Annotated in this window: 46 protein-coding genes; 12 read left to right on the plus strand and 34 right to left on the minus strand. The window is 31.8% G+C overall.

Features of this window, described 5'->3' with window-relative positions:
- Positions 1-6: 6 nt before the first annotated feature.
- The 4 genes from V7719_RS17675 to V7719_RS17690 form a co-directional block, all read right to left on the minus strand.
- Entirely contained in the window at positions 7-654 is a 648-nt protein-coding gene (locus V7719_RS17675; RefSeq protein ID WP_335731277.1) for a DUF2306 domain-containing protein, read from the minus strand.
- A 168-nt stretch (positions 655-822) separates the two neighbouring features.
- Positions 823-1,569, minus strand: a complete 747-nt coding sequence (locus tag V7719_RS17680; RefSeq protein ID WP_335731278.1) for a class I SAM-dependent methyltransferase — start codon at positions 1,567-1,569, stop codon at positions 823-825.
- Between the two features lie 429 nt (positions 1,570-1,998).
- Positions 1,999-2,949 (minus strand): T9SS type A sorting domain-containing protein, encoded by a 951-nt coding sequence (locus V7719_RS17685; protein ID WP_335731279.1) that lies wholly within the window; start codon positions 2,947-2,949, stop codon positions 1,999-2,001.
- Between the two features lie 123 nt (positions 2,950-3,072).
- The gene (locus V7719_RS17690; protein ID WP_335731280.1) at positions 3,073-3,930 is read right to left on the minus strand and encodes an alpha/beta hydrolase; all 858 of its coding nucleotides are present in this window, start codon (positions 3,928-3,930) and stop codon (positions 3,073-3,075) included.
- A gap of 53 nt (positions 3,931-3,983) precedes the next feature.
- Here V7719_RS17690 and V7719_RS17695 point away from each other — a divergent pair, with 53 nt between their 5' ends.
- Positions 3,984-4,613, plus strand: coding sequence for a TetR/AcrR family transcriptional regulator (locus V7719_RS17695; protein WP_335731281.1), 630 nt, complete (start codon positions 3,984-3,986; stop codon positions 4,611-4,613).
- A 139-nt stretch (positions 4,614-4,752) separates the two neighbouring features.
- Here V7719_RS17695 and V7719_RS17700 read toward each other — a convergent pair whose 3' ends face one another.
- The 7 genes from V7719_RS17700 to V7719_RS17730 form a co-directional block, all read right to left on the minus strand.
- Complete coding sequence (locus tag V7719_RS17700; protein ID WP_335731282.1) at positions 4,753-5,730, minus strand: NAD(P)-dependent alcohol dehydrogenase; 978 nt, start codon at positions 5,728-5,730, stop codon at positions 4,753-4,755.
- A gap of 155 nt (positions 5,731-5,885) precedes the next feature.
- Entirely contained in the window at positions 5,886-7,328 is a 1,443-nt protein-coding gene (locus V7719_RS17705; RefSeq protein ID WP_335731283.1) for a pyridoxal phosphate-dependent decarboxylase family protein, read from the minus strand.
- A gap of 489 nt (positions 7,329-7,817) precedes the next feature.
- Complete coding sequence (locus V7719_RS17710; RefSeq protein ID WP_335731284.1) at positions 7,818-8,579, minus strand: hypothetical protein; 762 nt, start codon at positions 8,577-8,579, stop codon at positions 7,818-7,820.
- Between the two features lie 510 nt (positions 8,580-9,089).
- Positions 9,090-10,001: a LamG-like jellyroll fold domain-containing protein gene (locus V7719_RS17715; RefSeq protein WP_335731285.1), complete on the minus strand. Its 912-nt coding sequence runs from the start codon at positions 9,999-10,001 to the stop codon at positions 9,090-9,092.
- A gap of 399 nt (positions 10,002-10,400) precedes the next feature.
- Entirely contained in the window at positions 10,401-13,694 is a 3,294-nt protein-coding gene (locus V7719_RS17720) for an ABC transporter permease/M1 family aminopeptidase (protein ID WP_335731286.1), read from the minus strand.
- The gene (locus V7719_RS17725; RefSeq protein ID WP_335731287.1) at positions 13,694-14,587 is read right to left on the minus strand and encodes an ABC transporter ATP-binding protein; all 894 of its coding nucleotides are present in this window, start codon (positions 14,585-14,587) and stop codon (positions 13,694-13,696) included. The genes V7719_RS17720 and V7719_RS17725 overlap by 1 nt, the downstream gene beginning before the upstream one ends.
- A gap of 49 nt (positions 14,588-14,636) precedes the next feature.
- Positions 14,637-16,556 carry an ankyrin repeat domain-containing protein gene (locus V7719_RS17730; RefSeq protein WP_335731288.1) on the minus strand — a complete coding sequence of 640 codons (1,920 nt, stop codon included), beginning with the start codon at positions 16,554-16,556 and terminating at the stop codon, positions 14,637-14,639.
- A gap of 371 nt (positions 16,557-16,927) precedes the next feature.
- Between V7719_RS17730 and V7719_RS17735 the strand changes: the two genes are divergently transcribed.
- The gene (locus tag V7719_RS17735) at positions 16,928-18,088 is read left to right on the plus strand and encodes a sensor histidine kinase (protein WP_335731289.1); all 1,161 of its coding nucleotides are present in this window, start codon (positions 16,928-16,930) and stop codon (positions 18,086-18,088) included.
- Positions 18,085-18,783 carry a LytR/AlgR family response regulator transcription factor gene (locus V7719_RS17740; protein ID WP_335731290.1) on the plus strand — a complete coding sequence of 233 codons (699 nt, stop codon included), beginning with the start codon at positions 18,085-18,087 and terminating at the stop codon, positions 18,781-18,783. The genes V7719_RS17735 and V7719_RS17740 overlap by 4 nt, the downstream gene beginning before the upstream one ends.
- A gap of 161 nt (positions 18,784-18,944) precedes the next feature.
- Here V7719_RS17740 and V7719_RS17745 read toward each other — a convergent pair whose 3' ends face one another.
- Both V7719_RS17745 and V7719_RS17750 read right to left on the minus strand, forming a co-directional pair.
- Positions 18,945-19,484 (minus strand): dihydrofolate reductase family protein, encoded by a 540-nt coding sequence (locus V7719_RS17745; RefSeq protein ID WP_335731291.1) that lies wholly within the window; start codon positions 19,482-19,484, stop codon positions 18,945-18,947.
- 189 nt (positions 19,485-19,673) lie between these two features.
- Positions 19,674-20,327 carry a class I SAM-dependent methyltransferase gene (locus V7719_RS17750; RefSeq protein ID WP_335731292.1) on the minus strand — a complete coding sequence of 218 codons (654 nt, stop codon included), beginning with the start codon at positions 20,325-20,327 and terminating at the stop codon, positions 19,674-19,676.
- Between the two features lie 31 nt (positions 20,328-20,358).
- On the opposite strand from V7719_RS17750, the gene V7719_RS17755 reads away from it, so the two are divergent.
- Positions 20,359-20,487, plus strand: coding sequence for a hypothetical protein (locus V7719_RS17755; RefSeq protein WP_335731293.1), 129 nt, complete (start codon positions 20,359-20,361; stop codon positions 20,485-20,487).
- 91 nt (positions 20,488-20,578) lie between these two features.
- On the opposite strand, the gene V7719_RS17760 is transcribed toward V7719_RS17755, so the two are convergent.
- From V7719_RS17760 to V7719_RS17775, 4 genes are all read right to left on the minus strand, one after another.
- Positions 20,579-21,337 carry a DUF6090 family protein gene (locus V7719_RS17760; protein WP_335731294.1) on the minus strand — a complete coding sequence of 253 codons (759 nt, stop codon included), beginning with the start codon at positions 21,335-21,337 and terminating at the stop codon, positions 20,579-20,581.
- A gap of 226 nt (positions 21,338-21,563) precedes the next feature.
- The gene (locus V7719_RS17765) at positions 21,564-22,187 is read right to left on the minus strand and encodes a sulfotransferase family protein (protein ID WP_335731295.1); all 624 of its coding nucleotides are present in this window, start codon (positions 22,185-22,187) and stop codon (positions 21,564-21,566) included.
- A 272-nt stretch (positions 22,188-22,459) separates the two neighbouring features.
- A complete protein-coding gene (locus tag V7719_RS17770) occupies positions 22,460-23,665 on the minus strand; it encodes an alpha/beta hydrolase-fold protein (RefSeq protein WP_335731296.1) in 1,206 nt (401 codons plus the stop codon).
- A 220-nt stretch (positions 23,666-23,885) separates the two neighbouring features.
- Positions 23,886-24,353 (minus strand): DinB family protein, encoded by a 468-nt coding sequence (locus tag V7719_RS17775; protein ID WP_335731297.1) that lies wholly within the window; start codon positions 24,351-24,353, stop codon positions 23,886-23,888.
- 363 nt (positions 24,354-24,716) lie between these two features.
- Here V7719_RS17775 and V7719_RS17780 point away from each other — a divergent pair, with 363 nt between their 5' ends.
- Complete coding sequence (locus tag V7719_RS17780) at positions 24,717-25,517, plus strand: carboxypeptidase-like regulatory domain-containing protein (RefSeq protein ID WP_335731298.1); 801 nt, start codon at positions 24,717-24,719, stop codon at positions 25,515-25,517.
- A 286-nt stretch (positions 25,518-25,803) separates the two neighbouring features.
- On the opposite strand, the gene V7719_RS17785 is transcribed toward V7719_RS17780, so the two are convergent.
- The 9 genes from V7719_RS17785 to V7719_RS17825 form a co-directional block, all read right to left on the minus strand.
- A complete protein-coding gene (locus V7719_RS17785; protein WP_335731299.1) occupies positions 25,804-26,937 on the minus strand; it encodes a serine hydrolase domain-containing protein in 1,134 nt (377 codons plus the stop codon).
- A gap of 266 nt (positions 26,938-27,203) precedes the next feature.
- The gene (locus tag V7719_RS17790) at positions 27,204-27,845 is read right to left on the minus strand and encodes a hypothetical protein (protein ID WP_335731300.1); all 642 of its coding nucleotides are present in this window, start codon (positions 27,843-27,845) and stop codon (positions 27,204-27,206) included.
- A 167-nt stretch (positions 27,846-28,012) separates the two neighbouring features.
- On the minus strand, positions 28,013-28,657 hold the full coding sequence (locus tag V7719_RS17795; RefSeq protein WP_335731301.1) for a DNA alkylation repair protein: 645 nt from the start codon (positions 28,655-28,657) through the stop codon (positions 28,013-28,015).
- A gap of 163 nt (positions 28,658-28,820) precedes the next feature.
- Entirely contained in the window at positions 28,821-29,399 is a 579-nt protein-coding gene (locus V7719_RS17800; RefSeq protein WP_335731302.1) for an NAD(P)H-dependent oxidoreductase, read from the minus strand.
- A 61-nt stretch (positions 29,400-29,460) separates the two neighbouring features.
- On the minus strand, positions 29,461-30,024 hold the full coding sequence (locus tag V7719_RS17805; RefSeq protein WP_335731303.1) for a Crp/Fnr family transcriptional regulator: 564 nt from the start codon (positions 30,022-30,024) through the stop codon (positions 29,461-29,463).
- A gap of 200 nt (positions 30,025-30,224) precedes the next feature.
- Positions 30,225-30,890: a DUF6090 family protein gene (locus V7719_RS17810; protein WP_335731304.1), complete on the minus strand. Its 666-nt coding sequence runs from the start codon at positions 30,888-30,890 to the stop codon at positions 30,225-30,227.
- Positions 30,891-31,117: 227 nt separating this feature from the next.
- Positions 31,118-32,512, minus strand: coding sequence for an alpha/beta hydrolase family protein (locus tag V7719_RS17815; RefSeq protein WP_335731305.1), 1,395 nt, complete (start codon positions 32,510-32,512; stop codon positions 31,118-31,120).
- 89 nt (positions 32,513-32,601) lie between these two features.
- Positions 32,602-33,054: a hypothetical protein gene (locus V7719_RS17820; protein WP_335731306.1), complete on the minus strand. Its 453-nt coding sequence runs from the start codon at positions 33,052-33,054 to the stop codon at positions 32,602-32,604.
- Positions 33,055-33,290: 236 nt separating this feature from the next.
- Positions 33,291-33,608 carry a hypothetical protein gene (locus V7719_RS17825; protein ID WP_335731307.1) on the minus strand — a complete coding sequence of 106 codons (318 nt, stop codon included), beginning with the start codon at positions 33,606-33,608 and terminating at the stop codon, positions 33,291-33,293.
- A 181-nt stretch (positions 33,609-33,789) separates the two neighbouring features.
- On the opposite strand from V7719_RS17825, the gene V7719_RS17830 reads away from it, so the two are divergent.
- The 7 genes from V7719_RS17830 (at position 33,790) to V7719_RS17860 (ending at position 38,560) form a co-directional block, all read left to right on the plus strand.
- Entirely contained in the window at positions 33,790-35,082 is a 1,293-nt protein-coding gene (locus V7719_RS17830) for a site-specific integrase (protein ID WP_335731308.1), read from the plus strand.
- A 26-nt stretch (positions 35,083-35,108) separates the two neighbouring features.
- The gene (locus tag V7719_RS17835) at positions 35,109-35,900 is read left to right on the plus strand and encodes a hypothetical protein (RefSeq protein ID WP_335731309.1); all 792 of its coding nucleotides are present in this window, start codon (positions 35,109-35,111) and stop codon (positions 35,898-35,900) included.
- Positions 35,901-35,978: 78 nt separating this feature from the next.
- Positions 35,979-36,266: a helix-turn-helix domain-containing protein gene (locus tag V7719_RS17840; RefSeq protein ID WP_335731310.1), complete on the plus strand. Its 288-nt coding sequence runs from the start codon at positions 35,979-35,981 to the stop codon at positions 36,264-36,266.
- A gap of 1 nt (position 36,267) precedes the next feature.
- Positions 36,268-36,930: a hypothetical protein gene (locus tag V7719_RS17845; protein WP_335731311.1), complete on the plus strand. Its 663-nt coding sequence runs from the start codon at positions 36,268-36,270 to the stop codon at positions 36,928-36,930.
- Between the two features lie 9 nt (positions 36,931-36,939).
- Positions 36,940-37,665: a hypothetical protein gene (locus V7719_RS17850; protein ID WP_335731312.1), complete on the plus strand. Its 726-nt coding sequence runs from the start codon at positions 36,940-36,942 to the stop codon at positions 37,663-37,665.
- A gap of 61 nt (positions 37,666-37,726) precedes the next feature.
- Positions 37,727-38,170 (plus strand): hypothetical protein, encoded by a 444-nt coding sequence (locus V7719_RS17855; protein ID WP_335731313.1) that lies wholly within the window; start codon positions 37,727-37,729, stop codon positions 38,168-38,170.
- A 108-nt stretch (positions 38,171-38,278) separates the two neighbouring features.
- Entirely contained in the window at positions 38,279-38,560 is a 282-nt protein-coding gene (locus V7719_RS17860) for a helix-turn-helix domain-containing protein (protein ID WP_335731314.1), read from the plus strand.
- Between the two features lie 121 nt (positions 38,561-38,681).
- Here V7719_RS17860 and V7719_RS17865 read toward each other — a convergent pair whose 3' ends face one another.
- The 8 genes from V7719_RS17865 to V7719_RS17900 all read right to left on the minus strand — a co-directional run bounded on the left by V7719_RS17865 (position 38,682) and on the right by V7719_RS17900 (position 50,528).
- Positions 38,682-38,936: a hypothetical protein gene (locus V7719_RS17865; RefSeq protein ID WP_335731315.1), complete on the minus strand. Its 255-nt coding sequence runs from the start codon at positions 38,934-38,936 to the stop codon at positions 38,682-38,684.
- 18 nt (positions 38,937-38,954) lie between these two features.
- Complete coding sequence (locus tag V7719_RS17870) at positions 38,955-39,800, minus strand: abortive infection system antitoxin AbiGi family protein (RefSeq protein ID WP_335731316.1); 846 nt, start codon at positions 39,798-39,800, stop codon at positions 38,955-38,957.
- Positions 39,801-39,802: 2 nt separating this feature from the next.
- Positions 39,803-40,519: a M48 family metallopeptidase gene (locus V7719_RS17875; RefSeq protein WP_335731317.1), complete on the minus strand. Its 717-nt coding sequence runs from the start codon at positions 40,517-40,519 to the stop codon at positions 39,803-39,805.
- Complete coding sequence (locus tag V7719_RS17880) at positions 40,519-43,476, minus strand: type I restriction endonuclease subunit R (protein WP_335731318.1); 2,958 nt, start codon at positions 43,474-43,476, stop codon at positions 40,519-40,521. The genes V7719_RS17875 and V7719_RS17880 overlap by 1 nt, the downstream gene beginning before the upstream one ends.
- Complete coding sequence (locus V7719_RS17885) at positions 43,476-44,762, minus strand: restriction endonuclease subunit S (protein WP_335731319.1); 1,287 nt, start codon at positions 44,760-44,762, stop codon at positions 43,476-43,478. Before V7719_RS17885 ends, V7719_RS17880 begins: the two co-directional genes overlap by 1 nt.
- A gap of 8 nt (positions 44,763-44,770) precedes the next feature.
- A complete protein-coding gene (locus V7719_RS17890) occupies positions 44,771-46,279 on the minus strand; it encodes a type I restriction-modification system subunit M (protein ID WP_335731320.1) in 1,509 nt (502 codons plus the stop codon).
- 512 nt (positions 46,280-46,791) lie between these two features.
- Positions 46,792-48,480: an ATP-dependent helicase gene (locus V7719_RS17895; protein ID WP_335731321.1), complete on the minus strand. Its 1,689-nt coding sequence runs from the start codon at positions 48,478-48,480 to the stop codon at positions 46,792-46,794.
- Positions 48,471-50,528, minus strand: coding sequence for an AAA family ATPase (locus tag V7719_RS17900; protein WP_335731322.1), 2,058 nt, complete (start codon positions 50,526-50,528; stop codon positions 48,471-48,473). The genes V7719_RS17895 and V7719_RS17900 overlap by 10 nt, the downstream gene beginning before the upstream one ends.
- Positions 50,529-50,699: the final 171 nt, after the last annotated feature.

Below are 50,699 nucleotides of genomic sequence, written 5' to 3' on the forward strand. Positions count from 1 at the left end.
AAAGTGTTAGCGACCGGCTTTATTTCGACTTGTTTTTCTTTTAATATTTTTTAATGTTGGAATCCAAATCATAAATATTTCACCACAAATTATTGGTACAAATGAAAAGAAATACTCATTTACAGTTCTGCCAAATGTTGGGTCTTCAATTTGTCCAAATAAAAAGTCCAATGGGATTATCCCTCCAATTCTTACAGCTACAAATGAAAGTATGCAGATATAACTTCGAACCATAAATTGTTGATGTGCTTTTATATTTCCATTTTTCACGCACCACCAAGCTGAAAAAGTAGTAAAAAGGACCAAAACAGCTAAAATAAAGAGTGAAACTCTACACGGCAAGCAAGAACTTATTAGTGATAGCCTAATCGCCGATAAACCTGCGATAAATGCTCCAATGATGTAAACTTTCCCTGTTAGTCTGTGAAAGTTCAAATATTTGTTTCTAATCCATTTAGAGAATTGTATTGGTCCGGTCAGTAACGCTAATGTTCCGCCTATTAAGTGGGAGCTTACCCAAATCGGGTTGTTAATGTAACTATCACTTCTATATCCAGTAAAATAAGCACCTACATTTTCCAGAAAAAAATAAGCTGATAAGCCTATAATTATTGTCCAAGAGATCAAGAATAGTAATCGTTCAATTATTTTCATATAGTTACGATGTTTTTGGTCGCTTGTCGCTAACGTCTACGCACGAAGTTAAATCTTATTATCTTATTTTATTTTTTCATTTTTAAAGCCAAATCCAATCCCGATAATTATTGGGATGACGGCCTTAGTTTAAAGCTCTAAACTTTGGGTTAAGCACCAAAACCCGTATTAACTATAGCCATTGTTGTAAGCCGTTTTTCTCGCAATAATTGTCTGTATTCGGTTAATCGGTTCATTGAATTTAATCTCCAGTCCACTTTTTTCAAGAAAGCCCACAATTTCATTTGGGGAAACCCGCACCTTTTCATAAGAACTTACTTTTTGAGTCCATTCGCCCTTAATTTTCTCGTGTAGCAAATCTGTAACCTTTACTTTTTCCGTTCCGTATTCTAGTATGCAAGTTAAAATTCGGTCGGTAGAACTTTTTACTGGAATAAATCTTTGACTGTCATTTAGTTCATTCGAATAGTCACGAAAAGTTAGGACTAAATTCCCATTGTCTAATAAGATATCTTTCGCATCTTCAATTATGTTCTTAATTTGTTCTTTGTTTTCAAGATGTGTAATCGTGTCACCACAACAAATTATCAGTTCGGGTTTTAAGTCCTTAAATTTCAAAACATTCCTGATGTTTAATAACTCAATATTTATTCCCACTCCTTTCAGGTTGGATTGTAACTCGTCCAATAATTGCTGATTAAAGTCTACCGCTGTAACTTCAAATCCCAATTCTTTTAAAGCAATGCTTTGAATTCCATTACCTGCTCCTAAATCAATCGCAACTTTTGTGTTATTGGGTTCAATTCCGTTATCGACTAAAAAATCTTTAAAAGCCGTTGATTTAGATTCCAAATCGCCAAGCATCCAAGAATAGAAACTTGCTAAGTGATTTTCGTAATGTTCTTTAACTTGCATAGGTTTTCTTTAATGGTTTACAATGGATTTGTGTGTTGTTAGTGGCGTTGGCAATAACTAAGTTAGTAAAACAAACCGAACCAGAGGAAATTCCGCAGGATTTTCCGAGTACGCACAAAACAAGCAATTAAATATACACGTTGTTGGCTGTAGTTTTTAATTAGTATGCGTTTTTTAATTATTCCTTTCCCAAATTTCCTTTTCAATACTTCTATACAATTCGTTGTAAGCATATAGGTGATTTGCAAAAATGAAAACAACTCATTTTTTTTATGGTTCTATAATCGAAATAGTTCTAACATCTGCAGATCCACTAACATTTTCTACTAAAATTGTTATATAATTTTTTGGCTTTTTTGGAATAGATTCAATTAAGACTATCTACTAATTAAATTGTTGACTAAATAGAGCTATTTGCAAAAGTTTAGTTTAACGTTTAATAAAACGTTTAACGACCTGCTGATTTTTAGAGCCTATTTGAAGTAGGTAGATGCCCTTTGAAAGTTTGTCTAAATCAAGTCTTAATGTTGTTGAAGATGATTGTTCAATGTTCACTTCTCGTATCGTTCTACCAGTAATATCAAAAAGTGTAATGTTAGATGTGTCAATTATAGTATTCGATTCTATCATCAGAAACCCATTGGCTGGATTTGGATAAATGATTGTTTTATTACCTGTATGTTCTATTAGGTTAAGCTCATCATACTCTAAATAAACATCATCCAAAACAGCTGAAGAATATTCCGCTCCCAAACTTATTGGGTCGATAATTTCCATTTTAATCATTACAGTAAAATATTCGTATTCTTCTTCTGATTCATAGAAGTCACTAAGATCTATTTCAAAATCTGTAAACTCTTCGATAAGCTCTGTAGTTGTAAAATACTTAGAGCGTTCGGGAAAATTTCCTGGGTAGATATCGTCGACTAATGATAAGGAGTCTTCTGCTGTTGAATAGAATACACCAATGCTAATTCTGTCCATTTGCCCAATCTCTCTGTTCGAAGACGCGAGAAACTTAATACGTCCTTTAATTCTGTTTGCGACTTCGGTGCAATGAAATCGCATATAGCCACTATTAATGTTTTGAAAACTTCCTGGAGCTGATCGTGTAATTAGTAGGGCACTTCCATTTGCATCGCTTTCTTCATAGGGTCCAAAAAAACCAATACCGTGAATAAATCTAGGTACAATATTCATGGGTGGGCTTTCTATCCAGTCCATCGGAACTTCATACGATATAATGTTTCCGAACAAATCTTCTCTTTCTACGGTTTCAAATTCTTCGAATTCACCATTTGGTATAACACATTGTGATTGGCAGAAGTTGGCTTTAAGAATAAAGGCGGCTATTAAGAAAATAACAATTTTAAATTTCATTTTTGTTTGATTTTTGATTAATGAGATGAGAAGTTATGTTAAAGCATTCAGCTTTTTATTATTTTAAAGAATTGTTAAGGTGTTGTAAGTCCAGCAATTAATTATACACGGTGTTGTGACACGTTATTTTCTCAATATTATTTTTTCAATTTTATCATTATCAATTCTGTTTTGGACGTGTTTAGAATTTTCTAATAAAATGGTTTCTTTTAAGGATGGAAAAATTTTGTTCGCACGTTTAAGCATTTTTATTCCAGGAAACATAATATCTTTCTTTGCAGCAAATAAACTTATTGGAGTTGTTATCAATTTAGCTTCGTTTTTTTTTATTACGGGAACAGGTGTAAAATCCATATTAAAATGCAAAAATACTTTTGATAAGTACTTAAGAGCGAATATGTCTGGTTCCGTAAAAAGAGTTTTTAAGAATTTTTCAAGATATTTTGAATTTTGTGTTTTCAAATATAATTTCATAGGAATGAATACCTTAGATAAAAGAATCAGAGGATTTCCATTTACAATAAAAGCAGGAGCAGATAAATAGACTTCTTTAATGTTCTTTTCATTTTGAATTAAAGTTTTGAGTATAATTAATCCTCCGAACGAGAAACCAGCCATAGTTACATTTTTTAGACTTAGTTTATTTATAACCTCATTCATCCACAAACCGTAACTGTTGTCTTTCATACTCAATCTGTTTTCTGCACTTTTATTAGGTTGTGCAAGAACATCTATAGCGAATACTTGAAAATTTCTGTAAAGATTTGGGTAGGTTTCTAACGAAATAGGAGCACAGCCATTTGAGCCGTGAATAATTAAAAGTGGTGGCTTTGTTGAATCTCCAATTACGATAATATTGGTTTTTCCAAAATCAGTATTAACTAGTTTGTATTTATGGTCTATTTCTAAATCCTTTAATTTTTGCTCATAAAGCTTTATAATCTCTTTTTTTCCTAATTCTGATTTGTATAATGATTTCATTTCGTAATTTAGGACAAATTTACTAATAATATCTAATTAGGACAAGTTTACTAATGAGTAAAAAAAAGAAATTGATTTTGGAAGCCGCTAGGACTCTATTCAACGAAAAAGGGTATCACGATGTAACAATAAGAATGATTGCTTTAAAAATGAATATGAGTTCAGGGAACTTGAATTATCATTATAAAAAACGGGAGGATATTTTTGAGGCTTTGTATTTTGAAATGGTTTCAGAATTTGATGAAAGAATTAATATGTTACCCAATATTGAAATATCAATTGAACAAGTCAAAATTGATGTTGAGAGAAGTATGAGGAGAATGTTAGATTATACATTTTTTTGGACTGATTTATATAATCTTCTTTCTATAAATGATAAGGTAAAAGAACATTTTCAAGAGGTTTATAAAAAAAGAATTGAGGGTTGTTTTTTGTTATTTAAAAAAATGAAAGAAAAAGATTTGATGAAAGATTCATCCTTTGAATTGGAATATAATTTTCTGGCAGAAAGAATGATTCATTATGGTAATACTTGGTTATATTCTAGTAGCCTTTATCCTAATAAATTAAATTCAGATAATATAGATTATCACGTAAATACATTCTTAAGTATATTATTTCCTTTTCTTACTTTTCAAGGAAAAAAGGAATTTCAAAATTTATTACCAGAGTTTTTTGGGTAATGTGTTACAACGTGTTTGTGTATAATTTGTGCGACTTAGAACCTGTAGGAATTATAGTTTTACAAATCAGTTGTTTAAATATATAAATTTTAATTGAAGTAGGAGTGAAGCATTAATTATACACGTTGTTGTGGCACTGTTAATTTACTGAAATTACAATTTTACCATTGTGCAGTCCATCTCCAAATCGTTGAATCGCCCAAGGTATTTTGTCAAAAGTATAAGGACCATCTATAACACAATTTATCTTGTTGTCCTCATAAAGCTGATTGATGTACTCCAAGTCTTTATTAGTTTTTAACATGACCATGTGTACACGTTTCTTGCTAAATAACTTTAGTATTGGAGTCATATAAAGCATTTGCAATAGTTTGCCGTACTTACCACCTATTGAAACGTATTTTCCTTCCGGTTCAAGAACCTTTAAAAATTTCCATAGCGATCGATTGGTCTTGCAATCAAGAATTAGATCATATTGCTGATCACTCCTAGTAAAATCTTCTTTTTTATAGTCAATTACGTTGTCAAATCCTTGAGTTTCCATCGCTATTAATTTTTCTCCCGTATCAACTCCTGTAACATCTACGTTGTAAAGTTTTGCTATTTGAAGTCCAAATGAACCAACACCGCCACCACCACCGTTGATCAAGATTTTCTGGCCATCTTTAATCTGTCCCACATCACGCAGACCTTGTAGGGCAAGCATTGCCGCGTGTGGAATACTAGTTGCCTCTTCAAAACTCATGCTTTCTGGCTTTCGAGCAAGTGCTTTCTCATCTATGCAAAGAAACTCAGCAAAGCTGCCAAATCCGAATTCTGAGATGTCACCGTAAACGGCATCGCCGGCTTTAAACTTTGTAGCATTATTTCCGACCTTCTCCACAATTCCTGCTACCTCCATTCCTGGTATCATTAATTTTTTCCTGGGACCAAATATCCCAAAGAACAGACGATAAGCAAAAGGCTTTCCGGTTGCAAGGCACCAATCGTAATCATTGATTGTTGTTGCACAAACTTTAACCTGAACCTCGGTATTATTAGGTTCTGGTTGTTCGACTTCCATAAGCCTGAGAACTTTGTCTGGCTCTCCGTAGTTTTTAATACTATATGCTTTCATATTTACTAATGGTGCTACAACGGTTGGTGTATGCTTAGTTGCGAAAAATCAGTTTGGTTTTTTCGCCGTACTACGAAGTTAATTAAATCAAGTGAATTTCCTGCGAGGAAATTCCGCCGCAATTATTTATACACGTTATTAGCTACTGGCTCAATTTAGGTCAATTGAATTCTCTTCACGTTTTCTTTAATAATATCCAGTAAAAGCTCTATTTGAAATAGGTGGGTCCTAAATGATACTACGGCAATCCTTATCCAAAATGTTCCATTTATGTTAGTTGATGATAGAAATATGCGTCCATCTTTTTGAATAGCTTGAATCAATTTTTTATTGAAGGCGTTCGCATTTTTATCGGTAGGAACATACCTGAAGATTGCAACCGAAAGCTCGGGTTCCGGTCCAACTTCGAATCCTTTTACTTTTTTTATTTCATTATAGAAATACTTTGTTAAGCATAACTTTTCTTCCAATGATGCTCTGAAAGGCTTTAATCCAAATAGTTTTAGTGGCAACCACATTCTCATTCCTCGAAAATGTTTTGTTTGTTCTGGCGATATATCTGCTGGTGAAATTTCTTCATTAGCATCAATTGTATCCTGCATGTAGTCTGCTAGATACTGATATGCTTTTAATAATTTTTCTTTATTTTTCACAAGTATGGTACCTGTTCCAAACGGTAAAAAAAGTGTTTTATGGGGGTCGAGGGTAATGGAGTCAGCTTTCTCTATTCCTTTAAATTTAGAATCTAATTCGCGGACTAATTTAAAGAAGCCACCATAAGCAGCATCGACATGAAACCATAACTTGTGTTTTTTCGCAATATGTGCAATCGATTCAATAGGGTCAATTGCCCCAGTATTAGTAGTTCCTAATGATGCACTGATGAAGAAGGGTGTCAAACCGTTCTCTTTATCTTCAATAATTGTTTTTTCCAACTCATTTGCCGAAAGTCTTAGTTTTTCATCTAAAGGAATGAACCTGACGGGAGCTTCTGATAAGCCCGAAATCCGAATAGCTTTTAATATAGAATGATGAGCTTGCTCCGAAAGGTAAATCACTGATTTATCAAAATTTCGAGCTTTGAGATTATGAGCTTCCCTAGCTGTTACAAGGGCAATTAGATTGGCAATAGACCCTCCAGAAGTTAAATTGCCAGTAGCATTACCAGGATAGTCCATTAGACGACACATCCAGCGAATAAGCATATTTTCTAAACGGACTGCTCCTGGAGCAGCATAAAACACTCCCGCATATCGATTGTTAACCGCGGCAATGTAATCTCCCAGAGCAGAGGGGTAAAGCCCTCCACCAGGAATATATCCCATATGCCCGCCAGATGCAGGGTTTATACCCACTTCATCGATATTCTTTGTTGTACTAGCTAGTAATGTGGTTAGTTCAGTTGCCTGTTCTTCAATATCTAAATTGTATATTTCTTTTCCGTTTTTTTTTGAGGAGAAAAAAGCTTTAGAAGTATCCAATTTGTTGATAAATGTATTGGCGTAATCTAAAACCTCCAAATTCCATTTATCTCTTTGTCCCATTTCCGGGTCCAAAATCCTCGACAATGTTTCCAATTCTCTAATTCTATCAATCATATTTATATCAAACTATTAAAATGAGTGCTGTTCTCATTCTTAGATTTGTAAAAATTGGTTTTTTTGGTGTTCCGATTAAGCACATAACCACTTCCTAAATCTATTTATAACGTGTTTGTGTATGGTTAGTTGCGGCTTGAGCCTTGCTACGAGCTGCCGGATTGCCGAAACATCCTGAAAGGTAGGCAAAAAGCCTTAGAAAAGGAGCAAGGCTCTGACTTACAATTGTTCCGATTAGTTAAAGATAATAATTTGTAGGAGAAGTTCCTCGTCATAACCAACTGTAGCAATAAATTATATACGGTGTTAGCCTTTCGTTTTACTATTTAAATTCAAAACCCAAAGTTGTTCTAAATATTTTCAATTTCAGCAATTAAGGCAATACTTTTGATCTGTATTCATAAGAAAAGGAGAAATGGTGTATGCATGATTCCAAACAAAAAAACCCATCCAAAAAGGACAGGCTTTAGAGATTCGTTTAAATATAGGTTAATTCATCATACCGGTTGTCAAAGAAGGCACCAATTCCATGCTTTCTGTCATTTCTCCCCAACTCTCAAGAGAGTTATTAAAATTATTTCGGTCCTCTTCAAAGGTTCCCCATCCAAATTGTTCGTTATAGTCTTCTTCAAAGGTATTGTCGGATTCAGACCATGGTTGGTCCTGATATCTATCCCATCCTCTGACCATTATATACATATTGTCACTGCCACCACTTATGCATCTGAACATCAATTGCTTGTCCTTAAATTCTCTTTTTTTCATAGTTTTTGTGATGCGAGAAATAAACCTTCTAAAGTGCGTGGTTCCACTTGGCTTGACATCGAAAGTTGTTCGCTTCAGATACTTTGAGGGTGTCCCCGGATTTTCCGGATCCCAATTTAGCGTCGCATTGTTAATTCGGTCCCATCGCATTTGTCCACTAGTTTTTTCAACAAATTTAGATACATTCTTCTGCCAGTAATCCCCTTCGGCTGTCCTATCCATATCATAATCTTTTGGGTACTTCATAGATTCTACACGTTCGTAGGTTCCACTATTTCGTCCTGTAATTATCTTGTAGGTAATCATTCCGGTCTCAGCAGAATTATTGAACATTTGCATCTTTTTAGCAACTGCTTTTTCAAACTCTGTTGTCATCCCTTGTTTTGGAGTATATCTCCACGAATTCCAATAGTCGTTTTCCGCATTACGCTGAGCAGACAAACTTGCACAAAAGATTAGCGCAAGCCCGATCAATAAATTTTTCATAATTAAATTGGTTTTAGTTAATAAAAATTGTTTTGCTATTAATCAATATTTATTTTTTCAGTGTAGGTAAAAAAGGTTCCTAAAGGGTTTTAGGAAATAGATTTATATATAATAAGAAAGAAAAGTATTAAGAAGTAGACTATTAGGGAGTAGAGTACTAAACTCTATTGAGTATTGAATGTAGGGATTCTATTTTGATACAGCAAATATTTATTGTGTAATTACATGAATATTAATTATTTGTAGTATCCCTACATGATGAGTTTATTCATTTATCTACACAATCTCTCTATGTCAGAATGTATAAAGCCATCTGCTTTATTAATTTGTTGAATTAGCTTTAAATAGCGCTTAGTTGGTTATTCATAATGAAGGCTATCGTGTTCGTGTATGGATAGTTCCGTTGCCAAGAACTAAATTAGTAAAAGAAAACGAACCAGAGGAATTTCCAAGTAGGCTATAGAACCAAGTAATTAAATATACACGTTGTTAGCAAACGTTTTATCTAGTTTATTCTTTTATAAATTTTAATGTAGTTCCGTTATCAAATTTTAAGAAATATAGTCCATTAGTTAAGTTTCGAACATCAATTTTTTCATTATGAGAGATATTACTATCTTTTATTTTAGACCCTAAAATGTTATAAATTATATAATCTTCTTTATTAGTGAAATTAGAAAGTTGAATATAGTCAGTAGTAGGATTTGGAAATAGGGTTATTGATAAACTAAGATTTTGCTCTTCAACTGATAAATCACTACAATCATTATAAGCAATCCAATCGGTATTAGAATCCATATTTATTAATGTTCCGTTGAAATTATTACTTGATAAATCATTTACAATAGTTCCAGAGCCTTCATTAAAATTATAAAATGCATATAAATTTGATTCAGAACCTGTTAAACATATATTCATATTTCCAAATATTTCAGCTTCAGTGCGAACCACGTTCCATATTCTTACATCATCGATTGAACCATCAAAAACATCATCACTACCATTATAGCCAATACCTGCTTCAGTTCCACTAATAGAAATTGTTACACTAGTTTCAGTAGCATCTAATATTCCATTAATATATAAGTTAGCTTCGGAATTTATTGTTGAAAAAGTTACGGCAACATGAATCCATTGATTAAAAGGGATTGTAGAAGTCGAATAAATAATATCAAAAAGTGTTAAAAAATCACCATCAAGTCCAAAAAATGGTTCGTCATCTCCAAATTCTAAAATGGTTGGATAATCAATGCTTATTCCTCTATAGTTAACCCATGCTTCAAAAGTAAATTCGCTTGGACAAGTTATTCCTAATATTTCAACTTGCTGGTCACCTGAATTAGGATCAAAATCTAATGCTGTTTGTGCCATCGATAAATGGAACGTCATAATTAATACTGTAAGAATTGTAATTTTTTTCATAATTATAATATTTAAGTTAATATTAAAATATTGCCATAAATTGATTCTTAAAAGGGGAGATATGATTTAGCGGTAAAACTCTGAAGATTAAAGGCTTAAATTAAAGATACTGATAAAAATTTAGTTTTAAGATAAATTAAGTTGAATTTTTCTTATTAAATGTTTACCAACAGTTTGTGTATGAGGTAGTGGCGATAAAGCAGCACCCACTTTTCGGCTAAGTTCAAAAACACAAAAAAAAGTACAAACTTTGAGGTTTGCACTTTCTTAGCCATTGCTTATACATTTTGTTAGCAACTGTTATGTTTCTTTCTTCTCTACAATTATAAAAACTCTATAATATTTATTCTCTTCAATAAGTAAACCTTCTAGTGCTTTATGAGGCCAATTTATATAATTTTAATTAGTTTTTAATTCACCAACAGATTCAAAAAGGGCGGTGATTATATGTTTTTGATGGCTTGGTGCAACATCTCTAAAATAGCCTAACAAATCGTTGGTAGTTGGATATCTATCCGTTTTCATTTTTAGTTTACCATCTAGAGTATTCCAATCTCTTATAAATCGTTTTAAAGCGAGATTCACATTTGCTTCACCAATCTGTTTTTGAAACTCATACATATTAATTGCACCTTTTGCATAATAGATATAGTCTTGATTCCCTACCATTTCAAGAGATGGTTCTTGCTTGCCTTCGTTGCGTTGCCCTTCTATATATCTATCTTTCTGAATCTCTAAAAATTGTAAAACTTTTTCTTCGGAATACTTTTGTTTTAAAACCATTATTGCAGCATATTGTGATAAGGTTTCTAATAGCATAAGTTGTCCTTTAACATTAGCAGCTTCTATTTGCATTCCAAACCATTGATGAGCCAATTCGTGTGCAGTGACATAAAATGCCATATCCACATCTTTTTCATCATTAATATCTAAAATGAAACCAATAGCTTCTGAGAATGGTACTGTTCCAGGAAAAGATTGCGCAAATTCTGCGTAACGCGGGAACTCAAGAATACGCATTTGTTGATATTGATAGGGGCTAAAATTAGTGCTATAATAGTCAAACGAAGCCTTCATCGATTCCATCATTCTGTCTAGATTATAATCATGCTCTTTATGATAATAAATCTCTAAATCTACAGGTTTTCTAATCGTGCCAGATGTTGGCAGCCAAGTATCCTTTTTAACTTCATATTTCGCTGAAACTATGGAATAAAAGTTAATCATTTGGATCTCCATTTTATAATGAAAATAGTTGCGATTGTTTTCTTTCCAACTTTTTATTAGATTTCCAGGAGCGATAGCAGTTTGATTTTTATCTGTACCAATAACAATTTCAAAGTGAATACCATCAGAATCACCTCCAGATCTAGCATTAACTAATTCTTTTGGGTCATCCCTTTCAGCCTTATTTGATCTAGTTGACAAATTGTTTTCCACGCGATCATGTTTATCTTGAAGTTCATATTTTTTAGTATATCCTAATGTTGGAAAATCGTTGTTTTTAAAAAACGTACCATTATTTACAATACTTGTATTAGAATGACCTGGTTCAAAGCCCTTAGTTGTATAGGTTTGCTTAAAACTCATTTTTATGGAATCTCCAGCCTGCAAAGGTTCCTTTAATAGGTATTTATGATATTCAAATTCTGCATATTGATTGTCTAAAGTTGCACCGCCTTCAAAGCTTATAGACTCTAGTACTACTTTTGTTTCTAATAATTTCTGAATATGAACTTCATCAATAGGTGTATCATAGGTGTTTTTTAGAATATAAAAGCCTTCAGCGGTATAATCTCTAGTTGTTGGATATAACTCTACTTTTAAGTTAACAGCTACTATTTTAGGCTGCGGCAGGTATTCAAACTTTTTTAATGTTTTCTCATAGCCAACTCTAAATGCTATCTTTTCAGAGTTTGTCCAGTGCTTATTTAAGATATTCGTATTGTAAAAAATATAACTACCAAGAATTATAAAAGAAGCAAAAGTAATTAGGCCTAGTTTTATAATCGATTTACTAATTCGGTATTTACTTACTTTTAATCGTTTTATTAAATTAGTTTCTGTTCCTCTAACGGAAATAGCAGAAGCTATAATTAGTATTAGTATCCCAAATAAAAACCAATAAGTCTTGATAATCAGGTATGGCTTCATAAAATGACCATAGCCATTCATATCTGAATACGTACCAAGTGAACTACCTCCAAAGAAGTATAAATCATGGTCAAACCCGAAGAGAGCCAAAGTAATGTTTAAGATGAAAAATATTATGGTAACCATAATTCCAGCAAATTTATTATTGACTACTACTTGAGCAATGAAGGCAATAAGGGTAAATAAGGCTAGAAACGGTAAGATCTCTAAAAAGAAGCCATAAAAGTACACTTGAAAATTATAGTTGTAATATCCGTTGATCGTTTGAAAAATGATTCCTGAAATAATCAAAGAGACAATAAGTATAACATAGATGAGTATAAGCCCAAGATATTTACCTGCTATATTTATAAAGTCCGACATTGGACTTGAATCATAAATCAAGTTTAGTTTTACAGATCTTTCCTTCCAAATTAGTTCTCCAGAGTAAAAAATAAGGATAACAAAAAAGAAGTATAAAGACATTTCTCGAAGCTCTTCTACAATAAAATAGGTTGCAGGATAACTATCAACATCATACACAGTACCAAGACTCACCGAATTGATTAAAATTATAACCATCCCACAAATTACAATGGCCCAAAAAGAGGTTTGCTTACAAATACTCACGAAGTAAAACCAAGAGAAATGCATAAGCTGAGACCACTTCGATTTAATACCATGTTCTAGGTTGAATTCTGGAATTTCGATATCATAATGATCATCAATTTCAGACTCAAATACTTGTGCCTTTTTCTTTTTAATACGTTTATTCCTAACTACATTGAATTCAAATTTCTTATAACCAAAGCCAAAAATAAGTGCACCCAATGCAACCCAAAATAGCTTATTGTAAAGTAGCACTCCGCTAAATGGAATTGCCTGTAAACTTATTTCTGCTCTTGTCCAAGTTTTTGTAATTGAGGTGAGTGTTGTTAATGAAAATGGATCTAAAATTGCTTTTAAAGATTCATTGGTAATTGCCTTAGTCAACATGAAAATAACAAATATGAAAATACCCTGTGTATACACAACCATCAATTTTCTAGTTAATGCGCCAGTTATAAAAAATAGGCAAGCCCCAAAAAACAGAATTGGTAATGTTACCATTACAAATGGCTTCAAATAGGTCAATAAATTAAAAGCTAGAAAATGATCTGGTTGATGCCAAGGCATGTATTCTCCTAAAATCATACCGAAGAAAACCCCACTAAACACAAAAAGTAATACTGTAAAAGACCCTAGAAAGCGACCTAATAAATAATCTCGCTTTTTTATAGGATTTGAATACATGAGGGACTCTATATTATATTCAAAGTCGCGTAATATAGAGACTCCCATAATCATAGAGGCAATTATCATACAAAACCCTGTAACCGCTCCCATGGTTTTTGCTACAATTAAAGGTGAATTCTTTTTAACCAAACTGAAATCCATTCCTTCATATACAAAATCAACGCCAAAAATCGAAAACAGTAATAGGAAGACAAAGAAAATGTAAGTATCTGCTCGCTTTACTCGGTATTTTAATTCGAACTTAAATATTTCGTACCACATCATTATGAAATTGATTTAAGGTTATTATTATCACCAAATATTTGTGAGAAATACACATCTTCCAAATCAGCTTTAACTGGAGAGAAACCATCCCCAGGATTGGTGTCGCTAAGTATATGAATGATTGGTTTCCCAAGAAATAGTTTTTCACTGATAACCTGATAGTTTTGTTTATAGGTGTCCAATTCAGATTTTATGATCGTTCTCTGATACACTCTGCCTTCCAGCTCTTCGATTATTCTTAAGGGATTACCTTTTAGTAGAACCTGACCTTGGTTAATCACTGCCATATTGGTGCATAATTCTTTTACATCTTCAACAATATGTGTTGATAGTATTACCACTGTATTTTCTCCCAATTCACTTAATATATTATAGAAACGGTTTCTTTCTACAGGATCCAATCCAGCTGTAGGTTCATCTACAATAAGTAATTTTGGGTTGTTAAGTAAGGCTTGTGCAATCCCAAAACGTTGTTTCATTCCGCCAGAAAAGCCTCCAAGGTTTTGTTTTTTTACAGTATATAGATTTGTCTTGTGCAAAAGCGCGTTTACAAGATCTTTACGCTCCCCTTTGTTTGTAATACCCTTGAGAACTGCAAAATGATTTAATAACACTTCGGGAGATATTTTAGGATATAAACCAAATTGTTGTGGTAAATATCCTAGTACCTGTCTCACCTCATTTTTCTGTGTGAAAACATCTAAATTTCCCAGTGAAATCGTCCCCTTATCTGCTTCCTGCAAAGTGGCAATAGTCCGCATTAAAGTAGACTTACCTGCGCCATTTGGACCCAACAGCCCAAACATACCTTTAGGGATTTCTAGAGAGATATTCTGAAGGGCCTTTACACCATTTGAATAGGTTTTTGATACATTGTCAATTATGAGTTCCATGCTGTTCGTTTTTTGATTTTTAATTCTTGTAATCAATTCTAAAGGCGATTTATTTTTCAGTTTCAGTGGTTTTTAATGGTAATTCCTCACCTAAAAGATTCCCGCGAGTAAACGCACCATCTTGCCATAGAAGCATTTCGCCCATGGTGCCACTTTTCATATTAGCGTCAATCACTATTACTCGACCGTCATAGTGCATTTCAATTTCCTTATGTGTTGTATGGCCAACGACAATATTTGAAATCTTGAAATGCTTTAACAATGCACCGATTTGCCCGTCGGTGGCTAGTTCACCTTGAAAGTAACCTCTATAGTATATTGGCCCGTTTGCTCTATGAAGAAAGTCTCCAAGTTCATTACGTTTTTCAACCAATTCACTTGCTACTAGTTGTTGTTTGAATTCACTGTTAATTTCTTCCATTGACAATCCTTTTTCTACTAAGTCAGGATGTAGTCCGCCATGTGTGAACAGGATGCCGTTTAGCTTTATCACGACTGGACGTGTGCGTAACCAATCGCCAAGAACTGTCCCAGTATTAAAAAGTGTATTGAAAGGCGTTTCCAATATCTTGGCTATTTCAGTATATTTTGGATGTACTGAACGTAAATTCCCATTAAGTACCATAACATCATGGTTCCCAAGTAGCACATGTAACTTTCCGCCTTTTTCTTCTGCTTGCTTTTCTAAATCATATAGAAACCATAAGACTTCAGTAACCTGTGGACCTCTATCAAACATATCTCCTGCAACCACAAAGTGTCCATTTCCAAAGCTCCATTTTCCCTGATTATCGATAACACCATTATTTGTTAGGAGTTTTATAAATGTGTCATACTGACCGTGAATATCACTTACAGCTCCAATTTTGAAATTTCCATTATACTCTAGTTGTTTAACCTCTTTAGGAGTATTACTCCATAGTTTAGTTTTTACACCCTTGTATTCAATTATTTGAGAATCTTGAGAATTGATCTCCTGGGTGTGCGTTTCTCCTTTATTTATCCAAATCGCAGTGCGTCCTTTTTCAGATTGCATTACATAGGGACCATCACTAACGCCTTCGTAGGGGATATTAAGAATCTCCAGAATCTCCTTAATGTTCTCTTCCTTCGCCATATCTATGGCAGAATAATCATCCTTAAGATTTATGCTAGGATCTGCACCACCATCCATTAATAATTGTAGTATCTCTGCATTCCTACCCTTAATAGCAAATACAATCGCTGATTGCTTCTCCTTACTAATAAAATTCACATCAGCCTTATAAGCAATAAGTTCCTTAACCATCGCAGGGTTTTGATAAGCAACGGCATACATCAATGGCGTTAAATCATCAGTTACTAAATTAGGATTAGCACCATTTTCAAGTAAATACTTAGCTATTTTATGTGTTCTATCCTTTTTGATGGCACTAAAAAGCAAGGTTGTTCCTTTGCCATAAAGGGCGTCTATTGCATTGCCTTTTGATAAAAAGGTTTTTACAGCTTCTACATTTCCAAGGGCAATCTCCTGTTGAATGTCAATTTTATCGCCATTCGATGATTTGGTATACCGCTTGCTTAACTGATCCTGCGTTAATTCTCTGGCCATATAAAGCACCAATTGCTTGCCGCTTTGTGAAATCCAAGTGCCTTTTATTTCCGTTTCTGATATGGCACCTGAAAAGCTACCCTGAGAATGAATAGAAAAACTGAGAGTCATTTTACTAACTATAAGGTCTTGCATAGGAATTGTTGCCACTCCTTTTGAAGCTGGCCCCATAAAGCCAATAAGTTGACCTTCATTAGATGTCTTGAAGTTCCATAGGATTCCGATGGACTTATTCTCATTAACAACTAAATTCCCTTCCCATTTACCAATAATTGGGCTTATATTTTCATTGTTAAGCGTTTGTTCTTGATCTATAATTGTTCCATTTAAAATAAAAAGTGTGATTAGAGAACAAATAATATTTAATAATTGTGGCATTTGAATATGTTTTATAGGTGTGTTAATTTGTAAAGTGTTCTTATCTATTCTTTATTAGTAATAGATAAAAGCGATTTTATTTGAAACGTCTCTTTGCGTTCCATTTAAAACCAGTTGTATTTTGATTCTTTTTTGTTCTTGTAATAGTGTTTAATGTGATCATAATTCTTGTTTTAGTATTAATCTTCAGCAAACATATCAGGAAATAGAAATAGGCTAAAATAATAGTGACCAACTAACTGCAGTTTGGGACACAAATACGTTATGTGCATATAAAGTCGTTTTGTCACAATTTCAAGGGGTTTCAACCACAGGGAATGTATGTATGTCAACTTCTTTGGAGGGGTCGTTATATTAAATTAGATTTGGGGATGGAATTATTTTTTACAAGATATAAACGGGTTTTTATCACCCTTGGAATGAGTGTATTATTTTGGATTAGTGGAGAGGTTTGTTCACATTATGAATTGTACTTTACGTGTATATTATTTATAGTAACTTCAATTAGTTTCCCTATTTATTTATTACTTTTTTGGATACTTAATAGGAAGAAAAACCAAGCCTTTTCAGAAGGACTAACTAAATGGGAATGGAAAATAATTCCTGTTTTAAGTGCAATATTTTGTTTGTTAGGTATAGCTGAATCTTATCCTAAAAGGCCAGATTTTACAGCTGTTTTTAGTCTATTTTTAGTGTATACTGTTCTTTTTGCAGCTGTACTTATTAGAAATTATTACCTACAAAAAAAGGGAGTGCCATTACTGTCCAAATCTTTTATTAATAAATTAATTTTTTGGTCATTTGCTATTGGTATAGGTAGGATACTAATCTTAATTGATGAATACGGGGATACCGATGCTCTAGCATTTATTGCGATTTTTTATTTTCCATTGCTAATTATTTTAATATTGCGTTGGGTTTTTAAGCAAACTAGAGCTATTCTCACTTTAAAAAACGAAAAAGCAAAAACAGAATTACTACATTTAAAAAGTCAGGTGAATCCTCATTTCTTTTTTAATATGCTAAATAATCTATATGGTTTGGTGGGTACAGATGCTAAAAAGGCTCAAGATTTAATTCTTAAATTATCCGATATGATGCGCTATAGTATTTATGAAGGAGAAAAAGAGCTTGTAACCCTTGAAGAAGAAATGGATTATCTAAAAAACTATATCGAACTTCATAAAATGCGCTATCACAAAGAAATTGATATCCAGTTTAAAAACGAAATTTCTGAAAATCACAAAGTGATGCCTTTGCTTTTTATCATACTTTTGGAGAATGCTTTTAAACACGGTGTGGAAAATCTAAGAGAGGATGCTTATGTAAATGTCCATATAAGCACAGAAGGGAATGACATCCAATTTACAGTAGAGAATAACTTTGATTCCACAACAATATCAAAGAACCCTGGAATTGGTCTTAAAAACCTAAAGCGTAGACTCGAACTGGGATATTTAAATAAACATTCCCTATCTTTTACAAGTACTAATGATATATACAAAGTCGATTTAACTATTTCAAAATTATGACAACCTATTTGATTATAGATGACGAATACATCGCCCATGACATTATAAAAGGCTATTGTGATTTATTGCCAAACATGAAGCTTATGAAGAATTGTTATGATGCTTTGGAAGCTTTTGAATATCTGAATACAAATAAAGTAGATTTGATTTTTTTGGATTTGAATATGCCAAAACTAAAGGGCTTCGAGTTTTTAAAAATACTACCAAATCCTCCGAAAGTCATTGTAACTACAGCCTATAAGGAACATGCATTAGAGGGTTTTGAACTTAATGTATCCGATTACTTGTTGAAGCCTTTTGGTTTTGAGCGTTTTTTAAAAGCGGTTAATAATGCAATAAGTACCCCTGCAAAAACTCAATTACAAACTTCAGAAAATACAGAAAGTAAATCAAAAAGTATTTTTATTCGCTCCAATAAGAAGTATACACAAGTTGAAATTGACGCGATTCAATATATAGAAGCCGCTGGAAATTATACCAAAATAATTACCACTTCCGAGACGATTACAATCCGTGAAAAAGTATCCTATGTATTAGAGTTATTGTCAAATGAAGAATTCTTGCAAGTCCACAAATCGTTTGCGGTATCAAAAAAGCACATAAAGAGCATTGAGGGTAATCGAATTTTTATTTCTGAAAATATTATTCCTATTGGAAAAACTTACAAAGCAAATATTATTCAATTATTGAAGTAGCTTGTTTCTAATAGTTGTTAACCTGTTCGTGTATTACTTTCGTTGCGTGTTTAGGTAACTAATTGAGTAAACAAATACTTGCCAGAGAAAATTCCGAAGGAATTTTCCAAATAAGCACTTGCCAAAGCAATTAATTATACACGGTGTTGGCATTTCGTATTTTATTTTTTCCGTTTGTAATGATTCTGTGTTATTTGGTTCAGATATGTTTTTGTTCCAATCAGTTCAAATTTCAGTTCGTTTGGAAGTTCTGCAAATAATGAAGAACCACCACCTAATAAAACAGGAATTGTCGTAATCACCATTTCGTCAATTAAGTCCTCTGTCAAAAAGTTCCGAATTGTGGTTCCTCCATCTACGTATAACTGATTAAATCCTTTTTCGTGAATTTGGTCTAAGATTTCTGTTAACATTCCTTTGACCAAAAACGCTTTGCCTTTATGAGATTCAGGTATTTCTTTTAACTTATTACTCAATACGAAAACAGGTTTGTTATATGGCCAATCAATATCAAATCCGAGTACAGTTTCAAATGTTGTTCGTCCCATAACAAGTGCGTCAATTCCCGTGTTAAATTCTACATATCCCATATCATCATTGTCAGGATTTGGTATAGAATGTAGCCAATCAATTCCACCATTTTTGTCAGCGATATATCCGTCTAAACTTGTTGCAATAAATACGCTATTCTTTATATTCATTATTCTTTTGAGATTCGTTTTTCGATATGAATGCCAACGTGTTTGTGTATGGTTAGTTGCGTGGGTTAGAACTTACTTTACAAGTACACACCAAACTGAAAATCCGTGAGAATTTTCAGAAGTAGGCGAGAACAAGCAATTACTTATAGCCATTGTTGTGCGTTGTTGTTTTTTTGTATTCAATGGACCTTAATCTTTTTTTCTACAAATAATATATGAATCTCCGTGCTTTTTAATTTTTTCATACTTATCCTTGGCAAGACCTTCATAATAATAAATAATTTCAAAATCAAGAAAACATTCACGAAGTCTGTTTTTCTCAATGTAGTATCTTATTTTACAACAGTCTTCCCTTTTTATAAACGTATTAGGTTCAATCATTCTTTCTGTAGAAACATAATCTTTAAATTCCGGATCTAGATAATTTCGTAATGACATAATGATAACACCTCCTTTTTTGACTGTCAATTTAAGTGTTACAAGCAACTTATCAAAATCATTCCGACTCATACAACAACCAACAAGCAGGCAGTTAATCACGTCATAATAATTTTGAGGATATTGAAAGTCTAATGCATTAGTATTCAAAATTGAAACATTTGTAAGTGAGTTATCATCTATAAATGCTCGCAAACGCTCTAAATGTGTTTCGTTATTATCCAAAGCTGTAACTTGGAACCCTTTCTTTGCAAAGAACACAGTATCTGCTCCCTCACCACAACCAACATCAAGTAAGTACTTCGCGTTATTCAAGTAGGGTAATGCTTTTTCTGCTAGGGGGTCAGGTTTAAAAGGGTCTTCAAATCCATACTTGTTTTTGAGGATGCTGTCTAAGTTGCTCATAATATGATTAAATTATTCCCTTTTATAATTTATGAAATTGTACATCAACTTCAGGTTCGTAAAGTATCCAAGCCATGACGCACAACGTGTTCGTGTATGGTTAGTTGCGTTGGCTAGGTCTAAATTAGTAAAAGAAAACGAACCAGAGGAAAATCCGTAGAATTTTCCGAGTAATCATTGCACAAGCAATGAATTATACACGGTGTTAGCCTTTCATTATGTTTCTAATAAATTTTATCATAACTTAATTTTTATTCCTTTTGTATTGCATCTATTTCATTGATGATTTGTTCAGCCTCTTGTCTCAGCTCATTATAATATATAGGTATTTGAGACATAAAAGTATTTAATAAGTTGGCTCCTGAAATACCAGGATGATTATAAAGACGTTCGAATTTATTTTTATCTTCTAAACTCAAAGAACTATAGTTATTTGATGAGTAAAACTTTAGAAGTTCTTGTATTGAATTGTCGCCATAGGCCAAAACCTGCATATTTTCAATAAAATTATTTAAACTTTTTTCTTGTTCAATGATTCTATCGACCTTGAAATAATAAGCATTAAGGTAATCTTCTAATTTTGTTGCTTGTATTTTTGAGAGATAACCTGAGTTTTTTAAAGCATCAAATCCACTTTTATTTGAATAAAAGTAGCGGTCTTGAAAAACGATCGTTCCCAAGCCTATAATTTCATCTATAGGCGCTTTTTCTTCGATTTTATGATTTTTATACAATTCAAGATATCTCTCAGAATAAGCCAAAGTACTGTCTCTAAAGGTTTCTATTTCATTTAGAACTTGCAAATCGCTAACAACGTTCTTCTTTATATTTCGTAAAAAACCATTTAATTCATTTTCTTCGTTTTTTTGAGTATTCCAATTATTAATCTGCAAGGCAATCAAAATCCCAATTACAACTAGTACAATTTCCCCAATAGCATAAAGTAGATATTTACTGACCTTGTTTTCAGATATTAAATTTTGCCTAATTTTTCTAAAGAATTTAATCATTGGTTAATAGTTGGTCATAATGAAGGCTAACGTGTTCGTGTATGGTTAGTTGGGTTGGCAGGAACTAAGTTAGCAAAAAGAGACGAACGTGTAGGGAATTCGACAGAATTTCTTGAATAGACTTTAACTGGCTACAACATGAATTATACACGATGTTGGCAATTGGCTATGTCTTATAAACAGCAAATCTAATTATTGCCATTAATCAAAATATTAGAAATTCTTTTTAGCTTCCAGCCTTTACCAATTCCCAAAATTCCTCGCGATTATTCGTGTTTGGAAAAGACTCATTGGGCACTGGTGAATTCAGGAATTCACAAAGTGGTTCCCAGCCGTCCTTCACTTGATATATAAGTAACTGTTCTTCAGGAATGATCTCTCTTACCGCCTTATTATGAGCTATAAACCCATTGATTAATCCATTCCTATCCATTCCTTGTGGAAACCCACTTTTAGTGAGGACTTCAATACACATATCCAGCCAATTGTGCATTTTTTCAGGAGCCTTATCTTTTCCTTCAACTAATTTGTAAATTGTTGAACCAAAACTATCAGCCCAATTTTCAGGGTTTCGTTCAGTCAATATAAATTTGGCTGTTGGGTATTCCTTGATTAATTCACGAAAAAATCCAGCCGTTGGCCAATCTACTGCGCTATTAAAACCATCGTACATGGCGCTCCAATTCGAATTTCCTTTTATAGCCTCCGACCAAAGCGGTACTTGTACACCCATATTTTTTACAACCTCTTCCATATGGTGACATGGACCATATCCAAGTTGATTAATTGCTAATTTAAGTGAGTAAGTGCCAGTACGTCCAACACCAACACCGATAATATTAATTGCCATGAATTCCATTTTTTAAATAGCAGTAACAGGTTTCATTTTAATAGTGATAATCAAAAATGTTACAACTTAAGTTATTATTGACCGTGAAAAACGGCTTCAACCCAAATGTACAACTTTTATCAGGACGTGTAAAGCTTGTTGCCTACGATTAGTATAAGAGTAGTAGCGGATTTTTAAACGCAAATTTTTCGGTTTAGGACAGACCTTTTTTCTATTTACTTATTTTAGTTTTTCGATTAAACCACTATTATTTTTATACAGTGTTGTATGCTTTACTTTTTAGTTTCATTCTTTATATTCTCTAAACTTGCGATTAATTGATTTAACATCCATTGTCTTGCGTTACAAGTTTTAGCCAATTCAATAGATTTTTCACTTGATAAAATAGCACTTTCATATTTACCTTGAGCCAAATAGACTTTGGAAATACCATCATATGCATTGAATGATGAAGAATTATATGTGATACTTTTATTATAATTTTCAATTGCTTTTTGATACTCTTTAATTTCAAAATAGTTAAGAGCGAGTTGATTATAAAACTCTTCAAGTGAACTAGGAAAATGCTCTTTTATACCATTCTCAAGGACTAATAAATCCTCTTTATTATCAAGATTGAAATAATAATAAATGATATTTCCTAAAAAATAGGGATGAATGGAAACGATGAAAGAATACGTTTTTGACAATTCTCTGTAATGGTCTATTACTTCATTTGCACCTTTAAATGATTTAAATTGTTTTTCAGAGATACTCCAATTTATAAAAATATCTTCAAATGATTTTTTTATTGTTGGCAAACCTACAGAGTTGTGATTTTCATTTTCAAGATTAAAATATTTCCAATTTTTGTTATCCGAAAATTGTTTTTCAAGTACGGTGATATATTTATCTATTCCCATGCCTCGAGCATTTGATGATGATATATAGAATAGAGATGATAATGAATCTTTACTTTCATAAATAGAATCGGCACGATTGATAATTTCAAATTCACCAAGCCATAATGCTGGATCAATTGCAATAAAGGCATTAAAAGCATCAGGTTTTTTAAGAAGAAAATTTGTTACAAATAATCCTCCAATAGAATGCCCGATAATAATGTTATAATCAGCTGTTCTATATTTGCTTTTTATTAAAGGTTTTAATTCATTATCAATAAATTTTATATAGTTTTCAGCATTTCCATCCCTTCCTTTTATTTGATTTGGAGTGCAATTCTTTCTGTATTTTGATGCTCCTTTATCTGTAATTCCAACAACAATGCATTCAGGCATTTTTCCACTTACATTTGACATTAACTCAATCAAACCTGTTACGTAATGAAAATTATAATCACCATCTAATAAATAAACAACTGGATAATCATTTTTATCATTAAAGTAATAAGTAGGTGGTAAATAAACTTGAAATTCTCTTTTCTCATCCATAAATTCGGATGCGATTTGAAGTCTATTTCCAATTTCTATTTTATTCAAATTATTTTGTCCGCATAGAACAGTACTGTAAAGAGTTAAAATAATAACCTGTATAAAAATTTTGTTCATCTATTTTAATATTTTCGGGAATTGCATACAACGGATTTGTATAAGATTTTTTGCGTCGATTAAGCACCTAATTTAGTAAATACAATCCGAATAGAAAATACGTGAGGATTTTCGTAAGTAAGCGATTACAAGTAATTAATATTACACGGTGTTAGCCATTGTTTTTTATCACATTTTCAATTTGTCTTCTGTGCCTTAAAATATGAACAATAGCGTGTTCCACTAACTGTTCAAAGTCATAAGTCACGTTCCATCTTGTTTCAAATTTCCATTTTTCGATTTCTTTATTTGTTTTCTCCCAAATTCCATCAAACGATTTTTCTGTAAAATCTAACATTTTATTAATTTCCTCAATTCCTTTTTTTGGTGTTTCTATATTTCCAGTATATTCAAACCATTCTCGCTTATTTACAGAGTTGATATAATTCGAATATGTATAACCTGATTGTATGATATGAAAAGTTATATTCTGTATTGATTTACAATCTTCATTTTTGGTTTCATAATCTGTGATTTTTTCAAATAAATCTTGAGAAATTTCAGTTAATACTTGCTGATATTCTACCGTTGATTTTCGGTATTCATCCATTAATGCTATTAACATTCCATTTTTCTTCATTGTGATTCTGTTCGGTTTTAAATAATGGCTAACATAAGTATAACAGAACTTTTTCATATAAAGTTACTGTTATACGTATATATATTATTGTTTTTTTAAGGAACAAATCTAAAGACAGTTTTTACATAGTATCAATAGTTTCTGTATTTCCTTTTAGTTTTATTTTTGATAAAACGAAAAGGGTATGGCAGGCATAAAATTAAAAGTACGAAGTTTTCGGTTATGCACTTAGCCAGAACCTTTTGTTTTGTTTATTTTTTTTGCAATAATTTTAGTAAAGGAGATAGGTTTATTTACTTTTGCACGGTTTTTACAGTGTGAAATTAAATATTATTAATTATAAATAACTTAAGTTTTAAAAAAATGAAATTCTTATTCCCATTCCTTATTCTCTTTTTAATTAGCTTTACATCTTGCAGTTCAGATGATGATAGTACAAGTGTTATTGAGAATGACATATTCAACTTTACAGGAACAATTGTAGATGCTTTAGATAATCCTATAGAAAATGCTTCTATTACTCTTGGAGAAGCAGAAGTTTTTTCTGATGTTAATGGAAACTTCTCTTTAAATAATATTGAAGTCTCTACGGATATTGCCTATATAATTACAAAAAAAGAGGGTTACTTAAACGGTATGAGAACTCTTAGTAATTTACAAGAAGAAAATGTTGTTCGTATCTCTTTATTAAGAGATGTATTAGCAACTATAATAAGCTCTGTAGGAGACACTCAAGTTTATGTGCCAACTGGTTTAACCTTATTAATATTAGATGCCCACATTATAAAAGAAGATGGTAGTGTGTTTTCTGGATTTATATCTCCCGTAATTCACCATATCTTACCTTCGAACCCAATTATAGATACTGTTATTCCTGGTAACTATGAGAACGATGGAGATACGTACGGTTTTGCTTATGTTAAGCTAGAAAGTGGTGATCAGGTTTTAGATCTTGCAGATGGTTATATTGCAACATTAGGTTTTAGAATAGAAGATTCTTTGTCATCTGAAGCGCCAGAAACATTAAGTATATGGAATTTTAATGAAGCAACTGGAGTATGGGGTTTACACGGAGAAGCCACTAAAGAATATGTATTAGGGCAATGGGTATATCAAGCAGACGTCTCTTCATTTTCGAACCCTTGGTTTAAAATAAAAGCCTAACACAAAAGGCCAAGCTATATCAGTATAATACAGTAGTGAGAAAATCGACAAGAGTGATTTTTAGTATTTAAAACAATTTTGCGTAGCATTTATAAAATCCGCAATCTGACTAAAATCCGAATAGTTTTTTTATTTCACGTTTGAGTGGGAAATCGGCATAGTGGAGTCAGTTTAATATGTTGCGAGAATCAGAGGTAAATTATTTGCGTTTGAGTGAGTTTTCCTATTAAGGGTAACGGATTTGAATAAACGCCTGTTTTAATGGCGTTTATTTTTTGTTATATGCTTATTTCTTGTTTGATGCTATTTTAAAAAGTTCAGCAAATACAGAACTCAAATTGTTTTTTTCATTTCCTGAAGAATTAATTAAAATAATAATCACCACATCGCTTGGCATGAGATGCAACATAGTGGCTTGAATTCCATCTGAACCTCCTGTTCCACCGAAAAAGGCAATGCCTTTGTCCTTGGAAGAGTTTAATAGTAAAAGAACTTTTTGTGTATCACTACTCAGTAGTTCATGATTTCTTATTGCAGAGAGGAATAACGCTAAGTCATTGAGATTGGATGAAATCCCTCCAGCCGCCCAAGCCCAACTGTTGTATTGTTCGTATTCTTGGCTTAAATTAATGAATTGAGATCCGTTTACTTTTTGTATATCCTTCTTTTTTACTGCTGATTTTAGAATGGAAGAATTTGCTACGACATAGCTATCAACAGGTTTTCTGCCCTGGCTATCATAGCCTTCTAAAAAAGTATCGTTCATTTTTAGAGGAGTGAATATGCGATTTTGATACTCCATATTCAACGTATTGTTAGTAATTCTTTCAATGATCATTCCTAGCAAAATATAATTTGTATTGGAATAGAGTTTTTTAGAAAAGGGTTCTAATGGCTTACTAACGGGTTTTTTATTTTCGATATAACGAAGTATCTCATTTGGACGCCAGATTCTTGACATGCCTCCGTTTAGGTAGCATTCTTTCCAAAACCTATTGTTTTCTGTGAAACTATATATACCACTACTATGGCTTAGTAGATGAAGAATAGTAATTGAATTTACATTTGGTATTTTGGTTTGTGTTTCTGCATCTAGGTATTTTGAAATACTGTCTGTAAGCTTTACTTTATTTTCATCCACCAATTGTAAAATAACAATTGAAGTAAAAATTTTTGATATGCTGGCCAATCGAAAAGTTTGATTAATATCTATTGGGATTGCATTTTCAATATTTCCGACCCCAGATTTGCCCCTCCATTCTTTTTCACCAGGAGATTGAACTATTGCAGTAATGCTTGGCAAGCCACTATCATGAGCTTTTCCAAGAATTTCTTGATACTTATCACCTTTTGACTGTGAATAAAGTGCATTAACAGATAACAGAGATGCTAAAAATAGCAGGCACCAAATTTTATTCATAGCTGGTTGAGTAAGATTAATTTTGTTGTTATCATTTATTTTAATTAACACTAACTAAATAATTGTTAATCTGGCGATTTGCATATAACGGATTTGTGTATTGTTAGTTGCTTAGGCTAGAACTAAGTTAGTAAATAAAACCGCAACATAGGAAAATCCGTAGGATTTTCCGAGTAGGCGATAATCAAGAAATTGATTATACACGTTGTTGTGTGTAGTTTTTTTTATGAATTTAAAACACATATAAACAATGAATCTATCAATTCTTATAGAATTGAACAATCGGTTGGTTCAGGTTGTCCATTTGCAATTCCATGATTATAAATATTTATTCCATTTTGAGCGCTACATGTCAAATAAATGTAAGGATCACTAAAAATTATTTCATAATTTGGTTTTAAGGGATGAAATGAACTACCAATTCCTTCAATCCAAACTTCACTTTTTTCAATGAAAGCACCTTCATAATGTACTAAACGTATTTGTTTTCTAACTCCATCTAGAACATTTATATTTGTTACTGAGGTTACTATATAACTATCTCCATCTCCTAGAATTATGCTATCTGAAATATCAAGGCTGAAATCGAATAGTATTTCGTCTATGCCATTAACATTGCGGTAGACTTTTTTATTAGGAATGTCTTCTCTAATATAATTATCTGTATTATAAATAGTTGGGTCTATGAATTTTTTATAAGTATTTGAGCCTATAACAATATCTGTCCCTCGTTCAATGACTAAATTCGTGGTGCCAGAAAAATTCGCACTAGCAATATTCCATGAAGAATTGTTAAGTATAGGAATATATGTTTGCGAATTATAGTTTTCACTAACATCATCATCATTACTACACGAGAAAAATATTCCAACTATAAGAATTAAAAGAATTGATTTTGTATGTTTCATTTATAAATTATTTATGATTGTTCAAAATTACACACAACCTGTTCGTGTATGATTTGTGCGACTTAGAATCCGCAGGATTTTTAGTTGTAGCAAATCAGTTGTTTAATTATATAAATTTTAATTGAAGTAGGAGTGGAGCATTGATTATACACGGTGTTGTGTGTAGTTTATTTATTCAATTTGGCAATTTCAATTGTAATAAATTCCGGAAGATAACTTGGAACACAATTTTTTGCTACTATTTCATCTTTATAAAGACCCGTTTCTTCCCCAATCGAAATACATCTATCACGATACTTTTCTTGCCATTTTCCTATTTGACCAGCCGTGTAATTCATTGCCCATTGAACTTCAGGCTCTTCTTTCATTAGATTTTTCTCAATTAAATCTAACAACTCTTTTGTATTAGATTGGTTTGTATTTCCCATCCATCTTAATCTTGCTTGATAATACCAAAATACTCTCCTTTGTAATTTAGAAGAACTATTTTCCCAAGATTCCATAAGAGAAATTATCTTATTGTCTTTAGATAATTGATTAGCCATTAACCAATCCATCAAATGATTTCTTTCATCAAATTCGTGTTTCTGAATATCATTGTCAAGTTGGTCAATTACTTCTTGGTTTAGGAGTTTTTTGTCCATTATCAGAATTGCTAATAGACGAGGCGAAAATTCTCCAGTTGTCCAAAGTTCCATAGCCAAAGCGTGGTCCTTTTTTATTTCTTTTGCGATTTTTCTCAAGTCCCCTAACTTTGTTGTTTCCTTGTCGATTTCGCTATATGTTTTTTGCGCTTTTGACGATAGTTTCATTTCGTTCTTGATTGTTCTTAAATTACACACAACGTGTTCGTGTATGGCTTGTTGCGTTGGCAAGAACTAAGTTAGTAAAAGAAAACGAACCAGTAGGAAAATCCGTAGGATTTTCGTAAGTAGGCGAGAACCAGCCATTAATTATACACGATGTTGGCAATAGTTATTTTAGTTTTTCACCTAACTTAATTACTTTTTTCAGCCATTTTTTTCGAGCATCTAAAGTTGAACTTATAATTGGTGAAATATAAGTCACTTTTACAGGTCCAATTCCACAATATTCTAATGTTCCTTTTTTAAATTGTTTCAGAATAGGTCTTTTCATAACTATATAATCATACCATTTTGGTGTATCTGTTGTAATAATAATCCTAGAAGTTTTTCCCTTTAATAATCCAATTGGAGCCGCTTTTCCTTCAATAAATTCAAAAGTTATTCCTGGGAGGAATGTTCTATCAATAAAGCCTTTCATTAAAGCGGGCAATCCGGCCCACCACAATGGGAAAACCCAAACGATATGCTCAGCTTTTTTTATTTTATCAATAGCCTCTTTTAAATCTGGTTCTAGTTCTGTTCTTTGACGATATCCAAAACTTAAATTGGGATTAAAGTCAAGGTCAGAAATATTGATTGTGTCAATGATTGCAGATGTTTTACTTGCACCATTCTTGTAAGCCTCTGATAGCGCATAATTGTAACTCTGTTTATCGGGATGTCCATTAATTATTAATACTTGTTTCATAGTTTGTTCTTTATTTATTACAAAGAACAGCACAATGAAATTGCTTAGAAAGGACATTTGTCTAATTCGATAGCGACTTTCTTATGCGACTTAAATGGCGTTGCGTAATGCCTAAATAGGAGGACAGATAGTTTAGAGGTATTAATTGTAAATATTCAGGATCGTTTGTTAGCAAATCTTGATACCGTTTCTCAGCGCTTTCTTTTTGCAGTATAAAAATTCTTTTCTCCATTTTTATATATTCTTGCTCAGCAATGAATTTGAAAAACTTAAGCCAATTAGTGCTTGAGTTCTCTAGTTTTAAAATTTCATCTCTTGAAATAATTAACAATTCAATATCTGTCAATGCTTGTATATTCTCTACTGTTTTGGTTTGGGTCAAAAATGAAGAATAAGCACTAACAAAAGAATTGGAAAAAGTAAAACAGTATGTTACTTCTTCTTCTGAAGATGAATAATAGAATGACCTAAATAACCCAGAAATTACAAATCCTATTTCTTTACAAGTTTTACCTTCTTGGATAAAAAGATCACCTTTCTCCAGCTTTTTATAAACTACTTTAGTTTCAAACAAATCAATTTCATCGTTCGATAGTATGTTAAATGATTTTAAGTAGTTTCTCATTTTTTTAATTACTGCCAACGTGTTCGTGTATGGCTTGTTGCGTTGGCAAGAACTAAGTTAGTAAAAGAAACCGAACCAGTAGGAAAATCCGTAGGATTTTCGTAAGTAGGCGAGAACCAGCCATTAATTATACACGATGTTGGCAATAGTTATTTTGCTCAATAAGACTTTTTTAATGTATCCAAAAAAATAATAATATATTAATTCTTGAGCCTTTGAAGTATTAAAGAATCTACTTTTTGCATTTGTTTTAGAGTTCTGTTAAATTGAGTAGTGACTTCTTTTTCAACACTTAAGATTATAATGATGTCGTTGCGGAACTCTAGAGATTTTAGAGTTTCGTATGAACTTATTTCTAGCGAATTAAAATCTACATCTTTTTTAAGTACTTGAAATAAGTTTTGAATTTTAATATCAATTCCTTTCTCGGAGATTATCTGAATGTCTTTTTGAAAAGACTGCAAGGTTGATAACTCTTTATTAAGTTCAGAGAACTTTGAATTATCAAGGTTTATATAATTAATTAAATTGCTCTGAGTAAAAGTATAAGAAGTTGATCTAAATATGTCTGAAAGATAATATTGTAAGCTATCATTATTGGTTTCTAAATCTTTTGTTTTTAAAAAGGAATTGAAACTTTGAAGAATATTTGGCAGCTCGTTTCTGTAAACAATATCACTTTCCATTGACTCTATATTAATACTATTCTCCTCCTTTAGTTTTTGCAATAAAACAAATTCGCCATCTGAATTTTTTCGATTTTCATTCCAATTATTGATGCCTAGTGCGATTAAAATACCAATAACCACAAGTATAATTTCGCCAATAGCATATTTAAAGTACTTACCTGTTTTATTTTTTTCCATAAGATCATAGCGAATTTTTCTAAAGAATTTTATCATTGTTTATTGGTTGGTCATAATGAAGCACAACGGTCTTGTGTATGAGTAGTAGCGAATTTATATACGATACTTTTCGGAAAGTAAATTACAAAATAAAAAAGAATAGCGATTTGAATCTTAATTCAAATCGCTATTACTTATACACGTTGTTGTGCTTAGTATTTTGTTTCTATTGAATTTTCAGGATTTATTCAAATCCTTTTAAGAATCCAATTAGAAATTTCTTTTAAAGCAGTTGGGGAAAATGTTTGTTCTATTTTTCTATATTCATCCATCTTTCCAGTTTCGCACTCTTGAAAAAAGTGGTTTAAATTTTCTAATTCCACTATTTTATAATCTTGATTATTGCCTTTGATTAATGCCTTTCTTATGCCTTCTTGATTTGTTTTCGCATTTACTTGAGTATCTTTAGTACCATTTAAAGACAATACTGGCATTTGCAATTTTTCAATTTCATCAGCTGGATTGTATTGTAAAAAATAACGTGACCACGGCTTTAAACTTGTTTTTAGCTGACTTTCTATAAATAAATTGATCTTCTCTTCTGGCACATTTAAAGATGTTAGAATTGGTCTTATAAATGTATTATAATGAGTCGTTAACTCATTTTTAATTTCTAAATCACTCTTATTAGAAGTTACAATTGCAATTGCTTTTCTTGTGTTTTTTTCATAAGCTACTTCATCTTTAACAGGAAATTGCCTTAATGTTTTAGATTGCATAACAGACAATTCAGTTCCAGATATTCCTGTAGACGCTAGCAACACCATAAAAGCAACATCTTTTGAGTTATTTGCTACTAAAGGAGCAATAATACCACCTTCACTATGACCAATCAAGCCAATATTTTTTATGTCTACATCGTTTCTAGTTCTTAAATATGTAATTGCACTCAATACATCTTTAGAAAAATCTTCTGTTGTTGCATTTCCAAAATCACCTGTAGATTCTCCATGACCACGATCATCAAAACGTAATACTCCAATGCCTTGTTTTGTTAGATAATCTGACAAAACTAAAAAAGGTTTGTGTCCCATAAAACTTTCATCTCTATCTTGTGGACCACTTCCACTAATTAAGATGACAACTGGAAATTTCCCTTTTTTATTTGGTAACGTCAAAGTACCTGCCAACGTTATTTCTGCTTCTGTATTCTCAAAAACGACCTCTTCGTCGTAATATGGATAAGGTTTCACAGGTTCTTGAGGCCTTCTTAAATCTTCTGTTTTTACAGCACCTTTTTTTAAATTTAAGATCATTTCTATGCCTCCTTCTTTATAAGTGCCTTCAAATTGTTGTGCTTTATTATTGAAAACTCCTTCATAGTTCATACCTACATTAGAGCCATCAACTATTAACGTTCCGTTTGTAAAGGTTGTAGCTGAAGGTTTTATGCCAGAAATTCTAAACGTAGGAACACTCATTGTGGATGAATACGTAGAGTTTTCTTGTTCGATATTAAAAACAAATGTGATTTCTTTATCTCCTCTTTTGGCTGTTCCGCTCCAATCTCCTGAGATATCTTGGGAATATGCGCTTACTATTGATAGTATAAATGCAATTGCAAATGTTGCTATTGTTTTCATTTTAGGCTGTTTTTTAGTTGGCCGAAAATTATTCGGCATTTAAGTTTTAAAATAAATAATGAGACTTTTTTTGTATTCTTTGCGATTAATTATAGCATATTCCCTGTAGCTTTAGCCTGAGAATCCATGTGACGTCCTACAAAAGCGCCAATTAGCATACCAATACTAATTCCTAAAGAAAGTCCTAAAGACCTTTCAAAACGCTCACCAAAAATAACTCCAGCAACAACTCCAAAAAGAACTCCTAAACCTACAGAACGCTCTGTATAATATCCTTTTGACGTTAAGGAAAATGTGTCCTTTAAATATTTTTCAAATTCACTTAGTGCTTTCTTAAAGTGTTTTTTTCTGTTCTTAGGATTTGTTTCTAAATTTAAACGATCAAGTTTCGTTTCAATGGATTTAGTTTCGTTTTCTGAGAACTCTCTAATTTTCAATCCGGAAAGAATATGAAGAAATTTTTCATATACCTTAATTTCAGATTTTTTAGTTGTTTCTGTTTTTAAACTTTCAAAAAAATTATACGCTTCTAGTAATGTCATATTGATTAATGATTTCTTGGTTAGTGGCACAAAGCAAAAATTATTACACCTTAAATTAAAATTCACTAAATAGATGTGAGTAAAAATGTTGTATTAAGCACAACGTGTTTGTGTATGATTTGTGCGACTTAGAATCCGCAGGATTTTGAGTTGTAGCAAATCAGATGATTAAATATATAAATTTAAATTGAAGTAGGAGTAAAGCATTAATTATACACGTTGTTACCTACTGGCTTTTATTCAATTTCTTCAAATAGCATGCTAATTTCTCCGTTCCAAAATTCGGATTCAGTGAATATATTCGAATTGATGTTTTTAAATTGAATTTTCAATTTTTCTAGATACATAATAGTATATTTTGATTCAAAGAAACCATCTTCTCCAAATTCCAAATTTATCAATTCAATGAAGTTTTTATATTCTAAAAGACATTGAAACAATTCAGTTACGTTTTTATTAAATTTTTGAATTGGTTCAAATCCTTGTTCGTGATCTAATAATAATATTTCATCGTTTGAGTTGGAATCAATACAAATTGGATTTTCTGAGTACACACAGTACCACTTTTTACTTTATGTCATGTTATCTCATTTTAACTGATGTTATGTGTATGTCTTATTATTACTGATTTTATATGGATTATTGAATAATTTATCTACTTTTGATATAACAATGAATAAAGGCTATGTTGTCCCTTTTATTGTCCCTTTTTTAATATAATATAATTATTACTTTATGAGTAGAGCCATTCAATCCACTTCTGGAACCATTAAATATAGATTAAAAGACGTCAATTCTAAAGCAGAAACCTCAATAATTTTAGATTATAGTTTTGGAAGAAATAATCGTCTAAAATTTGCTACAGGATATAAAGTTTTTCCAAAAAGTTGGGATCAATCCAATCAGAGAATAAGAGCTTTATCAACATTGAAGAATAGGGAGAAAGTAAATAAAGATTTATTGAGGTATTCTTCTGACTTTGCTGATCAAGTTTCAAATCTGACAGAAGTAGAAAAACAAAATAGAAAGGTTCTAAGAAGTTTGTTAGAAAAAATAATTCGTGATACGGATGAAGTAGATAAACCTATTACATCATTTTTTGAATTCGCTGATGATTTTATAAAAAGTAAAGTAAATCAAGCTAAAAACATTGGGGCTGTTAAATTAAGCGCTAATACAGTAAGACAATATAAGCAAACTGTAAATAGATTAAAAGAATTTAATAAAAAGGTCAAATATAATTTGGATTTTGACGCTATAGATTTGAAATTCTACTATACTTTCATACAGTATTTAGAAGAGAACAATTACTCCATTAATACCATAGGTAAACATATTAAAAATTTGATTACTATCTTGAATAGGGCATCTGAGGATGGTATCAACACTAATTTCAAATATAGGCATAGAGAGTTTAAGGCAGTTTCAGAGGAAGCGATTTCAATTTATCTTACTGAGTCGGAGATTGAGGCTTTGTATCGCGCAGACTTATCTAAAACAAAAGATTGGGAACTCGCACGAGATATATTTTTGATTGGTTATTATACAGGTCAAAGAGTGTCTGATTATAATGGGATTACAAAAGAGCAAATAAAGACATTCGATGGCAGACAGGTGTTTGAGTTCAAACAAAAAAAGACAAAAAAAATAATTTATGTCCCAATTCATCCACGGGTAAGAGCCATTATGAAAGAAAGATATGATGGTAACCTTCCTCGAAAATTTAATGATCCTTATATTAATGTATACATAAAAGAAGCAGGTAGAGTAGCAAAAATAAACGAACAAATTACAGTCCAAAGAACAGTAGGTGGAAAAAAAATAACTGAAACGGTTTTAAAGCATAATCTTATTGTTTCACATACAGCTCGACGATCATTTTGTACAAATGCGTACTTATCCAAAATGCCAACCATCGATATAATGGCAATTAGCGGACATTCAACGGAGCGAGAATTTTACAAGTACATCAAAGTAAGACCTCAGGAGCGAGCGGTTAAAATTGCCGATAGCGCCTTTTTTCAATAATTAAAAGTTAACCCACAAATCTATTTATGAATTACAAAAATGTATTTGCAATTGACAACACTCATTATAATCAGCTAAATGAGGAAAAAGTCAAAAAAGAATCAAAGTATCAACTAAATAATTACGACTATTACGAGCCTAAGTTAATAGATGACTTTTATCTCAAATATTTCATAAGAGAGGTATTAATTGAAATAGATGTTTTAGAAGTTGATGAATTTCTCGAATACCATTACGATAAATCTTCAAATACAAAATTGTTTTTAAAAATTTTAAAATATAAAATTCTACCTAAAATTGAAGAAGTAATAGTAAAGGCGGAGTTTACAATGTCCGAAGGTGGTTATTATAATGAGATTAAATTAGAAGATGGTTTTATTGAAACTGAAAATAGAATATTAAAGCCAGAATATGAGGATGCCTTACTTTATCATATAGTCTGTTTTCAAAATCTTCAAGAAGATATAAAAGGAAGAAAAAGTTTTGTTTCTGAATTTTTTGAGCGCAATAATACCGTTAAAAAGAGTGATGAAACACCAAAATTAATATGGTCTGGGAAACCCTCTCATTTAGCCTATTTTGTAAGCCAATTGATTGAAGAGAACTATATAGAGCCTCCAAGAAAAAAAGAAGATGGAGATATTAATCAACAAGAATTATCACGGAACATCCTAAATTCGTTTTCTTTTGAACAGAAAGAGCCTTCAATTGAAACTTTGAGAAAATATAGTAATACCGATTCTGAAAAATTTATTGAATTGAATGAAAGATTTTCAAACAGTGGGTTTCATTTGCCAAATTCTAAAATATTAGGTTAGGTACCAGTACCCATTGGTACTTTAAAAAGTGTTATTTGGACGTAATTTTGACTTGCAGACAAACCCAAATAACATCAAATGAAGTCAACACAACTACACGTTTATCAAACAACTCCTGAGGAGCTTACAGACAATATCTTGATTGGTGTTGATAGTAAGTTGCAGGAGTTTTTTGATAAATACAGTCCGCCTCAAAAAGATGATGAAGAACTACTCACCGTCGAGGAAACTATTAAAATTCTAAAATGCAGCAAACAAGCTTTATGGAATTGGCGTAAGAATGACATTCTTCCCAGCTATAGATTGGGAAACCGTGTCTATTACAAAAAGAGTGATATATATCTTAAACTTATAAAGCAGGAATAATATGGTTGGATATGTACTCATGCATAGGGATATAATGGATTGGGAATGGTATCAGTCACCAAATGTGTCACGCCTGTATTTTCATTTAATCCTTAAGGTCAACTTTAAGGATAAAAAATGGCAAGGAAATCTGATAAAGCGTGGTCAGTTAATTACCTCAAATAATCATTTGGCTACGGATTTAATGATGTCAGTTCAAACTATTCGAACTGCCTTACAAAAGTTGCAAGAGGGAGGATATATACAAATTGAAACAACAAACCGTTTTACGCTTATAACCCTTGTCGAATATGATAAGTTTCAATCTGCAAAGATGGACAGTAACAAACCAGTTAATACTCAACCAACAGTTAAAGAGCAATCAAATAACTCTCAACTAACAACAACTAAAGAAAGTAATAAAGGAAATAAAGTTAATAAAGAAAAAATAGAGATTAGACGTGAAAAATTCAAAAAACAAGTTTTTGCTCTCTCTGAATTCAATATCAATATTTTAAACTCTTTTTTTAGTTATTGGAGTGAGTTAAGTATTGATAAGCAAAAAATGAAATTTGAAAGCCATGGATTTTTTGAAATAGAAAAACGATTAAAAAAATGGTTGTCTAATGAAAGACCAAAATCAGTTACTACAAAAAATAACTCCGAATTATTAACCAATAGATAATCTGCTAATATGAGAACTAATGATGTCCAAAAGACAAGCCAAATAATAAACAAAATTATCACAAACAGTAATAGTCAAAAACCAGAAAAAAAAATGAAACCAATAGAAGATTTATCCAAACAAGAATTATGGAAATACTTCCTTAAAACATTTCGAGAAATGCATGGCAAAAAATTTAAAGAAGATGAAATTGCTTTAAATAATTTAAAAGTATTGTTTTATTACTTCTTGCGAGATGAAAAATTCTATGAGTGTGAAAATTTACGAGCAGATATTACTACTCCTTCTTTCAATAAAGGGTTATTAATAATCGGTGGTTATGGCTTGGGCAAAACAGATTATTTCAAAGTTTTCGAAAGCATCTTTAAAAGTTATCCAAATTTGCGATTTAAGTTTTATACTTCAAAAGCACTTGTGCATCAATACGAGATATGTCAAACACCAATGGACAAACAAAGCTTCTTTAAGGATGTTGAAAGAAAATTAATGTTTATAGATGATATAAGTTCAGAACGAATAGCCAGCAATTATGGTCAAATAGATGTCTTGGATGAAGTGCTTATACATCGCTATGACAAAAAATTGAGAACATTTGCCTCCTGTAATTATTCAAAAAGGAATACCTGTGCTAAACAAACTTTAGTAGATCTTGGACTTCGATATGGTGGGCGTCTGTATGACCGCTTTCATGAAATGTTCAATATTATTGACTTTAGAGGAAAAAGTTCCAGATAAAGATAAAACGTAAAATAAAACCTTATTTAACCTATTAAGTAGAAAAAACACCCTAAAAACTATGAAAACTAACAAAAACTGTAAACATTGTTATCAAATATTTGAATCAAGAAGAAGTAATCATGAGTATTGCACACCAAGTTGTAAAACGAAAGCAAGCTACAAGCGAAATGAATATAAATACGTTTCTGGACATTATAGAAAAGATGATTCACAGATGATAGAGGATAAAAATATTGAAGTGTTGCCACAAACAAATCAAATTTTAGAATCGATAAAAGTATTGGAATCAAAAATCACAGCTTCACAGCCAACACCTGAAATTAATGGAACATCAATAACAAATTCAGCATTAGGCACAACTGCAGCAAATTCTGCTCTCTATGCTGCAAAAAAAATATTTGCTCCAAATACGTTAGCAGCTACTAAAGGTGATCTGTTGACGCTAAGAAATGAATTAAATGGATTGAAAGCAATGATTCAATTGTATATAGCAAATTCATAAATAGTTGTTTTTATACAGTTAATTTATTTACCGTGAGAATTCTTTTGGTTGATAAGTTATTTTTAATTTCTTGTCTTAGCCAATTGAACTATTATAATAAATAAGATTATGAAAAATTTAAAATTTGAAGATTTACCTCGAGCGATGGAAACAATGTTGGAAAAATTAAACGCTTTAGATAAAAAACTAAACGAACTCAATCATCATTTTGAATCTCAAGAACCTGAAACATTATTAACCCGATCTGAAACTATTGACTATCTTAAAATTGATTCCTCTACTCTATGGAGTTGGACCAAAAAAGGAAAAATTAAATGTTATGGAATTAGTAATCGTAGATATTACAAGAGAAGTGATATAGAAGATGCATTAGTTATTTTAAAACAATAAATTCAAATTTAATTCTTAACTGAATGTAACATGAATATTATCCTAACTTTTTAGTAATTTGATATTTCCGATTTCATTGGGTTAGAAGATGAAAATATGCAAAATAGAGCAATACACAATTCTAAAATCTACTTTGATTCCACTCATTTAAAAGTTCAGTAGATACGTTTTTTAATGTGCCACTTCCTTTTGAAAAGTCAGAATCACAGTTTATATAAAAAATTCCATTTTCAGAATTTATTTTATCAGCAAATGATTCAATTACGTTCCATTTAATTACGGAATTTGCTAAATTATAAATTGTTTTATCATAATTAATTTCATCGGAATTATATTCTTTAATACCGTTGTTTACTATTACATTTTTAATAAGCATATCTTAAAGTTTGATTAATTAAAAGTCCTTTAGCACCTTTTCGGTAACAAGTAATTTACCTCTAAGCACTCTCTCAAAATTACCTTTTCCCAATTTTAAAAATAACTTATCAATATCTTTTTCTTCCTTTACTATTATATAATTTAAATCTTTCTCCAAATCAAATTCTAAAAACAATGACTCCTTTTTCATCAAGTTTTTCTCATTATAATCTCTTTGCTTTAAATAATCTGTATATTTTTCTGAAATTAGTATCGGTTCAAAATCATCTTCTATTGATATAGGTGGAACATATCTCCATTCTCTTTCATTATAAAAATTGTAATCTTTATAAACCTCCTCTTTCGAATCACGATATAAATCAGCAATGTATGGTTTCATTAACTGTATTCTTCGTATTGCGTCATCTTGCATTTGAGGCAAATATTCGGCTAAACTTGGAAATTTAAGTACTAAATCTTCAACTTTAATTTCTTTTTGAATTTTCTGCTGATGTGCAATCGGAGCAAATGAATTTTGATATTCATCTGATGTAACATCTATATATCTCACAGGAGTGAAGCCATTTTTAGTTGCCCATTCGTAAGACATCCCAATTGCAAATCCACCATAAGCCTCTAAATTATCCTTTAGAAGCGTTAAAGGTAAATCAGACATACAAATCATGGGAACTCCAACATTTATTGATGCTACTCCACCGTTCTTTCTAATATAGGACTGCTCTAAAGAATAAAATGGACGAAATCCTTTCTTGAGAATTGAAAGAATATTTTCTAAACTATCAGTTGTATGATAAAAACTACTTGAACTTAGTAGAACCTTTTTATCAATAACTTTTTCTTTGTAATTCTCTCTATTTGCCATAATCAATAAATTTGTATTCCATAACCCTTCACTTCTCTATCCAACTTCTTGGCATTGCCCGAAACCGTATCTAACAAATGCCAAAAGTCTTTACTATGATTCTTGATTTTGGTATGCACTAATTCATGCAATAGCACATAGTCAATTAAATAGTCGGGTAACCTCATCAGGTGTAGGCTTAAATTAATAGAGTTATCATTTGAGCAACTCCCCCATCTTGTTTTAGCGTTTCGTATAGAAACTTTCTTAAACTGAAAATTGTGCTTTTTCGCAAGTTCTTCAACTCGGTTTGGCAAGTATTCTTTTGCCTCTTTTCGCCAAGCTCGTTCTATTCCTTTTCTAACTTCTACTTGCACCTCATCACTTTCTATTTTAGTTGAGAGAGGCACAAAAACAGTTATCTTTTCATCTCTTACAATAGACTTCACCTTTTCAATTTCTACTGATTTGATTTCTAAATGGTGTTCTCTTGTTTCAAACTTGGATGTTGGGGTAAATACAGTAAACAATTCCTCTGCTTTCTGCATTTTAGATAGGTGAGTTTTTATCCAATCTATTCGCTGTTCTGTCGCTGTTTTAGCCTTTTTATAACTAATCCCTTTTGGAACAGAAACACGAACTCCTGTAAATGGTTTAATGGTAATATTAAGACTCTTTGCCCTATCACTTTTAAAAAAAGTAACCTGAATACCATCAATATGTTCTATCTGCTCAGTCATTAGTAGTATTGAATTATATACTTCATAACTTGCTCTGCAAATGGTATGTAATCTATTGTTTCTTTTGTTATTGCTGAGTGAGTTCTTGACAGTTCTACTAATTTCTTTATAATGTCAACTCTTATTTTAGCAACCACAGAATCTTGTATCTGCCAATTTTTAAAATCGTTAGTGTGTTGCTCTGCGATAGTGTTTATATCTGATGTAATTAAGTCCACCAATTCATCATTGTCAATTTTCTGACTGAGCAGTTGACTAATGGCTCTTTCACCCATAGATAGGTCTGAACTCAACTCTTGTTCCTTTGCTTGGTTGAGGTCGTTCATAATTACACAAAGCAATGAGTAGGTGTCGTCTACTTCTTGACCTCTACGTTTAATAACCGACTCTAATCGCTCTTGAAGTGTTTTGTATATTGGTAAGTCCTCTGCTTTAATTCTTAACGTGGCTCTTAATCTATTTTCAAGCGTAAGTTCTTTGTCTTTCTTATCTAACTCTGTTCCATCTAATCTTTTGAGGTAAGAATCATCTACCACAAACACAGGTGCTTTCTCGTTGATTTCTCCAAGATTGATATGCTCTTGAATCATCTCTCTTGTTTTAGCAAGGTATTCGCTTACATCGGGTTTTTCTTGCTTTAAAATAGAATCGACAATCATCTTTAACTTGGTAGCCTCAACATAGTCGTGTGTATAATCAAGAATGTATGGGTCGGGTGCTAATGTTTCGTAGGAGAGTTGTATGCCTTTATAGGTTTCTTTAAAGTCAATTAGTTTCTCATTACGTTGCAAGTAATCTGCTATTCCAAAAGGAGATTGATTTTCAGATTCAGCATAAATCGCTTTAAATTCGGCTATAAACTTAGGTAATTGCTCTTTTAACTTATCAAAATCGATCAAGCAATCAGTAATATCATTCTCATCGAAATTCAATGCCTTTTTAAGGTTTTTCAGAATACCACAATAATCTATAATAATACCGCTTAACTTATTTGGATAGGGTCTATTGGTTCTTGCTATGGCTTGAAGTAGCGTATGGTCTTTTAATGGTCTGTCTAAATACATTACCTGCTCGTTAGGTGCATCAAAACCTGTTAAGAGCATACTTTGTACTATAATAATTTTAAGGTCGCTATCCTTCTTCTTAAACAAGTTGACGCAATCTTTTATACCTTGTTTGGATTTATGGTGTTGTCTTAAATAAGGCTCATCATTTTGTCCTCCACTATATACGACATCGCTATACTGCTCACCGAGTATTTCATCAATATGTTCTTTAATTATTGCACACGCCTCTCTACTAAAAGCAACAACCTGTGCCTTGAAACCATTTGGTTCTATGTAAGCAACATAATTTGAACAAATATCTTCTGCAACTGCTCTTAACCTTTTAGGGTTCATCATAAAGGTTTTACCGTAACTCGATGACTTCTCTTTAAGAACATCCATTTCTTCATCAGAAAGATGGTCATATTCTAAATCAATTAATTCATCGATGTGGTCGGTATCTAAATGCCATTTTCTATTTCGTAATTGATAATGCACAGGAACAGTTGCACCATCATCAATAGCAGATTTGATGTTGTACAAATCCATATACCGTTCTATCTTACCATTTGGCAACAAACCAAAGTTTCGATGAGTGTTTTTATCCATCTTATCAATTGGTGTACCTGTAAAGCCAAAGAAGAAAGCATTAGGCAACGCCTTACGCATCATAGCAGAGTTTGTTCCTTCCTGTGTTCTGTGAGCCTCATCAATCATTATGATGACATTCTCTCTATCAATTAGCACATCAGCGATTCTATCAAACTTAAAGATGGTGCTGATAATTACCTCACGTCTATCTTCTTTTAGTTTTTTCTTTAAGCCATCAATAGAAGTTGCCCTTGTAGTATTAGGCATTTTAACTGCTCCGAATGTTCCCGAGATTTGCTCATCCAAATCAATTCTATCTACCACTATTAAAATGGTTGGATTGTTTAGTTGAGGTAAGGTTCTTAATTTCCAAGAGGCAAACAACATTGTTAGGGATTTACCACTACCCTGAGTGTGCCATATCAATCCTGTTTTCATTTCACCTTTAACAACACGTTCAACTATTTTGTTAACGGCTCTAAATTGCTGATAACGAGCAATCTTTTTAACTGTAAAATTATCTCTTGTTTCAAATACTATGAAGTTCGTGATAAGGTCTATAAAATTGTTTTTGTTCAATAAACCAAAAATCTGCTTGTCAATAAATGGGTTGAATGTGCTTTTGTTTTTCTCAGCATATTTCTCAAACTCGCTATCCTTTTCTAATAAAGTAGAATCTTTAGAATAGTCTTTCCATTCCTGGAAGTACTCGGCAGGAGATTTAGTTGCTCCATATTTAAACTTATGTCCATCTGTTGAGATGTTGAACATATTGGGAATAAACAACTTTGGTGTTGTTCTTTGGTAACGGTCTAATTGCTTTATGCCTTCGGTAAAGTTAGAACCTTCCGTTCCTAAAAACTTGCACTCAATAACCGTAATAGGTAATCCATTTACAAACAACACCAAGTCAGGACGAATATGCTTTTGTCCATCTTCGGGTTTGGTTATAGAGCAAACTAATTGATTGGAAACAACAAACTGATTGTTGGTAGCATTGTATTTATCAATTAGGTCTATTGTAATGGCTTTACTATCTGCATTAGGCTTGTATGATTTCTCACCCTTTAACCATGAATGAAACTCCTCGTTATCCTCAATCTTTAATAACTTGGAATATATCTGTTCACAATCGTCTTTATCTAACCCTTTATGAGCATTGTGTTTCATTAAGGCATCAATAACATAAGGTTTTATGAATACCTCATCAGTTGAACCTCCACGAAGAGAAAGGTTCTCGGCTTGGGTAATAAAATCCCAACCTAACTTACCAAGAGTTTTGATGAGTGGTTTCTCAACGCTATGATACTCAGATGACATTATATTTTAACTCTTTTTTGACCTGTTAGTAATTGTTGCATCAACCCTTTTTTGAGTTGTTCTAATTGTGCTTTTTCTTTTTCTTCTTTCTTTATTTTGGCATCTGCCTCTGAAAGTATATCGGCTATTTTTTGTTGCTCGGATGTTTTGGGTAAACAAACAGTTAGTTTTCTAATATCACGAAGAATAATTCTTTGTAAAGCAGAACCTCCCATCAATCTTTTAAGCCAACTTTGACTCATAGGACTATCTAAAAAATGTTTAAGATAATCTGATTGAATTTTGCTGAGATTAGGTTTGATTAATGCTAACGAAGATAAAATAGCAATGTTATTAGTTTCATCCCAAACACAAGTTCTACCTACTGAACCGTCTTTAGAAAGTAAAACATCTCCAAATTCAGGAACACAATTATTGTGTGCTAATTTATGAAATTCCACTTCACTAATGTTTACACATTTTTCAAGGTTCAAGATTCCATTATAAACATCTTTAACAGTTGCAATTAGGAACTCTGTATTTTCTTTAATAGGCACAGGTGAATAGTGTGACCCATCAGTGATTAATGTACATAAATCTTTAAGGTAAATAATCTCCCAATCCTTTGGTATTCTACCAATTTTGGTGTCTTTAAATTCGGTGTGTCCAATACCTTGGAAAAAAAGCTTTTGCATTAACCCTTTTTTGAGTTCTTTGGTTTTATCAATAATGGCTTGGGTGGTGCTTATTTGCTCATCAACTGTTGAAAGTATTTCGGCTATTTTTTGCTGTTCGGGTAGAGGGGGTATAGGAATTTTAAATGGTTCAATGTCCCGTTTGTTTAATTGTGGAATTACACCATCATCTTGAAAAGACATTAAATCAATGGAAAGGAAATAGTGATACAGAAAAACATAATCAACTGTGCTGTCCTCCTTAAAACTTATTGCAATTAAGTTTGGGTCAAGAATTATATGAGTAGAATTAATTCTTTTCTTGTTAGTTTTAATTGCAGCACCTCTTTTCGGAAAAACAATTGATTTTGGTTTAAGAACGGAATTAGAAGAAACAAATTCTTTTGAAAAAAAACCTTCATTAACGCCCCGTATTATCATTCTCTCATTACCAACTAAATTCATATCACTGACCTTCGTGAAAATGACCTTTACTCCTTCGTTAAGTTTATTGTTTTCAAATACATCAAAAGCTAATCCGCTTGTAACGACTTTACAGACATTTTTCACTGAATCAACCTCCCAATCCTTCGGTATTCTGCCAATCTTGGTGTCTTTATATTGTTCTTCCATTACCTCCATTAGTATCCTAATTCTTTAAGGTAAGTATTCAGTTTAGTGTTGTTTTCTACTCGTTGAGTTTCTAAATCACTTAAGGCTTGTAATACATCTTCAATAATTACAGGTATTTCGGGTTCTGTGGTATCTACATAACGAGATATATTGAGGTTATAATCGTTTTCTTCAATCTCGGCTAAATCACATACAGAACAATAACGCTCTTCTGTTTTATAGTCTTTATAGGTTGCTAATGTTTTAGCAATGTCCTCATCTCGCAAATGGTTTTGTGCCTTGCCTTCCAAATAGTCATTACTTGCATCTACAAACAGCACTTTACCTTTTCGTTCAACAGGTTTGTTTTTATCTATTATTAGTAAACACGCAGGCGAACCTGTATTGGCAAATAAATTAGACGGTAACCCTATAACGGCATCTATAACATCTAACTCTAAAAATGCCTTACGAATTTTACCCTCCGAACTTCCTCTAAACAATACTCCGTTATCCATAACCACACCAATACGCCCATTGCCTTTTAATGAAGCATACATATGTTGTATCCAAGCCCAATCGGCAGTACTTGCAGGTGGTCTGCCATATACTAATCGGTTGTACTTATCCTCTAATTCAATCTTCTTTTTCTTACCACCAACTGTTTGTGTGGTGTGTAACCAATCATCCAAGTTCCATGGCGGATTGGCTAATACATTGTCAAACTTCATTAATGCACCGTCCTTTAAATGCTTAGGCTCTGTAAATGTATCACCACGTTCAATTTTGGCATCGTTAAATCCGTGCAATATCATATTCATCTTACAGATGATGTAAGTTGCATATACTGCTTCTTGCCCATATAAGAACATCTTGTTAGCATCTAATCCTTTTTGCTTTATATAATTGGCAGAAGAAACCAACATACCACCACTACCACAAGCAGGGTCGTAAATGCTCTGCCCTTCTTTGGGGTCTAAAATCTCAACCAACAACTCCACTACTTGATGAGGCGTATAGAACTCACCTCCTTTTTTACCTGCATCATCAGCAAACATCGCAATTAGATATTCATAGGAATCGCCAAGCATATCTCCTGTGATTTCAGTATTACCTAATTTATGAACATTGAAGTGGTTTACTAAATCATTAACCGCTTCATCAGATAATTTGTCTTTGTCATTAAAATCTATCTTATCCAAGATACCATCCAACTTTGGTGCATTGGCTCTTGTTACCTCCATAAAGGCATCATTTATCTTTGCACCTATATTAGTTGAGGTAGAAAGGACATCAGACCAATGGCTTCCTTTTGGAATAAAGAATATATCGGCATACATTTTTGGATCGTTTGCTAACTCTTCACCAACTGATTCTTTTAGTTTTTCATATTCTTCATCGAAAACATCACTTAATCTTTTATAGAAGAGTAAACCTAATATGTAGTGTTTAAAGTCTCCACTATCTATTTTCCCCCTTAATATGTTTGCACTTTCCCATAAATAGGATTTCAGTTCTTGCTTTGTTATTTTGGACATTAAACGTGTGATTTTTTTAGAAAATTAAAGGTAGGAATTTGTACGAATATATTAGAGAATATAGAAGTTATTATAAATGTTACATAGAAGTATTTTTTTTTAGTTTTTAAAGACACTTTACAAGTAATTTAAAAATTTTGTAACTCATTTTCGCTATCCAGAATATGAAACTGTAAGAAAATCAAGCTAAAGAATAAGTAATAATAATTTGAACTGTTGAAAGTCCAAAATCGAACCATTGGTGACCCATTGATTCAGATAACAAGTTTACTCAATATTCAAGTTTTTGCATAATATTCAGGTATTTGAACCATTAATGAACTGTTTATCTGATAACAACCGTACTCAGTCAAGATTGCAATAATACATCAACAAAATATTTCTTAATAAGACATTTATGTGGATTTTGAAATTTTAATTATTATTTTCTTATGGACGTTAACGTTTCGTATAAGATGCGTTGACATCCCTTATAGAGGCTATAATTTTTATACATTGTTGTATGTAGTTTATTATAATTTTTCTATTTCAAATAAATTACTCAATACTTCTTGTTTCTCTTCACTTAATGCAGGAACAGATATAAAAAGTCTATTTTTTGCTCTACTTACAGCGACATAATTTATTCTTTGTTCTTCGTATTGCGCTAAATCAGAATTAATTAAAAACTCAGAATCACTTTCTTCTTTTAATACTAACAATACATTATTGAATTCATCACCTTTTGATTTATGTATCGTTTTGTGTAGGCTTAAATCTTCTGGTATTGAGACACAAAGTAATAATTGATTAAAGGTATGGTTTTCATAAAAAGATTTAATTCGCCCACCAGTTACTTTTGAAATGCTATTATTAAGATTTTCTTTTACAAAATTGGAAAAATCTAATAATGATAAGCCCTTATAATCATCATATTTATCTAATAACAGTGTTATATATTTTAATGCTTTACGTTTACCTTTTAATTTGTCGTTTTTATAATTAAACAGTTTTTCTAATTCTTTGATTGAATCTTTGAATTTATTTTCCTTGGCATATGCAATCGACTTTATACAAGAGTAAATTAATCTTTTCCTATTACTATTAGAATCTGTTATAAGTAATTTATCTAAAAGTTTGCTATCAAGCCCAATACCACTTATCTCAGCTTTCATAGCATTTGATGTGATATTATTCCTAGAAAGAGAATTAACTACTTCTTCTGGACAAAGAAGCTTAGACCTCCTTAACGCTAATGTCATATCTCCAATTAAAATTTTGGGCTTTTCAATTGATATATTTCTATATGGGATTTGTGTTATATCTGTTCTAATTGAATTCAAGAGTTCAATTATTTCGTTGCTACTTCTTCTGTTTTCATTTAAATTGTATTCCTGAACATTGGGTAAATTAAAAGCTCGAAACTGAGTATAATCTGCTCCTTGAAATTTATATATGGATTGAGAAGAATCACCAATAACACCTGTCGTTATACCCTCAAAGCCGAGCGTTTTAAATATTTCAATTTGAATAGGGTTGCAATCTTGAAATTCGTCAATAACCAGATACGGGAATTTTGCTAATAAAACTTTTGCAACAAAAGGTTTTTGTTTTAGAATTTGATAACTAAAAAAAAGCACATCATCATGATGAATTATGCCTTTCTCCCAAGTCATCTTTTTATATTCTAAATAGGAATCGTTTTTTATTGAATATTTGCCAATTTTAAATGGATATGGTGTTCTTACTATTAATTCATCATTGTCAATCTTCCACCTTAATTTATTAAAAGCTTCAGATACAATATTGTCATCATTTATTCGTAGTTGACCCGTTCTCTCTTTCCATTCCTTTAAAAAGCTATAATTTGATAATACAATGTTGTCATGCCCATCTATCTTGCTAATGTCTAAAGTATATTGCTCAGCAATAAATGAAACATATGGCTTTACAATATGTTTATATAAAAAACTATGAATTGTAGATACTTCTACTTGGGCAGATGAAGTCCCTAACCGCTTATAAATAGTTTCAACAGCAGTATTTGTATATGTGATACAAGCTACTTTTCTTGTTATTGATAATTTATTTGAAGTATGTAATATGTTTTTAATATGATTTACTAACCAATAAGTTTTACCAGCACCAGGTCCAGCGGAAACTTTGAAGCTATTATCAATATCAGCTATTTTATAATCAGAGTTTATTGTAGTTACTGGCATAGTTCTTCTATTGCTTCTTTAATATATTTAGGGAGATTAAATTCTACAAACTCATCTGTACCTTTTTTATCAAGATTTTTAGTCAAAACATATGATAATTCAAGAGCATTTTCACCCTTGCCGACAGAGTTTAAATATCGAGATGCAATTATGGATATTTTCTTTTCTTCAACACCTAAAACCGTATTTAGATTTATTGAATCCTTGATTCTTGTATTTGTATCACTATCTCTTAGTTTGTCTAATAAATTTTGAACCGTTGAACCATCAGTTTCAAATATTGACATTAAGTCTTCTAATTCTTGTTTATTGCTAATAGAGTCTGTAAGTAGTAGCTTCGAAGTAGGATTACACATTAATAATTCGTACTCTAAAGTTTTACCCTTACTAACTTCAGGACTGAAAAACGTAATATTTTGATGTGTACCCTTAGCATAGCTATCTGCATTAGGATTTGTTTTGTAATCAAATTCGGTTAAATTTTGATTATATTCATAAGGATAACATTTATTGAAGCTACCCTTAGGTTTCTTTTTTCTTTCCGGATCTCTATCTGTAATACAAACAATTTTTTTCGGAATTGTATTTTCTTTTGAGCTATCAAATAAATATAAAAAATGTTCAAAATATCGTCCGCCAACATTTATTACGGCTATGTGATTATCCTCTAATGATTTATTAATATAATTCGCGAAAATTGACATTAGAAGTTGTTCTGCCAAACCTTCAACGAATAATATTTTCTGAGCAAATAGCATATCAGATTTTGTTGAATCTAAAAAGCGTTGTACATATTTCTTGTTTTTTATTTCTGGAAATACTTTAGTAGGGTATCCTATTGCTGTTTCACCATTTTCGTTGTGTAAGCAAATGATTTCGTCTAAAGAAACAGCCGAAGTAATATGAGTTGAATGAGTTGTTAAAAATATTTGTCGAACTTTTTTCTCTTTCTTATTTTCATTTAAAAATTTGAGAAATTTATATTGCATTGCGGGATGCAGATGAGCTTCTGGTTCTTCGATAGCCAAAGTAGTAAATACTTTAGCGTTACTATCTAAATAATCTACATCAGCGTTTACTTGCATTTTTGCGAGTAATAAAGACATAAATATTAAATTATTATATCCAAGTCCATTATGTGTTGCAGGGATTTTGATACCTGATTCATATTCAACTATAAGTTTTAGCACAGAATACATTTCGTTTTCAGAAATACTACCTTCAAAATTAGGTTTTGCTTTATTGAATGAAGCTCCCGTTTTTGTGGCATAAGAAAGTATTTCTTGTTTTCCCATTTCAATCCTTGAACTTAAGTTGTCAATTAGAGTATCTGCTTTTTCTGAAAACAAATCTTTTTTGATTTTAATCTGTTCGTACTTTTCTTCAAGAGTTTTTGTTCCATCTTTTTTAATTTCATAGTCCATGAAGAAATCAAAAACTTCTCTTAATAGTGTGTTACGTCCAGTTAGCATGTCTCTTTCAACATCTCTAATTGCATCTAAGAATTGAAAATCAAATTTTTGTAACGATTCCGAATCAGCAGTTGCTTGGTTTGTTATTTCTCCACCCCATATTTTATATCCATAAAATCTTATAAATTCATGTTTTATTAACTTCCATGCCTTTTCTATAGCGTTTGGCGTCTTGATATTTAATACAGATAATGCCTTAATGTATTCTTCATGTTTTTTTTCAGGTAAGAAAAATTCATAAGTTAGTAAAGCTTCATATGAACTATCGAGTTTTGTTAACCAATTAGATATAGTTACTAAATCATCAGGTGTTTCTTCTTTTCCTTTCGTTATCGTAACAGATATACTGATTTTTGGAGGTGTATTTTTTAGCTCTTCTAACGTGACGTTTTTATTAAAATCATCAGTAAGTAAGCGTTTTGGTCTTTCGTTGTCAATGACTAATGACAGAGCTTTAATTAAATTAGTTTTTCCAGCGTTGTTGTGCCCTATTATAACATTAACACCATCATTAAATTCAATTTCTTTCTCTTTAAAGTTTCTGAAATTATTTATTCGAATTTTAGATATGTACATTGATTATTTCATTTTAAGTGAGGTTGTTCTGTAATGTCTTGTCCTGAAATACGGCTACAGGTTAAAATTGATTTTACGCTGATAATTTGTATACCATATTTGGTGTTTTATAATCTAAAGATAAATGTAATCTTACTTCGTTGTATAAATTAATTGCACTTTTTGCAGCTC

Source organism: Psychroserpens sp. (genome assembly GCF_036960315.1).
Lineage (GTDB): Bacteria > Bacteroidota > Bacteroidia > Flavobacteriales > Flavobacteriaceae > Psychroserpens.

What these genes read in the sequence shown, in the direction of transcription:
- V7719_RS17845 (WP_335731311.1), top strand. Translation starts at nt 36,268, where the DNA reads ATGGTTGGATATGTACTCATGCATAGGGATATAATGGATTGGGAATGG.
- V7719_RS17740 (WP_335731290.1), top strand. Translation starts at nt 18,085, where the DNA reads ATGACAACCTATTTGATTATAGATGACGAATACATCGCCCATGACATT.
- V7719_RS17900 (WP_335731322.1), bottom strand. Translation starts at nt 50,528, where the DNA reads ATGTACATATCTAAAATTCGAATAAATAATTTCAGAAACTTTAAAGAG.
- V7719_RS17695 (WP_335731281.1), top strand. Translation starts at nt 3,984, where the DNA reads ATGAGTAAAAAAAAGAAATTGATTTTGGAAGCCGCTAGGACTCTATTC.
- V7719_RS17710 (WP_335731284.1), bottom strand. Translation starts at nt 8,579, where the DNA reads ATGAAAAATTTATTGATCGGGCTTGCGCTAATCTTTTGTGCAAGTTTG.
- V7719_RS17780 (WP_335731298.1), top strand. Translation starts at nt 24,717, where the DNA reads ATGAAATTCTTATTCCCATTCCTTATTCTCTTTTTAATTAGCTTTACA.
- V7719_RS17705 (WP_335731283.1), bottom strand. Translation starts at nt 7,328, where the DNA reads ATGATTGATAGAATTAGAGAATTGGAAACATTGTCGAGGATTTTGGAC.
- V7719_RS17735 (WP_335731289.1), top strand. Translation starts at nt 16,928, where the DNA reads ATGGAATTATTTTTTACAAGATATAAACGGGTTTTTATCACCCTTGGA.
- V7719_RS17860 (WP_335731314.1), top strand. Translation starts at nt 38,279, where the DNA reads ATGAAAAATTTAAAATTTGAAGATTTACCTCGAGCGATGGAAACAATG.
- V7719_RS17700 (WP_335731282.1), bottom strand. Translation starts at nt 5,730, where the DNA reads ATGAAAGCATATAGTATTAAAAACTACGGAGAGCCAGACAAAGTTCTC.
- V7719_RS17875 (WP_335731317.1), bottom strand. Translation starts at nt 40,519, where the DNA reads ATGACTGAGCAGATAGAACATATTGATGGTATTCAGGTTACTTTTTTT.
- V7719_RS17675 (WP_335731277.1), bottom strand. Translation starts at nt 654, where the DNA reads ATGAAAATAATTGAACGATTACTATTCTTGATCTCTTGGACAATAATT.
- V7719_RS17885 (WP_335731319.1), bottom strand. Translation starts at nt 44,762, where the DNA reads ATGGAAGAACAATATAAAGACACCAAGATTGGCAGAATACCGAAGGAT.
- V7719_RS17750 (WP_335731292.1), bottom strand. Translation starts at nt 20,327, where the DNA reads ATGAGCAACTTAGACAGCATCCTCAAAAACAAGTATGGATTTGAAGAC.
- V7719_RS17820 (WP_335731306.1), bottom strand. Translation starts at nt 33,054, where the DNA reads ATGACATTACTAGAAGCGTATAATTTTTTTGAAAGTTTAAAAACAGAA.
- V7719_RS17895 (WP_335731321.1), bottom strand. Translation starts at nt 48,480, where the DNA reads ATGCCAGTAACTACAATAAACTCTGATTATAAAATAGCTGATATTGAT.
- V7719_RS17865 (WP_335731315.1), bottom strand. Translation starts at nt 38,936, where the DNA reads ATGCTTATTAAAAATGTAATAGTAAACAACGGTATTAAAGAATATAAT.
- V7719_RS17745 (WP_335731291.1), bottom strand. Translation starts at nt 19,484, where the DNA reads ATGAATATAAAGAATAGCGTATTTATTGCAACAAGTTTAGACGGATAT.
- V7719_RS17725 (WP_335731287.1), bottom strand. Translation starts at nt 14,587, where the DNA reads ATGGAACTCATAATTGACAATGTATCAAAAACCTATTCAAATGGTGTA.
- V7719_RS17685 (WP_335731279.1), bottom strand. Translation starts at nt 2,949, where the DNA reads ATGAAATTTAAAATTGTTATTTTCTTAATAGCCGCCTTTATTCTTAAA.
- V7719_RS17805 (WP_335731303.1), bottom strand. Translation starts at nt 30,024, where the DNA reads ATGAGAAACTACTTAAAATCATTTAACATACTATCGAACGATGAAATT.
- V7719_RS17830 (WP_335731308.1), top strand. Translation starts at nt 33,790, where the DNA reads ATGAGTAGAGCCATTCAATCCACTTCTGGAACCATTAAATATAGATTA.
- V7719_RS17715 (WP_335731285.1), bottom strand. Translation starts at nt 10,001, where the DNA reads ATGAAAAAAATTACAATTCTTACAGTATTAATTATGACGTTCCATTTA.
- V7719_RS17790 (WP_335731300.1), bottom strand. Translation starts at nt 27,845, where the DNA reads ATGAAACATACAAAATCAATTCTTTTAATTCTTATAGTTGGAATATTT.
- V7719_RS17785 (WP_335731299.1), bottom strand. Translation starts at nt 26,937, where the DNA reads ATGAATAAAATTTGGTGCCTGCTATTTTTAGCATCTCTGTTATCTGTT.
- V7719_RS17720 (WP_335731286.1), bottom strand. Translation starts at nt 13,694, where the DNA reads ATGATGTGGTACGAAATATTTAAGTTCGAATTAAAATACCGAGTAAAG.
- V7719_RS17755 (WP_335731293.1), top strand. Translation starts at nt 20,359, where the DNA reads ATGAAATTGTACATCAACTTCAGGTTCGTAAAGTATCCAAGCCATGAC.
- V7719_RS17775 (WP_335731297.1), bottom strand. Translation starts at nt 24,353, where the DNA reads ATGAAGAAAAATGGAATGTTAATAGCATTAATGGATGAATACCGAAAA.
- V7719_RS17795 (WP_335731301.1), bottom strand. Translation starts at nt 28,657, where the DNA reads ATGAAACTATCGTCAAAAGCGCAAAAAACATATAGCGAAATCGACAAG.
- V7719_RS17765 (WP_335731295.1), bottom strand. Translation starts at nt 22,187, where the DNA reads ATGGCAATTAATATTATCGGTGTTGGTGTTGGACGTACTGGCACTTAC.
- V7719_RS17890 (WP_335731320.1), bottom strand. Translation starts at nt 46,279, where the DNA reads ATGTCCAAAATAACAAAGCAAGAACTGAAATCCTATTTATGGGAAAGT.
- V7719_RS17800 (WP_335731302.1), bottom strand. Translation starts at nt 29,399, where the DNA reads ATGAAACAAGTATTAATAATTAATGGACATCCCGATAAACAGAGTTAC.
- V7719_RS17690 (WP_335731280.1), bottom strand. Translation starts at nt 3,930, where the DNA reads ATGAAATCATTATACAAATCAGAATTAGGAAAAAAAGAGATTATAAAG.
- V7719_RS17760 (WP_335731294.1), bottom strand. Translation starts at nt 21,337, where the DNA reads ATGATTAAATTCTTTAGAAAAATTAGGCAAAATTTAATATCTGAAAAC.
- V7719_RS17680 (WP_335731278.1), bottom strand. Translation starts at nt 1,569, where the DNA reads ATGCAAGTTAAAGAACATTACGAAAATCACTTAGCAAGTTTCTATTCT.
- V7719_RS17810 (WP_335731304.1), bottom strand. Translation starts at nt 30,890, where the DNA reads ATGGAAAAAAATAAAACAGGTAAGTACTTTAAATATGCTATTGGCGAA.
- V7719_RS17880 (WP_335731318.1), bottom strand. Translation starts at nt 43,476, where the DNA reads ATGTCATCTGAGTATCATAGCGTTGAGAAACCACTCATCAAAACTCTT.
- V7719_RS17850 (WP_335731312.1), top strand. Translation starts at nt 36,940, where the DNA reads ATGAGAACTAATGATGTCCAAAAGACAAGCCAAATAATAAACAAAATT.
- V7719_RS17730 (WP_335731288.1), bottom strand. Translation starts at nt 16,556, where the DNA reads ATGCCACAATTATTAAATATTATTTGTTCTCTAATCACACTTTTTATT.
- V7719_RS17855 (WP_335731313.1), top strand. Translation starts at nt 37,727, where the DNA reads ATGAAAACTAACAAAAACTGTAAACATTGTTATCAAATATTTGAATCA.
- V7719_RS17835 (WP_335731309.1), top strand. Translation starts at nt 35,109, where the DNA reads ATGAATTACAAAAATGTATTTGCAATTGACAACACTCATTATAATCAG.
- V7719_RS17815 (WP_335731305.1), bottom strand. Translation starts at nt 32,512, where the DNA reads ATGAAAACAATAGCAACATTTGCAATTGCATTTATACTATCAATAGTA.
- V7719_RS17870 (WP_335731316.1), bottom strand. Translation starts at nt 39,800, where the DNA reads ATGGCAAATAGAGAGAATTACAAAGAAAAAGTTATTGATAAAAAGGTT.
- V7719_RS17840 (WP_335731310.1), top strand. Translation starts at nt 35,979, where the DNA reads ATGAAGTCAACACAACTACACGTTTATCAAACAACTCCTGAGGAGCTT.